The sequence below is a fragment of the Pseudomonas sp. GW821-FHT10B02 genome (genome assembly GCF_059415665.1).
In genome coordinates, this window is sequence record NZ_JBWKNR010000009.1 from 173,015 (window position 1) to 230,685 (window position 57,671).

General features: G+C 60.7%; 46 protein-coding genes and 1 pseudogene (2 of these 47 running past the window's edge). 37 read left to right on the plus strand and 10 right to left on the minus strand.

All coding sequences use genetic code 11. From position 1 onward, the window contains the following. Positions 1-172, minus strand: the 5' end (the start) of a protein-coding gene (locus AC07OF_RS15370; RefSeq protein ID WP_495073105.1) for an NADP-dependent glyceraldehyde-3-phosphate dehydrogenase. 1,448 nt of this gene lie to the left of the window's left edge; only the first 172 of its 1,620 coding nucleotides appear in the window; its start codon is at positions 170-172; its stop codon lies off the left edge, out of view. Positions 173-311: 139 nt separating this feature from the next. On the opposite strand from AC07OF_RS15370, the gene AC07OF_RS15375 reads away from it, so the two are divergent. Next, on the plus strand, positions 312-2,552 hold the full coding sequence (locus tag AC07OF_RS15375) for a putative bifunctional diguanylate cyclase/phosphodiesterase (RefSeq protein WP_495073106.1): 2,241 nt from the start codon (positions 312-314) through the stop codon (positions 2,550-2,552). A 1-nt stretch (position 2,553) separates the two neighbouring features. Here AC07OF_RS15375 and AC07OF_RS15380 read toward each other — a convergent pair whose 3' ends face one another. Then, a complete protein-coding gene (locus AC07OF_RS15380; protein WP_495073107.1) occupies positions 2,554-6,144 on the minus strand; it encodes a dermonecrotic toxin domain-containing protein in 3,591 nt (1,196 codons plus the stop codon). Positions 6,145-6,566: 422 nt separating this feature from the next. Here AC07OF_RS15380 and AC07OF_RS15385 point away from each other — a divergent pair, with 422 nt between their 5' ends. From AC07OF_RS15385 to AC07OF_RS15425, 9 genes are all read left to right on the plus strand, one after another. Continuing rightward, positions 6,567-6,797: a hypothetical protein gene (locus AC07OF_RS15385; RefSeq protein ID WP_476447228.1), complete on the plus strand. Its 231-nt coding sequence runs from the start codon at positions 6,567-6,569 to the stop codon at positions 6,795-6,797. 60 nt (positions 6,798-6,857) lie between these two features. Further along, on the plus strand, positions 6,858-7,181 hold the full coding sequence (locus tag AC07OF_RS15390) for a DUF3077 domain-containing protein (protein WP_495073108.1): 324 nt from the start codon (positions 6,858-6,860) through the stop codon (positions 7,179-7,181). Positions 7,182-7,363: 182 nt separating this feature from the next. Further along, positions 7,364-8,521: a GNAT family N-acetyltransferase gene (locus AC07OF_RS15395; RefSeq protein ID WP_476447226.1), complete on the plus strand. Its 1,158-nt coding sequence runs from the start codon at positions 7,364-7,366 to the stop codon at positions 8,519-8,521. A 75-nt stretch (positions 8,522-8,596) separates the two neighbouring features. Next, on the plus strand, positions 8,597-9,712 hold the full coding sequence (locus AC07OF_RS15400; protein WP_495073109.1) for a glycosyltransferase family 61 protein: 1,116 nt from the start codon (positions 8,597-8,599) through the stop codon (positions 9,710-9,712). Between the two features lie 433 nt (positions 9,713-10,145). After that, positions 10,146-10,322, plus strand: coding sequence for an EPS-associated small membrane protein EppA (gene eppA, locus AC07OF_RS15405; protein WP_167335122.1), 177 nt, complete (start codon positions 10,146-10,148; stop codon positions 10,320-10,322). Positions 10,323-10,578: 256 nt separating this feature from the next. After that, complete coding sequence (locus AC07OF_RS15410) at positions 10,579-11,124, plus strand: polysaccharide biosynthesis/export family protein (protein WP_157192421.1); 546 nt, start codon at positions 10,579-10,581, stop codon at positions 11,122-11,124. Positions 11,125-11,149: 25 nt separating this feature from the next. Next, positions 11,150-12,268, plus strand: a complete 1,119-nt coding sequence (locus AC07OF_RS15415) for a hypothetical protein (protein ID WP_495073110.1) — start codon at positions 11,150-11,152, stop codon at positions 12,266-12,268. A gap of 20 nt (positions 12,269-12,288) precedes the next feature. Beyond that, positions 12,289-13,851 (plus strand): GumC family protein, encoded by a 1,563-nt coding sequence (locus AC07OF_RS15420; protein WP_157192423.1) that lies wholly within the window; start codon positions 12,289-12,291, stop codon positions 13,849-13,851. An 11-nt stretch (positions 13,852-13,862) separates the two neighbouring features. Continuing rightward, entirely contained in the window at positions 13,863-14,669 is an 807-nt protein-coding gene (locus AC07OF_RS15425; protein ID WP_157192424.1) for a CpsD/CapB family tyrosine-protein kinase, read from the plus strand. 153 nt (positions 14,670-14,822) lie between these two features. Here AC07OF_RS15425 and galE read toward each other — a convergent pair whose 3' ends face one another. The 3 genes from galE to AC07OF_RS15440 form a co-directional block, all read right to left on the minus strand. Continuing rightward, positions 14,823-15,785, minus strand: a complete 963-nt coding sequence (gene galE, locus AC07OF_RS15430) for a UDP-glucose 4-epimerase GalE (protein ID WP_157192425.1) — start codon at positions 15,783-15,785, stop codon at positions 14,823-14,825. A gap of 68 nt (positions 15,786-15,853) precedes the next feature. Beyond that, on the minus strand, positions 15,854-18,451 hold the full coding sequence (locus AC07OF_RS15435; RefSeq protein ID WP_157192426.1) for a cellulase family glycosylhydrolase: 2,598 nt from the start codon (positions 18,449-18,451) through the stop codon (positions 15,854-15,856). A 5-nt stretch (positions 18,452-18,456) separates the two neighbouring features. Further along, complete coding sequence (locus tag AC07OF_RS15440) at positions 18,457-19,983, minus strand: O-antigen ligase family protein (protein ID WP_495073111.1); 1,527 nt, start codon at positions 19,981-19,983, stop codon at positions 18,457-18,459. 95 nt (positions 19,984-20,078) lie between these two features. Here AC07OF_RS15440 and AC07OF_RS15445 point away from each other — a divergent pair, with 95 nt between their 5' ends. The 12 genes and pseudogenes from AC07OF_RS15445 to AC07OF_RS15500 all read left to right on the plus strand — a co-directional run bounded on the left by AC07OF_RS15445 (position 20,079) and on the right by AC07OF_RS15500 (position 34,238). Next, the gene (locus tag AC07OF_RS15445) at positions 20,079-21,455 is read left to right on the plus strand and encodes an oligosaccharide flippase family protein (protein ID WP_157192428.1); all 1,377 of its coding nucleotides are present in this window, start codon (positions 20,079-20,081) and stop codon (positions 21,453-21,455) included. Positions 21,456-21,698: 243 nt separating this feature from the next. Beyond that, positions 21,699-23,165, plus strand: coding sequence for an FAD-dependent oxidoreductase (locus AC07OF_RS15450; RefSeq protein ID WP_157192429.1), 1,467 nt, complete (start codon positions 21,699-21,701; stop codon positions 23,163-23,165). A 145-nt stretch (positions 23,166-23,310) separates the two neighbouring features. After that, on the plus strand, positions 23,311-23,928 hold the full coding sequence (locus AC07OF_RS15455) for an acyltransferase (RefSeq protein ID WP_157192430.1): 618 nt from the start codon (positions 23,311-23,313) through the stop codon (positions 23,926-23,928). Then, a complete protein-coding gene (locus AC07OF_RS15460) occupies positions 23,921-24,877 on the plus strand; it encodes a glycosyltransferase family 2 protein (RefSeq protein ID WP_157192431.1) in 957 nt (318 codons plus the stop codon). The genes AC07OF_RS15455 and AC07OF_RS15460 overlap by 8 nt, the downstream gene beginning before the upstream one ends. Before the next feature lie 8 nt (positions 24,878-24,885). Then, positions 24,886-25,410 (plus strand): serine O-acetyltransferase, encoded by a 525-nt coding sequence (locus AC07OF_RS15465; protein WP_157192432.1) that lies wholly within the window; start codon positions 24,886-24,888, stop codon positions 25,408-25,410. Between the two features lie 31 nt (positions 25,411-25,441). Continuing rightward, positions 25,442-26,419, plus strand: coding sequence for a glycosyltransferase family 2 protein (locus AC07OF_RS15470; RefSeq protein WP_157192433.1), 978 nt, complete (start codon positions 25,442-25,444; stop codon positions 26,417-26,419). Positions 26,420-26,426: 7 nt separating this feature from the next. Next, positions 26,427-27,356, plus strand: a pseudogene (locus tag AC07OF_RS15475) (DUF535 family protein); the annotation flags it as partial. 702 nt (positions 27,357-28,058) lie between these two features. Beyond that, on the plus strand, positions 28,059-29,438 hold the full coding sequence (locus tag AC07OF_RS15480) for a glycosyltransferase family 4 protein (RefSeq protein WP_495073130.1): 1,380 nt from the start codon (positions 28,059-28,061) through the stop codon (positions 29,436-29,438). A 62-nt stretch (positions 29,439-29,500) separates the two neighbouring features. Next, positions 29,501-30,703, plus strand: a complete 1,203-nt coding sequence (locus tag AC07OF_RS15485) for a glycosyltransferase (RefSeq protein WP_157192435.1) — start codon at positions 29,501-29,503, stop codon at positions 30,701-30,703. Continuing rightward, positions 30,700-31,887 carry a glycosyltransferase family 2 protein gene (locus AC07OF_RS15490; protein ID WP_495073112.1) on the plus strand — a complete coding sequence of 396 codons (1,188 nt, stop codon included), beginning with the start codon at positions 30,700-30,702 and terminating at the stop codon, positions 31,885-31,887. The genes AC07OF_RS15485 and AC07OF_RS15490 overlap by 4 nt, the downstream gene beginning before the upstream one ends. Next, a complete protein-coding gene (locus AC07OF_RS15495) occupies positions 31,887-32,657 on the plus strand; it encodes a WecB/TagA/CpsF family glycosyltransferase (RefSeq protein ID WP_495073113.1) in 771 nt (256 codons plus the stop codon). The genes AC07OF_RS15490 and AC07OF_RS15495 overlap by 1 nt, the downstream gene beginning before the upstream one ends. A 162-nt stretch (positions 32,658-32,819) precedes the next feature. Then, a complete protein-coding gene (locus tag AC07OF_RS15500) occupies positions 32,820-34,238 on the plus strand; it encodes an undecaprenyl-phosphate glucose phosphotransferase (protein WP_495073114.1) in 1,419 nt (472 codons plus the stop codon). 4 nt (positions 34,239-34,242) lie between these two features. On the opposite strand, the gene AC07OF_RS15505 is transcribed toward AC07OF_RS15500, so the two are convergent. Next, positions 34,243-35,181: a LysR substrate-binding domain-containing protein gene (locus AC07OF_RS15505; RefSeq protein ID WP_157192439.1), complete on the minus strand. Its 939-nt coding sequence runs from the start codon at positions 35,179-35,181 to the stop codon at positions 34,243-34,245. Positions 35,182-35,327: 146 nt separating this feature from the next. On the opposite strand from AC07OF_RS15505, the gene AC07OF_RS15510 reads away from it, so the two are divergent. The 3 genes from AC07OF_RS15510 to AC07OF_RS15520 all read left to right on the plus strand — a co-directional run bounded on the left by AC07OF_RS15510 (position 35,328) and on the right by AC07OF_RS15520 (position 38,646). Then, a complete protein-coding gene (locus AC07OF_RS15510) occupies positions 35,328-36,704 on the plus strand; it encodes an L-serine ammonia-lyase (protein ID WP_495073115.1) in 1,377 nt (458 codons plus the stop codon). Between the two features lie 108 nt (positions 36,705-36,812). Further along, positions 36,813-38,111, plus strand: a complete 1,299-nt coding sequence (locus AC07OF_RS15515; protein ID WP_157192441.1) for a serine/threonine transporter — start codon at positions 36,813-36,815, stop codon at positions 38,109-38,111. Between the two features lie 127 nt (positions 38,112-38,238). Beyond that, positions 38,239-38,646 (plus strand): OsmC family protein, encoded by a 408-nt coding sequence (locus tag AC07OF_RS15520; protein ID WP_157192442.1) that lies wholly within the window; start codon positions 38,239-38,241, stop codon positions 38,644-38,646. On the opposite strand, the gene AC07OF_RS15525 is transcribed toward AC07OF_RS15520, so the two are convergent. From AC07OF_RS15525 to AC07OF_RS15540, 4 genes are all read right to left on the minus strand, one after another. Continuing rightward, a complete protein-coding gene (locus tag AC07OF_RS15525) occupies positions 38,643-39,320 on the minus strand; it encodes a DUF3313 domain-containing protein (protein WP_038610530.1) in 678 nt (225 codons plus the stop codon). The genes AC07OF_RS15520 and AC07OF_RS15525 overlap by 4 nt on opposite strands. 177 nt (positions 39,321-39,497) lie before the next feature. Then, a complete protein-coding gene (locus tag AC07OF_RS15530; RefSeq protein WP_495073116.1) occupies positions 39,498-40,244 on the minus strand; it encodes an enoyl-CoA hydratase in 747 nt (248 codons plus the stop codon). A 30-nt stretch (positions 40,245-40,274) separates the two neighbouring features. After that, on the minus strand, positions 40,275-40,871 hold the full coding sequence (locus tag AC07OF_RS15535; RefSeq protein WP_342625635.1) for a cupin domain-containing protein: 597 nt from the start codon (positions 40,869-40,871) through the stop codon (positions 40,275-40,277). A gap of 65 nt (positions 40,872-40,936) precedes the next feature. Continuing rightward, the gene (locus tag AC07OF_RS15540) at positions 40,937-42,886 is read right to left on the minus strand and encodes an oxidoreductase (RefSeq protein WP_495073117.1); all 1,950 of its coding nucleotides are present in this window, start codon (positions 42,884-42,886) and stop codon (positions 40,937-40,939) included. A 184-nt stretch (positions 42,887-43,070) separates the two neighbouring features. Between AC07OF_RS15540 and AC07OF_RS15545 the strand changes: the two genes are divergently transcribed. The 12 genes from AC07OF_RS15545 to AC07OF_RS15600 form a co-directional block, all read left to right on the plus strand. Continuing rightward, entirely contained in the window at positions 43,071-44,108 is a 1,038-nt protein-coding gene (locus AC07OF_RS15545; protein WP_342625463.1) for an ABC transporter substrate-binding protein, read from the plus strand. 72 nt (positions 44,109-44,180) lie between these two features. Then, positions 44,181-44,942 carry a class II aldolase/adducin family protein gene (locus tag AC07OF_RS15550; protein WP_495073118.1) on the plus strand — a complete coding sequence of 254 codons (762 nt, stop codon included), beginning with the start codon at positions 44,181-44,183 and terminating at the stop codon, positions 44,940-44,942. A 167-nt stretch (positions 44,943-45,109) separates the two neighbouring features. Next, complete coding sequence (locus tag AC07OF_RS15555; RefSeq protein WP_157192448.1) at positions 45,110-45,754, plus strand: TetR family transcriptional regulator C-terminal domain-containing protein; 645 nt, start codon at positions 45,110-45,112, stop codon at positions 45,752-45,754. Positions 45,755-45,823: 69 nt separating this feature from the next. Then, a complete protein-coding gene (locus AC07OF_RS15560) occupies positions 45,824-46,540 on the plus strand; it encodes a response regulator (protein WP_157192449.1) in 717 nt (238 codons plus the stop codon). Positions 46,541-46,545: 5 nt separating this feature from the next. After that, positions 46,546-47,319, plus strand: coding sequence for a substrate-binding periplasmic protein (locus AC07OF_RS15565; RefSeq protein WP_495073119.1), 774 nt, complete (start codon positions 46,546-46,548; stop codon positions 47,317-47,319). Further along, a complete protein-coding gene (locus tag AC07OF_RS15570) occupies positions 47,316-49,571 on the plus strand; it encodes an ATP-binding protein (RefSeq protein WP_495073120.1) in 2,256 nt (751 codons plus the stop codon). Before AC07OF_RS15565 ends, AC07OF_RS15570 begins: the two co-directional genes overlap by 4 nt. Positions 49,572-49,775: 204 nt before the next feature. Then, on the plus strand, positions 49,776-51,179 hold the full coding sequence (locus AC07OF_RS15575; RefSeq protein WP_157192452.1) for an amino acid permease: 1,404 nt from the start codon (positions 49,776-49,778) through the stop codon (positions 51,177-51,179). A gap of 597 nt (positions 51,180-51,776) precedes the next feature. Continuing rightward, positions 51,777-52,568, plus strand: coding sequence for an enoyl-CoA hydratase/isomerase family protein (locus tag AC07OF_RS15580; RefSeq protein WP_157192453.1), 792 nt, complete (start codon positions 51,777-51,779; stop codon positions 52,566-52,568). Between the two features lie 31 nt (positions 52,569-52,599). Next, positions 52,600-53,760 (plus strand): acyl-CoA dehydrogenase family protein, encoded by a 1,161-nt coding sequence (locus AC07OF_RS15585; protein WP_495073121.1) that lies wholly within the window; start codon positions 52,600-52,602, stop codon positions 53,758-53,760. Between the two features lie 18 nt (positions 53,761-53,778). After that, complete coding sequence (locus AC07OF_RS15590) at positions 53,779-55,878, plus strand: acetate--CoA ligase family protein (RefSeq protein WP_476447208.1); 2,100 nt, start codon at positions 53,779-53,781, stop codon at positions 55,876-55,878. Between the two features lie 10 nt (positions 55,879-55,888). Next, on the plus strand, positions 55,889-57,496 hold the full coding sequence (locus AC07OF_RS15595; RefSeq protein WP_495073122.1) for a 5-guanidino-2-oxopentanoate decarboxylase: 1,608 nt from the start codon (positions 55,889-55,891) through the stop codon (positions 57,494-57,496). A 27-nt stretch (positions 57,497-57,523) separates the two neighbouring features. After that, on the plus strand, positions 57,524-57,671 hold the 5' portion of the coding sequence (locus tag AC07OF_RS15600) for a pyridoxal phosphate-dependent aminotransferase (RefSeq protein WP_157192457.1). 1,043 nt of this gene lie beyond the right edge of the window; the window shows 148 of its 1,191 coding nt (coding positions 1-148); its start codon is at positions 57,524-57,526; its stop codon lies beyond the right edge, outside the window.

The following is a 57,671-nucleotide window of genomic DNA, read 5'->3' on the forward strand; positions in this document are numbered from 1 at the left end:
CTTGATCACCTTCCTTGAGCCATACCGGGCTGCGCACGGTGGCCAGCGGCCCGTCCCAGCGCTGCAACTGGCCGTTGACCAGGTACTCGCGTTGCACCAGCGGTTCACCCAGGCGATACGCCTCGGGGATCTCGTTGGCGGTGGGAAACAGCGAATCGAGCAGACGGTCCATGGGCGCAGCACCTCTTTTTCTATGATGGGTGAAACGTTTCAGTTCGAGCATAACGCCAGCGCGCTAAAAAAAGCCAGCCTCACTCAACATTGCGCCCGACACGCCGATAAAGCGGTATGCCGACGCGAACAACGGACCTATGAGCACAAGAATCCTCGCCCTTGATGACAAACTGGTCCTGCCCGCGACCCTGGGCACCACCCTCAATCGCTTGCTGCCGATCGGCTTTGCGCTGATCGGCATCGGTCTGTCGGTGGCGCTTGGCCGTCTGGACGTGCAGCGTCAGGAAAGCGAACTGGTGGCCAACGCCGGCGCACGTCTGTCCGGGGTGCGCGCCGCCCTGGAGGCGCAATTGCGCTCGGCCTTTGGCGAAACCGAAGGCATTGCCCAGCTGATCAGCGCCGATGGCCAGATCAGCCCCGAGCACTTTCATGACATGGCACGCCAGGCCATTGCCTCGGTACCGCATATCCGCCATATCTCGGTGGCGCCGGGCGATGTGATTGACGATGTCTATCCGATCAAGGGCAACCAGAGCATCATCGGCGTCGACTACCGTCACCTGCCGGACCAGTACCCGATGCTGCAACGCGCGCGCGACCACTACAGCCCGGTGCTGGCAGGGCCCGTGCAGCTGTACCAGGGCGGTCGCGGGCTGATCTACCGGCGCCCGGTTTTTCTCAAGGGGCATAAGGGCGTCAAGCTGTATTGGGGCAATGTCTCGATCGTGGCAGACATTGACCGCTTGCTCAGTGCCGCAGGGCTGGACCTTGACCCGGGCTTTGAGCTGGCCCTGCGCGGCGCCGATGGCCAGGGCTCGGCGGGTGCGATGATCTGGGGTAACCCCAAGCTGTTTGAAGAGCATGCGGTAACGGTCAATGTCGATGTGCCCGGCGGGCTGTGGCAACTGGCGGCGAGCCCCTTGGGTGGCTGGCCGTCCATGAGCCTGTTTGCCTCACCCCTGTTCCTGTTTGCATTGACCTGTACCGGGCTTTTCAGTGTCTTTGTCGCCCAGCTCAACCGCAGCAACCACCTGATCAACCTGCGCAACCGCGAACTCAAACAGTCCCAGGCGCAGCTGGAGCGCCTGGCCCATTATGACGTGATCACTGGTCTGCCTAACCGGGTGTTGTTCAACCAGCGCCTGCAAGAGGCGATCAACGCTGAGCAGCGCCTGGCCGTACTGGTTCTGGATATCGACGGATTCAAGCAGGTCAACGATAGCCTCGGGCATCCCATGGGCGACCTGTTGCTGCAACAGGCCACCGCACGCTTCGTGCAAGTGATCGATGATCAGGATGGCCTTTGCCGCCTGGGCGGGGATGAATTCGCGTTCCTGTTGGTTGGCGCTGAGCACGCCTGTATTGACCGGGTTCAAGGCCTGCTGCAAACCCTGCAGCTACCCTTCGACCTCAATGGCAACGCGGCCTTGGTCACCGGTAGCATCGGTCTTGCCTGGCACCCTGAACACGGCCAGAGCAGCGACCGTCTGCTGCGCCATGCCGACACTGCCATGTATGCCGCCAAGGAGAGCGGGCGCAATGCCTGGCGGCTGTATCACCCGGACATGACCGAGCGCCTGCAGGAGCGTCTGTGCCTGGAACGCAACCTGCGCCGGGCGTTGCAGAACAATGAATTCGAGCTTTGGTACCAACCGAAGATCGACCTGTTCAGTGGCCGTGTCGAAGGCGCCGAAGCGTTGCTGCGCTGGCGCGATCCTGATTATGGCCTGGTATCGCCTGCACAGTTCATTCCGCTGGCCGAGCGCACCGGTCTGATCATTCCCCTGGGGGAAAAGGTGCTTGAGCTTGCCTGCCAGCAGATCGCCGCCTGGCGCGCTGCCGACTGCCTGCCGGGCCCGCTGGCGATTAACGTTGCAGCCTTGCAGATCGAGCGCAGTGACTACGTCGCCAGCCTGTCGCGCAGCCTGAAACGTTATGACCTGCCGCCGACCCTGCTGGAAGTGGAAATCACCGAAAGCCTGTTGATGGAAAGCCAGCAGCAGGCCTGTGCGGCATTGGCCCAGCTGCAGGCCATGGGGGTGGCAACCGCGGTGGATGACTTCGGCACCGGTTACTCGTCGCTGGCCTACCTCAAGTCGCTGCCCATCGATCACCTGAAGATCGACCGCGCCTTCATCAAGGATTTGCCCGCTGATGATGACGCGGTGGCGATTACCCGGGCGATCATCGACCTGGGCCATGCCCTGGGCTTTCACATCACCGCCGAAGGCATCGAGACCCAGGCTCAGTATGACTTCCTGCGCAATGCCGGCTGTGACCAGGGCCAGGGTTTCCTGATGGCGCGGCCGATGCCAGCGCAGGCGTTACAGACCTGGCTGGCTGATCGTCAGATGCGCCAGCACCTGGTGATTGATTGAGTCAGCGGTGTTCAATCTCCAGGTCCAGCAGCCGTTCTGCAGGCAGCGCCAGCATGCGCCTGCGGTAGTACTGATCCTGGTCCATGCGCGTAAGACGTCGCCAGGTTTCGGCATGCGAGTCGGGCAGGGTGTCGCGGTACCAGTTGCTCTCGACCAGTGCTCGCAGGTCACGGCGATACTGCAGTGGTAGGCGCTCCCAGATGCCCAGCTGGTCCGCACTGGCGCCGCCGAGCAGCTCCTCGTAGTCAACCTCCGGAATCAATAAATCTATACCGGTGGCCTGGTAGTAGCTGTCGATTTGCGCCCAGACCTGTGCACCCAAGGCGTTGCCCTCCAGTCGCAATGCCCGCGCAACAGGGTGTGGAATGGCTTCTACCGCCGGCAGGTTTACCAGCGGGTTGTAGGCGAAATCCAGCAGCAGGGGGTCGACCAGCCCCTGCAAACCGTTGGGCAATTCGCTCAGTCCGCAGCGGGTCAGGAACACGGTACGCAGATGGGGTAGCGCGGTGAAATCCGGAGCGCGGCCCAGCGGGCAATGCGAGAGGTCGAGTACGCGCAGGTTGACGAGGCTGTCGAGCCTAGCCTGGGCAGTGGCGTCCCAGACCAGTGGATTGTGCTCCAGGTCCAGCCATGCCAGCGCCTGTGGCATGCCCACGCGGGGCATCTGGTTGACGCCACAGCGGGTCAACCGCAGGCGCTCCAGGGCGGGGAAGCGCTCATACAGTTCTGCCGGCAAGGTCGTCACACCCGGGTTGCCGGAAAGGTCCAGTTCGCCGATATGGGTGAAGTCATTGGGCAGCGCCAGCGTGATAAGGTCCTGGTCATTCAGATCCAGGGCCGAGAGGTCCAGGGTATGCAGGGCATTGCCGTTCATCAGCGTCTGCCCGGCGTTACGCCGCCAGGCATTCTCTATGCGTTGGAAGGCTCGCCGCCGGTTCGGTACCGGCACTGCCCAGTCGACCAGGTCACGGCGCAGTTCCTGCAGTCGATCTTCCAGTCGATCCAGTTCGAGCGTCGGCGACAGGCCCCGATTCCGCCAGTTCTGGATGACCGCCTGAATGTGCAGATCGGAGGTGCTGGGAAACAGCCGCCGATAGCGCACCGCCACCGACGTGTGCAGGAACTGCCGCGAGTAACCCCGGGGCGCTTCGCCGCCGCGCAACATCCCTTCGCCCCAACGGCTTGGCTGATACCCCCACAGGCTTCGAATCAGTGCGTCGCGGTCGCTGGCAACCATCGTCAATACGCGCTCGCGCAAGGCTTCTCCACCATTGCTCGCAAGTCCCATGGCCAGTCGCTTCTGGCTGGGCAGTGCCGCCTCGACCGCGCGACACAGGTCATGGTCGATCACCCCGGGAGCAGGGCGCTCACCAAGATAGGCCTCGTAACCATCAAGCGATTTAACCACCACCACCCGCTCGCTCGCCTGCACCTCGCCGATGGCGTGCAGCACTGCACCGTGCGGGCTGCCGGCGCGAATCTCCAGACGCAGCTCTGGCGACCAGCCGGGCAGGCGCTTCAGGCACACCAGCAACAGTCGTTCGCTGTCGTTACTGACCAGCCGCGGCAGCCATAACCCCAGGGCGGCGCGGGTCAGCGGCAGGTCGCTGGCCAGTTGCTCAAGCGTTGCTGATAACGGGCCCTCGGTGCGCAGACTTTCAAGGGTATAGGCCAGCGGCTCGGGGATGGGCTGATTGCCGAGGTGGATCTGCAGCACGTGTTCCTCGCTCGTGCCGCTGACCTGCAGCGCCTTGAGCAGATCGGCATCGGCCAATCCCTGATAGTTCGGGCTCAGCCGTCGTACCAGGCGCGCGCCGGACCAGGCATGGGGTTGCTCGTGTTCTGCGCGCCAGGCGCCTTCGCCGTTGTGTTCCAGCAGCGGCTGATAGGCCTGCGGGTCGCTGGGGTTAACGATGCGCCAGCGCTCCAGGGCAGGGTCCAGGCGCTGCTCAAAGACGCGGCCGTCGAAGCGGATAAAGCGGCGGCCTTGGTGCTCGAACTGCCCGGCGCTGTTGGCTTGCAGCTGTTCGGGCAGCACAACGTCACTGGCATAGGAAACAAGCTCGGGACGCCACAGGCGCTGCGTACCTGCGGCGCTGCGAACCGGTTCGAGACTTTCCATCAGCGGGCTGTTGAACAGTTTTGGCACCATCTTGCCGGCCACATGCAGCCCGCCGATCAGTGCCAGGTTCAACCCGACCGCTTCCAGGTGGCGCAGCGCCAACTGACGATCACCGACGCTCCAGGCCTGGTAACCCTCATACACCTCGTCGAGCAACTGACAGACCATCACCGCCGTCATTAGCGTGCCGACACCGGGAACGAACAGACCGGCCACCATCAAAGCATTCAGACCAAGGCTCTCGTACAGTGCCTGACGCCGTTTGCGCGCCTGCTCGTCGGCATCGGCGGTCGGCACCGCGAGCTGACGGGCCTCGGTTTTCAGCCGGGCGACATGGTCCTGGTGCAGGAAGCTGAACAGTTCACCTTCGATGGCGACCGACTCCAGGTACAGCGACGCGTCACCGTTGGCATCAAGGTTCTGTCGCACACGGCTGAGGAACGTTTGCTGCTGATCGCGCGGGACGTAGGCCAGGAAGCGTTGGCGGAAGTCCGCCTGCCGCAGGTCATCGCGCAAATGGTCATGCAATGCGGACAGGTTCGCGAACTGGCGCAACGAAATACCGTGGCCCGATAAGTGCAGCAGCAGGCCCGTTTCGCCCAGGTCGAGGATCAGCACCTCATGCAAGTCGATACCGAACAGGCTCAGCTGGCTGCAGGTCAGTGTCGTGCCTTCGTCGAGCAATGCCTGCACCTTGTCCAGTGCCTTGCCGTTCACATGGTGGCGGAGGAAGGCGAGCTCCGCAGCCAGGCGCAGACGATCCTGGTGAACCCTGATCGCCAGCGTAGCGACCTGCGCGGGGGCGAAGACGGATGCCAGGTGTGCCTGGTAGCGCTGACCGAGGTCCAGGGATCGGCAGGTACGGGAAAAATCCTCCGGGGACAGACTTAATGGCTTGATCGCGTAGGCCTCGGATTCCAGCTCGATGTCGACCAGTGTTTCGCTGTCACCCAGTGTGGTCTTGCCAATCACCACGGTCTTTTCAACCTGCACATCACCAGCCAGGACCAGCGCGCTTTCGCGGCTGAACTCGATCGCGTCTTCGAAGTTGTGCAGGGCGGCTTCGAGCAGGCTTCGGCGTTCGTGCTGGCTGACGTAGGTTTGCCAGGTAAACAGGTGATGGATGTGGATCAGTTCGCTGCTGCGTAACGGGACCGACAATTGGTGGTGGGTTGCCAGCGCTTGCGCCAGCAGAGGTTCGGCGAATTCTGCAATGTTCTTCAAGCCCTTCAGTGCGCGGGCCAGGTTTTTTTGTGAGTGCGCAAGGCGTGCCTGGCTGGCTTGAACGGCCTCGCGCAGATCGGGTGCGGCATTGGCGAACCAGTCGGCCTCTTCGCCGGGCAGACCTTGGGCGGGCAGCAGGGTTTCGTGCAAGGTTTGCCACTGCTCGGGAGAGGCGTGTTGACTCCAGGCCGGAAGCTGGCGCTCGATCAGTTGTTGGTGCGGGTTTTCCAGGTCTATGGATGGCATCTGCGGTGCTCCTGTTCAAGGGGCACTCAGGAAGCGGGAGGCGAGGGCGGGCGAGGTGGTAAATAGTTGTTAATGACCCTGTGGGAGCGGGCTTGCCCCGCGATAGAGGGCCAATGATTTATCCAGCACCTTTTCAGATTATCCCTCTTCCTTGTAGTCCATTTCCCAAAGATACTTGCAGCGCCTTTGAGCCGTTGCACTGCTCTGGAGTGCAGCCTAGTCTCTGCCGGTCGTTGGCACTCAACGACCGGCTTTGACAGGCTGAAAACTTCTCCCGACACGTGCACGCTTTATGGCGGTTGTACGTGGGGCACCTCGTGTGCGCCGAGTTCGGGAGTCCTCGGTCTGTCAACCCGCGTACAGCTGCCACCCTCCTGTTTGACAGCAGGTCTGTAGCAGTACCACTGACTTCCGAGGTGTATATGCTCAAGATCGTCCCCGATCCACCCCTCCATCCCCATGACCATTCCCTTGAAGACCTCCTCGTGCAGATCTCGGAGTATCTCGTCTGCGCGCTGACCGTGGCCCAGCAGACGGTACTGCTGCACCCACAACCGCCCGGGCAGGTGCTGACGCTGGCGACCATGCATGAAATCGATAGCGCCCGCAGCCTGGTCGAGCTGGCGCTGAGCAAGGTGCAGTTGCGCCATTGAGTTGAAACCTTCGCGGGGCAAGCCCGCTCCCACACGTGGGGCGGGTATGAGGACGTGGTGATGACAGACAGTAAAAAATCGAAAGACAACAGCGGGCTGCTCGAAACCTGTGGCATCGGCAGTTTCGGCGAAGGCATCGGCGGGCGAATCGAGGACCGCTTGTTCCGCACCACTGCAGGTCATGATCTGGACTATGCACTGGAACAATCCTCCGTGCTGATGAGTTGCGTCCACAAGCTCACCTTGCAAGCCGCGGTCGATCAGGACTACACGCTGGTGTGGGCGGCACATTACCTGAGCGGGATGGCCAAGGCGCTGGTCGAGGATGTGGCCCATGTTATGGCGGCAGGGGCGCTCGATTCCGAAGGAAAATTGGCGTCATAAAATACGTGCGCCGTCCCGAAGTATTCGGCTTGCAAAGTCGCTACCCAGCACCTTTAATTGTTACTGAATGTGAACAAGTCAAATCGTTCGCCATAGGGCTCATGTCGTTCAAGAATATCTATTCGGGTGCTACTTGATGCTTTACTGATCTGCCACCAGGCAACAATTCACAGGACGAAGAAATGAAAGCGAATTTGGTGGCGGTTGTCCGAAAGCATGTATCACCGGCGATGCGTTATGAGATTAGAACTGCGTTGAACAAGTTGCACGATATCCTCGGGCGCGCGTGCTTCTGGCGCTGGGAGATCGCAAGGTTTCGGCTGCAGCAGGAAAGCCCGTTCGAAATTCTGTATGTCGGCCGCAAGCAGTACCGGGATGTGGCCAAGGTGCTCATCGGCGGGAAGTCGCTGAGGGATTCGCCCGTGGCGCCCGATCAGGCGGTACCGGCCGCATCGAGTCATGTGGTGGTGGTCAGTGAGATGCCGACCTCCGGGGCCTTGAGTGTTCCTCATTATTTGAGTGCTGTGGTGCCGCTGCTGGGGCGCTCCCTGGAAGAGATCACCGCCCGCTACGACAGCGAGTTGCGTCGAAGCATCCGCAAGCACCGACCGCTGTACTGGATGAAACAGGCGCTGTCGGATGAAGAGATTGCGATGGCCGACAAACACCTGCTGCGCGCCTATGCCACGGCCAGGCAAGGTGAGCATGCGGCACAGTTTTCCACCGAGACCGTGTTTCGCCTGGCCAAGACCGTCGGCCGGCTCGACCTGATCATGCAGGGGGACGAAGTAGTTGGCTGTCACCTTGGCTGCGAAATCACACGGGGCACAAAACGTTACTGGAGCACGTTGCGTTTTGGCTATTGCGAAGCGGTTTTTTCAGATGCGAAAAAACTCAAAGAAGCCAACTCGATCAACACTTACATGGCCCTGGAGTGGGCCGTGGAAAATGGTTTTGACTATTACGACATAGGCCTTTGTCTGGCGCGCCCGGATGACGGGCTGTTGAAGTGGAAACGGCGGCGCGGCGGCGATATCGATTCGTTGGGTAATCACGCTTATATGTTTGTACGGTTGCCAAAGACAGGCACGGCCAAGTTCTTGTGGGACACGCCGCTATTTGCTGTTGAAGGTGACAAGTTAACGCTTCACCTGGGTTTACCGGACGGCGCAAGTGATGATGAAGTTGCCAATCGTTATCATGAAATGGTGTTTGGCGGATTGCACAAGATTTATCTATACGGTGGTAAAAGTTCGGGTGAGCTGTTTGTGGAAACGCTGCGAAGTCGTTACGCCAACTTGCAGTCCCCGCCATTGATGGAACGGATTCCTTCCAACTAAGCAATATTCAGGGTCGAGGTCAACGCGGGCGCTGTGCGCCTGTCGATTGACCGTGCCTTGAGGGGAGTGATCTTCATGGAAAGTAATCTTTCGAATTTCAGCGCGTCGAGCGCTGGAAAACAAAAAAGAATCTCACTTTCCGCCTATAAATTCATGGCGAGAAAACTGTTTGCACGCAAAACGGAAATCAACCTGAAAAATGTGGCGGCGAAAAGCTGGGATATTGCCCCAGGAGAAACAACGGTTTCGCCCCCGGCTATTTTTCTGCCCGGCCAGTTGGAGCGTGTCAGCGCCTGGGAGGCGCGTTTTTTTCCTTTCGAGCATCCTGCCCGCACCATGCACGGGCGCCTGAGCATGGACCACGGCCCGACACGTGGCCACCTGATAAAGGACGTCTGGCTGATCGATGGAGCCCTGTACAAGGGCAACGCCAGCCTGTGGTTGTCGCTGAACCCCACCAAGCTTCCACGCATCGTTGTGGACACCGAGATCGAGCGTGGGGCTGCTTACTGCACGCAAAATGGCAATACCTGGTTTGGTACGTGGTTGATGGAAGACTGCGTGACCTACGCACTGGCCTGCAACGAAGGGGTACCGGTGACCACCGCGCCATCCGCCAGGTTTCCGATCTTTTCCCAGGCCCCCGCCTATGAGAACTGGCTCGGCATGAAGCCGGTTCGCTTACGCAGTGCGTTTTTTCGTGAGCTGGTGCTGTTCGATGACTTGAGCAACAACCGCAGCCGACATTTACGCTACCGCGCGATGGGGGAAAAACTGCTCTCGCACGTGAACTACGCCTCTCACCCTGGCGTGTTCATTCTTCGCGGCGGGGATGGTGACTTGCGTTTGTTGCGCAATGAAATTGCCATCGCCGAGCATTTGCACAAAACCCGCGGGTTTCGCATTCTCGACCCGCTGAGAACGGATGTTCCGACCATTGTCGCGACCTGTGCCGGGGCGAGAGTGGTGATGGGGGTTGAGGGGAGCCAGTTGGTACATGGTGTCAATGTACTGCAGCCGGGTGGGGCGTTGTTGGTACTGCAACCGCCGAACCGTTTTGTCAGCTACTACAAGTTCCTCACTGACCGCGACAATCAGCACTTCGGCTTTGTGGTCGGAACGCCGGAAGGCGATGGCTTCAAAATCGATATTGAAGAGGTTGAGCGCACGCTGGATCTGTTTCCGGTATAGCCGCGCACACTCGAATCCCGAGGCAATACGTCAGGTTACGAAGCAGAAATATTCGTATTTGATTTCTCAGCGTTGAAACACACACTCTCTCATTCGGCGCCAGGATCGTGCTGGCGTCGGTTACCTGTCGCCTTTATCAAGCGAATTTTGGGGAGTACGACGGGTGATTTTTTCGCCCCTCAATACACCCGTTATCCCCAGCATTCTCTGAAGAATGGCGTTCTAGAGCGTTCAGTCGGACAGCCCTGAAACTGAATAAATCCGCTGACGGCATTTTGACGCGATACGACGCTTCCCATTGAGATTTATTATGGTGTCGGATCGTTGACGTAGTGTCATTGTGCTCATAAGCTCAATTCAACAACGCAAGAATCTTTCACCCGCCGCACGCTGTTGGTTTCTTTTTCTATACCAGGCCTTTCTGGAGGGGATCATGCGCTCGACACTGTTGATTAAATCGATTTTCCTGTTGGTGCTTATGAGTGGTGCGGCGGGGGCTGCCGATTCTTATATTAATAAAACAAGTGTTGTGCCAATTGGCACGGCGGGCTGGCTTTTTGCGTTTGCAGTGATTGGCTTTATTGCCGTCGCCAACAGACGAAAAGTGTAGGCGAAGTTAATGAGTATCACGATTAATACTATTGTATTAATACAGTGCCGCGGCATCTGCTAACGGCTTGTTTATTCTCAAGCCATTGCTATATTCCATTGGTCTGCCGCCTTCGGGCGCACTGATCGAAGGACGCGGTACCGGCTTCGCGGAAGATCGAAGCCAGCGCAGCGGGTTGTAGGGTTGCGAAGAGAGCGAGAGTTTGTGTGCTGTTCTCAATTAGTGCTCATTTGGCCGCTTGGCCGGAGGGATCCTCATGCTACGTTTGATGACTTCTGTGCTCTGCGTGCTGGTGGTCTGGTCTGGTACTGGCAACGCTATCGAAAAAAATTCCCCTTATCTGCTCAATCCCGGCGACGTGGTGTCCATTTCCGTCTGGGGCGATGAAAAACTGCAAGGGGAGGTCAGCGTGCTTCCCGATGGCAGTATCACCTTCCCGTTGGCAGGGCGCATTGATGTTGCCGGGCTCGATGCCAGCGCTGTCGAACAGAAAGTCGCTGCCAAACTTGAAAAATTCATTTCCGATCCAACCGTCAGTGTTGTCGTCAAAAACGCAGCCGGCAATCTGCTCTATGTAGAGGGTAAGGTGATCAAGCCAGGTCCGGTGCAGATGGCCGGCCCGACGGCGGTACTGCAGGCACTGAGCATGTCAGGTGGTCTGGACAAGTTCGCGGACCGAAGCGCCATCAAGGTGGTCCGTGGCCAACAAATATTGCCCGTGAACTATAAAGATTTGATTTCCGGGCGCGATATGTCCACTAATATCCAGCTCCAGGCCGGCGATACGCTGGTCGTACCTTAACTTGCCTGACCTAATAAGAATTACAGTGCCTCTATTGCGAACAACCGGCGTAGCCACAGCATTCTTGATCCTGCCGTATTCGGGCATGGTCCAAGCCTCCACCTGGCAGTCCTCGGCAGCATTGCCGACCACTGTCGAATACGACAGCAACCCGTTGCTCTTGACGTCTGGGGAGGAGGGTGTGACGCGTACGATCATCGCCCCCGACTACAGCCTCGTCGGCACCTTCGATCGCGACCAGTTGCGCCTGGGTCTCGGGGTACGGGTGCTGCGCTCGTCTGACACGGATGTCGTCGATAACCGTGAGGACCCCAACGTGATTCTGGGTTGGCAGCGCGAGACCGAAACGGGCGGTTATGGTCTGTCGGCGCAATACAATGAAAGTTCGACACTGTCTTCTGCTGTTCAGGACACCGGCGTGGTCACCACCACCGATGGCACGCAGAAACTGTACGTGCTGACAGGGAACTGGAACCGGGCGCTGACTGAGCGCAGCACGTTGTCCAACGAAACCAAGTACTCCAGCGCCAGTTACGACATCGATACGCTCACCGATTATGAAGAGCTTGCGACTGTTCTGACCTGGACCTACGCCTGGAGTGAACGTACTGATCTGTACACCGGCGTGGGTGCCAAGCGCTATGAGCCGGATGATGAAACTCTGGCGAGCGCCTCTAATAGCTACACCCCGGTAGTCGGGTTGAAGCACCAGTTCTCCGAGCGTCTGCAGGGCGATGTGCACCTGGGCGTTAATGAAGTCTCCGGCGACGGTGGCGGTCGCCGCGGGGAGGGCGGGCTTTCTCTTTATTACACGGGGGAGCGAACCGGTTTGAGTCTCGACGCCGAACGCAGCACTGTCGCCAGCGCCGAGGGTGGTTTCACCGAGGTCGATTCGGTGCGCGGTGGCTGGAGCTACGCGGTCAACGAGACCAGTCGTGTCGGCCTTGATGCGGCCTGGCAAGACAGTAAAGGGCAAACGCCAAACACGTTGCAAACTTACGGCGCCTGGGCAAGTCGAGAACTTTCGCCTTTTTGCGATCTGCGCCTATCGTTGATGTACAAGGAACGCCAGCAAGACGGTTTGCCAGATGCTGTAGGCACGATCATTGGTATGACCCTGACCTATAGATTTCCCGACCTCTGAACTTCGGCAGAGTGGCCCCTATGAAATCTGAATACGAGCTGTCCCTCAACGATTACATAGCCATTATCAAGGACCGGGCCCTGCTGTTGGGGGTGAGTATCGTGGTCATTCTTGCGGTGACTGCGGTGGTCGCGGTTACCGTCCCGCCGATCTATCAGTCGACCGGCACCATTCTGGTGGAATCGCAGCAGATTTCTCCGGAGCTGGTGTCGGCGAACAACAACAGTTATGCCGATGAACGTATTGAAGTCATTCGCCAGCGGGTAATGACCCGCGAGAACCTGCTGCGGATCATCGACAAGTACAACCTGTTTGCCGACAAGGGCGGGCGCTTCAGCGAGTTCGACAAGATCGACCTGATGCGCAATTCCATTGTTGTGGCCACTCTCAGTACCTTCATCAAAGGGCGTGGCGAGGCGACGGTTGCTTTCAACGTATCGTTCGAGCACAAGCGCCCGGAGGTTGCCAAAGAGGTGGCCAACGAGCTGGTCACGCTGTTTCTCAATGAGAACATCAAGCAGCGCACCGAGCGTGCCAGCGAAACCACCGTGTTCCTGACGCAGGAAGCGAACAAGCTGGGCGCCGAGCTGGCCAGTCTGGAAAACCAGTTGGCCGACTTCAAGCAAACCCATGCCAACGCCTTGCCCGAGCATCAGGCGTTGCGCATGGGGATGTTGTCACGTTCGGAACTGGAGTTCAGAGAAGTCGACCGCGACTACAAAACGGCGCAGGAAGAGCTGCGTTATCTTGAGCTTGAGTTGTCTGCTGCCAATGCCGGACTGACCTCCAAGGCGGAAGGCGCCAAATCCACTGCGGATCAGCTTCAGGACTTGCCCAGCCTCAAGGCCGAGTACACCAGACTGCTGACCCGATACACCGACGCGCACCCGGATGTGGTCGCCGTCAAACGCAAGATTCAGGCGCTCGAAGCCTCCGGCGTACGTGGCACTCGGGCGTCTACCGAAAGCCTGGACGTTGCCCGGGTCCGTACCCGGATTGGCGCTGCGCAGGAGCGCATTGCTTCACTGGCCGAGCAAAAGCGCGAACTGGTGAAGAAGATGGAAGGCTACGAGGCGGAAATTCTTGAAGCGCCGCAAGTCGAGCGCGGCCTGGTCACCTTGATGCGTGATCACGACAACGCCCGCAAAAAGTACGAGGAAATCCGCGCCAAGGAAATGGGGGCGAAGATTACCGAAAGCCTGGAACAGGAGAACAAAGCCGAACGCTTTGTGCTGCTGGAGCCGCCGATGATGCCGGAGAAACCGGAGAAACCTAACCGCAAGAAAATTGCTGCGCTGGGCCTGGTACTGGCGCCAGCCGGTGGTGCAGCGCTGGTGATGCTCCTGGAATTGTTGAATCAGCGCGTACGCGGTGTAGGGGCCCTGGAGAGTGTGGTGGGCCGGCGCGTGCTGGTGGCCATTCCCTACATTCCTACACAGGCAGACCTGGCTCAGCGCAAGAAGTGGCGAATGCTGCTGTTACTCGCAGGCCTGGTGCTGATGGCTATTCTGTTGGTGTTGGTGCACGTGTTCTACATGCCTTTGGATCTTCTGCTATTTAAAGCTATGGCTAGATTTGAATAGGGAAAGCAGTGATGGACAGGATCACCTCGGTTTTTGGAAAGAATATTCATCAGGTCAACCCGGATGCCTCGTCGGCAGCGGACGTCTCGCCGCCGGCCGGGCAACCGGAAGTACCCGGTCAGTTCGATTATGTGCAAACCAGGGTCGTGCCGTTGCGCGCAGAGCACCTGGAACGCCATCGGATTGTGGCTTACAACAAGAACTCGAACCTGAGTACGTCGTTCGACCTGCTGCGCACGCAGGTGCTGCAGACGATGGAAGAGAATGGCTGGCGTACGCTCGCTATTACCTCGCCAACACCGGAAGCAGGCAAGACGGTATTGGCCATCAACCTGGCAATGAGCATTGCCCATCACACCACCAAGACGGCGTTGCTGGTGGACTTTGACTTGCGTCGGCCCCGAGTCGGCGCCAGCCTGGGGCTGTCGATGGAAAAGTCGCTCAATGAGCTGCTGTCCAACAAGGCCGGGCTGGAAGAAGTCATGGTCAACCCGACATTGCCGCGCTTTGTGGTGCTGCCGACACGCGAGCCCATTCCGCTCTCCACCGAGCTGCTGTCATCCCCCAAGGTCAGCAACCTGATCAGCGAGCTGCGCGAGCGCTACGATTCGCGTATCTGCATTTTCGATTTACCACCCTTGTTGAGTTCCGACGACGCCATCAACGTACTGCCCAAGTTCGACTGTGTGCTGCTGGTGGTGGCTAACGGTGCGAACAACAAGAAAGAGATCGAAGACTGTATGTACCATCTGTCGACGGCCAATCTGATCGGTACGGTATTGAACAAGGCGGGCCCGCAACCGCGCTCTTACTATTAGGCAGGGGCGGGTAAAAGCTACAACCATTGGGTTCAACTGTCTTTGTGGGAGCCGGCTTTGCCGGCGATAGGATCGCCGCGGAGTCAGGTGTTGCGCGGCGTCTGCATCGCTGGCAAGGCCAGCTCCCACAGTTAGCCGAGTAACGGACAGTTGCTAGTGCCAGGGATGCAGCTGTTCCCAGTGCCAGGCATGGCTCACGATCTTTTCGAGCGATGCGAATTGCGGCTGCCAGCCCAGCACAGCCTTGGCCTTGCTGGCATCCGCCACCAGCCGAGGCGGGTCGCCGGCGCGGCGCGGCGCTTCGCGGGTGATGATCTGGCGACCGGTCACGGCGCAGGCGGCATCGATCACTTGCTGCACGGAAAATCCCAGGCCATTGCCCAGGTTGAACGCCGTACTTGCGCCGCCCGCCACTAGATAGTCCACGGCCAGCGAGTGTGCCGAAACCAGGTCGGCGACGTGGACATAGTCACGAATACAGGTGCCATCGGGTGTTTCGTAATCGCGACCAAAGACAGTGACATCGTTGCGCCGCCCTGAAGCGGCCTGCAGGATCAAAGGCAGCAGGTGAGTTTCTGGTTCATGGCATTCGCCCAGCTCTCCGTCAGGGTCAGCTCCGGCGGCATTGAAGTAGCGCAAGCAGACTGATTTCAGCCCGTATGCACGGTCGAAGTCCTCGAGTATCTGTTCCACCATCCACTTGCTGCGTCCATAGGGATTGATCGCGGCCTTGGGATGACTTTCGTCGATCGGAACATACTGCGGGCTGCCATAGACGGCGGCGCTCGAGGAAAAAATCAGCTGGTTGATGCCTGCTCGCACCATGGCCTGCAGCAGTGTCAGCGTCGCCGCCACGTTGTTCTGGTAGTACTTGCCAGGGTCAGTGACAGACTCGCCCACTTCTATAAAAGAGGCGAAGTGCAGCACCGCATCAAACTGATATTCGGCGAACAGGGTATCGAGGGCTCGACCGTCAGCGATGTCCAGTTCTACCCGTCTGACATTGCGCCGGGTGGGAGAGTTATCGGCGACGACCACGTCATGACCGGCACCTGAAAGGTGCTTGACCATGTGCGAACCGATATAGCCTGCGCCGCCGACAACCAAAAACTTCATCCAAACCTCCTGGCATCTGTTGGTGCGCGAACGGTGCAGTCACTTGTGACTGTAGAAGGCGAAATGGCCTATTTCAAGAACAGCCAGTTGGACATTTGCTTGCCGTCGAAGGTGATCAGGTAACGGCCATCCTGGTAGGTCGCGGCAAACTCTTTCAGTGGCCCGCGTGCCTGGTAGCCGAACAGTTTCAAGCCAGCAGGCGCTTTGATGCTCAAGCGGCCTTCGAGGGGTTCGACATTGAAAGGCGTCATGTCATCGGCTTTCGGCACCGCCCGGGTGCCCAGTGAAATCAGCAGCTCCCGCGATTGGCTGAGCGGCTTTGCGTCAAGGCTTTGCACCACGACACTGGCGTAGGCGGTTGTCACCTGGAGCTGAATGTCGGCGAGGCTGATCGACTTGCCACCCAGCCAGCCGGTGGCGGCTTGGGTCAGCGGTGTGTCGATGGTGTAGAGGCCTTGCTGCCAGTTGCGCTTGAGTTCACCGGTGTCGCTGGTGGACTCGCTGGCGTCGACGTCCAGGAGCGACTGGCCAGGGTCAAGCAGTACCTGCGCTTGTGGGGCCTTGGTGCCTGGCTGTAGCCACGGCAGCTCCGCTGTTTCGGGCATGGCGATTTGCAGCTTGCCTTTCTCGATGGCGGTGCGCAGCAGCACCGAGTTGTTGGCGGTGATCGGTTGGTTGAACAGGGTGTCGGGTGTCGGCGCGAAGACATAGCGGGTGGTGGCTTCGTGGACATCGGCGCGGCGGTACAGCAAGGCCGCAGCGGGGAGGGTGGCAATCATCGCCGGGTCGTTGTAGGCGTTCCAGTTGCCCGTCCTTATCCACCCGGCATCGAAGGCTTGCTGGCTGTAGGCATATTGCATCAGTGCGTCCCAGCCCTGGTGGCTGGCGGTACCGGCAACATACAGCGGCAGAGAATGGCGGTCGGGGGTGGGGAAGGGCTCGGTGTTCCATTCGGTGACCGTCAGTGGCTTGTCCACGACCTGGCCGGCGGCGAGCCAGTTGATCATGCTGTCGCTGGTCAGCGGGTTCTTCTCCAGCTGGCCTGCGCCGCCGTAGCTGTGGGCGTCGATCACGTCGCCTGCAGTGAGGGCTGGCAAGGCACTAAGCCCGTTACCACCCCAGGTGCTGGTGGTGGCGATGGGTACCTTCACCCCGATACTGCGCAGGTGCTCGATCATATCGACGTTGAAGCGCCGCTCCAGATCGTTGAGAAACAGTTTCGACGGGCCATACTCCCAGGCCCGCCAGGTTTGTCCGGCCGGCAGGTCGTGGCGCTTGGCGAAGGCCCTGGCCTCATCCATGTAGAGTTTACTGTGCTTGGGTACATCCTTGTCCGGCAGCAGAATATTGCCAAAGTGCTGGGTGATGTCGTTTTCGTTGGTGATCAATACCGCAGCTATCGCCGGGTCGTCTTTATAGGCGAGGCCGGTGAAAGCGTTTACATGGGTCAGGTAATCCTCGGCAAAGCGTTTCATGGCCTGCTGGAGCGTGATGTTCACATAGGCATAGCCTTTGAGGCCGGCTCTGCCCTGGTCCTGTGGCAACTCCTGGAACGCATAGATGTTGTCGTTGGCAGTGAGGGCGCGCTCCACGTGCATGTCGAGCCAGACATAAATGCCTTCGTCTTTGAGGCACTTGATCCACCAGTCGATTTTCTTCAGCGATGCAGCGCTCAGCTGTTGGGTGTCCTCGATGGCGTCAGCCTTGCCAAACATGTTCGGGCTGACCCACGGAGAGTCATGGTGGTGCAGGCGCACGAGATTGAAGCCCAGTGCCGACAGGCGTTTGGCCTGTTGTTTGATCTCTTCGTCGGATGTATTGAAGATCGCATAGGCCGACACGTTGGTGCCCCAGAAGCGCGCCGGGGTGTTATCGGCAAACAGCAGCTGTTCGCCGGCGGCTTTGACGAAGCCGCGCTTGCCGGCCGGTTTTTCTGGCGCATTGAGAAATGACAGATCGACCGGCGAGGTTCGCCAGTCGAGCTGGCCGTCTGGCCATGTGGCAGGGTCTGCCAGGCCGAAACGTTCACTCGGGGTCTGGCCCAGGGCAATGTCACCGGTGAGGTTCAACACCGCTTTGACCTGCTGGCGACCGGCGGGGATCGAGCCCTTGTAGAAGAACGCACGTACTTGGGCACTGTTGCCCTGCTCGAAATACACCTTCGCCAGCGCTGGTTCGAAGCGCATCTCGAGGCGCCGCCCCTGGCTTTTCCCCCACGACCAGCCGCGGTTGTCGGGTAGCAGCACAGGATCCCCCATTTCCCCGGCAATCAGCTCCGGGTCGAACTGGAAAACGATGCCGCCGCCCTCAACGTTCGACTTCTGGCTGTGTGCATTGAGGTCGAAGGTCCAGGTCAATGTCTGCGACGACTGCTTCTGGATATCGGCCTGCAGATCGAAGTCCAGGCTTTTGTTGCTGCCCGACAGCGTATAGCGGTAGGGCGCTTTGACCTTGAACGCAGTGGGAAAACCCGTCCAGCCCCAGTCGGCGGCCCAGAAGTCGAATCTGGAAACCATCGCCGGGCCGCCGCCGCGGGTCAGCACCGGAAGGCCATTTTGCTCTTCTACACTGACGGTCCAGTCGCTTGCCCCGCTGGCCAGCGGCAAGATGGCCAGGCAAACGAATGCCGAAGCCCGCAGGAAGGGGCGTAGAGCACGTGAGGTCATTGACATTACCTGGGTTGAAGTCCAGTACGGAGAAGGTTTTCGCTCTGGGTGTACCTGAGCCTGCGTACCATCTGCACATAGGCCGCGCCCACGCCGGCGACCGACCAGTACACCACCGGGATCACGGTGATACTGCTGACGGTAAAAATGATCACCAGGATCCCGGCCAGCGTTGCCAGCAGCGCTCGCCCGAGCTGTCGTTGTTCATCGTCCCTGTCGGGGAACGCGCGCATTGCCTTGCGGATCCCCAGCAATACGCTGAGAAAGAACGTCACGAAGAGCGTCAACCCGACCAGGCCGGTGCGCAGCGCCAGGCTCACGTAGGTATTGACGATGTCGATGATGCCCTGGCCTTGGATCATCGATAGCATTTCAGGGGTGTTGCGATAATCGAATGAGCCAAACAACGGGTTGCGCTGGATGACGATCCACGAGTTGTCGAGCAGACGCTGGCGGTAGGTGATGTTCTCTTTTTCCAGGTTGCCAACGAAGGGCAGCAGGTCGAGCACCTTGTCGCCACCGGGCGCCAGGGTCAGCAAGGGAATCGCCAGCACACCCGCGAGGGCGAGCAGGGTAAGGCGTCTGACCGCGCCCCTGCCGGTAGCGATGAACGCCGCAACGATGATCAGCGCACCAATCCACGGGCCACGCGACAGCGGCGCTATCAGCCCGGCAAATAACAGCAGGGCGCCGAGATAACGCTGCCAGCGACTGCGTACATAGCCCTGCACGAAGAGGAAAAAGCCGATCGCCACGCTGATGACGTAACCCAGGGCAATCGCCTGACCGGTGGTGGCGCTGGCGCGCAATGAGTTGCCACGGCTCAGGTAGTTGGACATACCCCATTGCACGCCCATGGCGTCGGTCAGGGCGTTGTACAGCAACCAGTGGCGGGTGAACTCGGCGACGCCGATGATCGCCAGGACGAAAGCGGCGAGCACGAAGGCCAGCAGGGCGTCCTTGAAATCACTCAAATCTTTCAGTGCCCGGCTGGCGACGTAATACGGCAGGAACACATCGACGTAGAGATAGAGCGTCTGGCGCAAAGTGTCGGTGAGGGTGGTTTCGCGCAAGTACAGCAGGTTCATCAGCACCAGGCCGGCAGCCAGCAGCTTGTCGGACCAGGTGCGGCCGAAGGCCAGGGTGTCGCTCTGTTTGCTCAAGTACAGGGCAGCGGGGAGCAACACAGACAGCGTCAGTAAGCGAATGTGGTTGAGTTCGAACAGATAGTTGATTGGCCCGAAGCCGGGGATCTGTACTGATGCCGGCGGGATAGCGAAAAGCAGCAGGAAGAACAGCGCCATGGGGTTGTGTTCGCGTCGTCCTGCGAACGTCAGCATGATCGTCATGGCGCCGGCGTACAGCCAGAAGCTGTGGGAGAAAAAGGCCAGCAGGGTTACAGCGAACCACAGGTTACGTCGCCGCTTGAAGTCGCGGGATGGGATCAGGTCTGTGGCTGGCCGGCGCGCAAGGATGAAAACGATGCCAGCCAGAAACAGAATGACGATAAGCGCACGAAAATGTTCAGGCATTGGCGATGGGCACCTGTCCCTTGGTGGATGACGGCTAGCATCATGGCTAATTGAAACTATAGTGACTTCTAGCCATTCAGTCAGAGATTGATGTCATGCCGTCGATTGATGTGTCAGCACCGGTGAGCCTCAAAAGACGTGCAATCTGGGCCGGGGCCTGGAACGTGTTGTCGCTGGTGCTATCGCAAGTCCTTCGCTTGGGCGGCAACCTGATCATTGCCCGCCTGCTGGTACCGGAAATGTTCGGGGTGATGGTCATTGCCACCACGGTGTCGGTACTCCTGCACCTGCTATCGGATGTCGGTTTACGCCAGAACATCATCCAGAGCCGGCGTGGCGACGATCCGCTGTTCCTCAATACCGCCTGGACAGTGCAGATCATCCGCGGCTTTGTGCTGTTTTCCCTGACCCTGCTGCTGGCCATCGCTTCCTGGCTTGCCCAGCTCGCCAACCTGTGGCCTGCGGGTTCCACCTATGCCGCACCGGAGCTGCCGTTGGTGCTGGCGATCACCGGCATATCGGCAATCATCTTCGGCTTCCAGTCGACAAAGATAGATGTCGCTGTGCGAACTTTCCAACAAAAGCGCGTGGTGCTGATCGATCTGACGTCGCAGGTCGTCGGATTGGTGGTGATGTTGCTGATCGGCTATTTCACCCGCTCGATCTGGTCGCTGGTGATCGCGAGCGTGTTGGCGTCCCTGGCCAGCACTGTCCTTGGCCATGTGGCGCTGCAGGGGCCGCGTAACCGCCTGCAATGGGATCGCTCGGCACTGACCGAGCTGGTCAATTTCGGTCGCTGGATCCTGGTGTCGTCGGTCGTCGGCGTGCTGGCCATGTATGGCGACCGTATCTGGTTCGGTGCCAGCATGACCGCGGCGCAGTTGGGCGTGTACTCGATTGCCGTGTTGATTCTCGGTTCGATCCAGACCGGCCTGATGAAGCTGTTCGGCGCCGTGGCCCTGCCGGCCTTCAGCGAAGCCGCCAGAGAGGGCGACAGCGAACGCCTGAAGGCGCTGTACATGCGCTTCAAGTTGCTGGTTGACCTGGTCTCGCTGTTTGCCTGCGGTGTGCTGCTGACCGCAAGCCCGATGCTCATTGGCTGGATGTACGATGAGCGGTATGCCGATGCAGGCACTATCCTTGCGATATTGTCGCTGTCGTTTCTGGTTTTGCGTTACACCCTGGCGCACCAGGTCTGGCTTGCCATGGGTCTGACGAAATACCAGGCGATCGACAACATTATTCGCCTCGTCTCGTTATGGGGGCTGCTACCGTTATTATTAGCCATTGGTGGCGTGAACTATGCGATCTGGGGGGTGGCCCTGCATACGTTCCCGACCCTTGTACTGATTGTGTACGTCAACCGCAAGCTAGGCATTTTCGACCTCAAGCGCGAGCTTGCGGTGCTCCCGATCGTGGCCGTCGGGGCGTTGTGTGGCGCGCTGGCAACGAGCTTTTTCAACTGGCTTTGACGCGTGTCCGGTTATTCCTCTAAAAACGACAAATGGCATAGGTCTTGGGATCATGGGGAAGCTGCAGTTTTGTACTCCACTATTAGGTCGCAGGGGCTTTCTGGGCAGTTGTGTGGTGCTGGGCGTTGGCGGGGCGCTGTTTGGCTTCTCTGCAGGCGTTGCACACAAACCTGCCGAGAAGACCGGGTTTGTCGTGATCAATGGTTGGGTGTTGCCTTCTGAGTACTTCCGGAACGCACAAGCATGATCAAGGACTATCAAACGCAAAAAGCGCTGCGTGACGCTTATGACTTTGCCATCATCGGTGCAGGCCCGGCTGGCATCACCCTGGCCCTGCAACTGGCCCGGGCCGGGTGGAGCGTGGTCCTGGTCGAGGGCGGAGGGCACGAGTACTCACCACGGTCACAAGCGTTCTACGCCTGCACATCGACAGGCCTTGAGATGTACGCCGAGGAAACGCGCTTGCGTTATCTGGGCGGCACGTCCAATCACTGGGCAGGGCGCTGCCGCCCGTTCGAGCCCTCAGACTTCGCCGTCTCGCCGCCTGGCAACCTGCCCGGTTGGCCCATCCCGTACGCGGAAATCGAGCGCTATCTGCCGGCGGCGATGGATATCGTCGACCTTCCGCAAGGGGCAAGCTTTCAGGCGCGCAACACCGGTTTGCAGGGCGGCGAGTTCGATGCTGACCGTTTCCTGCTCAGCCCGCCGACGCGTTTTGCGCAAAAGTATGCTGCGGCGCTCAACGAGACGCCGGGGCTTGATGTCTTTATCAATTGCAACTGTGTCGATCTTGAGTTCGATCAGGCTTCAGGCCGCCTGGTGGCTGCGCTGGTGTCGGATTACGACCTGCACCGTGAACGACTGCTGGCAGGCCATTTCATTCTGGCCACGGGCGCCATCGAGAATGCCCGGCAATTACTCAACAGTGAGTCGCTGCTGGCAGCCGGTATCGTCAATCGCAACGGTCTGGTGGGCGGGTGTTTCATGGAACACCTGAACATCGATATGGGCACCTTCATATTGAAAGAAGGGCAGGGAACCGAGCCGCGCGAGTATTACACCACCGATGCCTTTGTCGCGGAGTACCGTTCGGGTAAAGGCAATGTCGCCACTTCGGTGCTATCGGATGTGCGCACTTACGGCCGAACCGCCGAGGTCAAACACTTTCTTGAAAACCTCGCCTGTGAAATGGGCGTCGCCAGCAAAATTGAATTCATTGCCAAGTTCAGTTGCCCGGGGGACGGCGTTATCAGCACCATGCTCGAGCAGTTTCCCAACGTGCAAAGTCGTATCTCGCTGCTGGACGAAAAAGACCCGCTGGGTGTCGCCAAGGTCAATGTCAACTGGGCCTTGAGCCCCGACGACAGGCACACCATCAAGTGCATCGGCGGTGAAATCGCCAAGCAGTTTGCCGAAGCGGGGCTGGGTTTCGTCAAGCTCAACGATTACGTCTATGACACCGCCGTGCCACTGAAAATAGCACCGCATGCCCACCATATGGGGACCACGCGGATGGCGGCCTCGGCGGAGTCCGGTGTGGTCGATGCCAACTGCAAGGTGTTCGGCACTGAAAACCTTTACGTTGCCGGCAGCAGCATTTTTGCCAAGGGCGGCGCCTCCAACCCGACGATGCCACTGCTGCAGTTTGCCTTGCGGCTGGCGGATCACCTGAATGACAAGATGAAGGTGGCGAGCAAAGCGGTTGTTTGAATCAGGCAGCACAGCGTTGCAGGTCTGAAGGTTGAGAAACAGCGCGGTTGAAAGTGACGAGTGCAATCTGGTCAGCACCAACAAGAACGAGACCGGATTCAACTCAGGGACAGTCCGAAACAGCTTCACTTGCGAGGGTTGCAGAATGTTTGGATGGATTAGGAGCGCAATAACCTATTACGTCAACTCAACCGGGCGTGGCAGCCCACTCTACAAAAAGGTGTGCAACCCCAATGCCTGCGAGTGGGGCCTGTATTTAAAACGATGGGGAAAGTTTCATTCGGTAGGCAACCATGTACATATCAGCAGCGGGTGCAACATCACCGACCCTACGATGGTGCGCATCGGCAGCTATGTGGGGCTGTCCGATTGCACGCTGATCGGCCATGACGCGGTGGTGGCTTTAATTGAAGTGCGCTACGGCAAGCACCTCGACTCGGTCGGTTACATCGATATCCACGACAATTGCTTTATCGGCCATGGCGCCATTGTCATGCCGCGCGTGACCATCGGGCCTGACTCGATTGTCGCTGCGGGTGCTGTCGTTACCAAAGATGTTCCACCCGGCACGGTGGTCGGGGGCAATCCGGCAAAGGTCATTTGCACCACCGAAGAACTGGTTAACAGGATTGAAGCGCGCTGCGTTGCTTATCCGTGGATGGACCTGGTCAGGCAGCGCAATGGGGCTTTCGACCCGGCGCTGGAGCCAACCCTTGTGGCGGCAAGGCGGCAGTACTTTTTCGGGGAAGGAAACAATGGCTAGCAAGCCCGTCGACGTGCTGGTGGTCAACTTCAATACCGCAGCCTTGTTGCAGCCGATGTTTGACGCGCTGCGTCAGGCCGATAGCGAACAGCTTGCCAGCTATCTGGTGGTGGACAACGCCTCGGTCGACAATTCGCTGGAGTGCCTGGCCAAGGTATGCCCTGAGGCGAAGTTGCTGAGCAATGAGAAAAACGTCGGCTTTGGTCGTGCCAACAATCAATTGCTTGAACACCTGCAAGGCAAGTACGCGCTGCTGCTCAACACCGACTCCTTTGTGGCCGCCGACAGCCTGGGCAAAACCATCGAATACATGGACGCCCACCCTGATTGCGGTGTCCTGGGCGTTCGCCTGGTAGGGCGCGAGGGTGATCTGCAACCCAGCTGCCGCTACTTTCCAACGCCGTTGAATGTATTTGTTGCCCGCACCGGACTCAGGCGTTTTTTCCCGTGGCTGAAAATGGTCGACGAAATGAGCTGGGATCATGACGCGGTCCGGGAGTGCGACTGGCTGCCAGGCTGCTTCTATCTGGTGCGTCGGGAAGTGCTCGATCAGGTTGGCCTGTTCGACCCGCGTTACTTCCTCTATTACGAGGAGGTGGACCACTGTAAACGCGTTAAAGAGGCCGGCTGGAAGGTGGTGTTCTATCCGCATACCACGGTCGTGCACATTGGTGGCGAAAGCTCCAAGTCGGTTGCCGAACTGGAGGCGGCCAGCCGCCAGATATCGAACTACCAGATCGAAAGCGAGCTTTTGTATTTCCGCAAACATCATGGCGTGCCAGGGCTGGCCCTGCATATGTTGCTGGTGTGCCTGGGGGATCTGTTGCTGGCACTCAAGGCGCTATTGAAAGGACGAGGCCGGGCCGCCATCAGGGCATGTTGGCAGCATACCCGTGCCACCTGGTCGCTGTTGTTCGATACCCGCTTCGCTAGCCAACCGACAAGGTAGGTGAATTCATGTTCGAAAACATACGTGCGGACTTGCGTGCATACCGTGGCGACTGGGGGGCTCAGGGCTTCTGGGTGATGCTGGTGTATCGCTTTGGACGCTGGCGCTACGGCGTGCGTCCGGCGTTGCTGCGCAAGCTGTGTTCGTTTGTCTACAAAGTGCTGTTCAAGCTGGTACAGATCGTCACGGGGGTGGAATTGCCCTGTGAGGTGGTGGTCGGGCGCAACTTCGTCATCGACCATTTTGGCGGCATCGTTATCAGCGGCTATGCGCAATTCGGTGATGACTGCCGTATTCGCAACGGCGTAGTGGTCGGCCTGAAAAATGTCGATGAACCCACCGCACCGGTAATCGGCAACAACGTGGATATCGGCGCCGGCGCCAAGGTGCTGGGCAATATTCGCATTGGCAACAATGTGATTATCGGCTCCAACGCGGTGGTATTGATCGATGTGCCGGACAATTCACTGGCCGTTGGCGTGCCAGCGACTATAAAGGTGAGAAAGCCCACTGAAGTAATGGAATACACCTGAGTCAGCCAGTTGATCGTCGCGAGTGAGGCCCATGGTGAAAGGCATTGGCGTTGTGGTTATCGGTCGGAACGAAGGCCAGCGGCTTGAACGCTGCCTGGCTTCGCTGGAGGGTAGCGCGGACAAGGTCGTTTACGTCGACTCGGGTTCGGTGGATGGTTCGGTGCAGATGGCACGCCAGCGCGGCGTCGAGGTGTTGGCGCTGGATATGACGCGCCCGTTCACTGCAGCACGTGCGCGCAACGAAGGCTTTGCCCGTTTGCAACGCCTGTTGCCGACAATGCGTCATGTGCAGTTTGTCGATGGCGATTGCGAAGTGGCTGCCGGCTGGTTGCCCAAGGCGCAGGCGTTTCTTTATGCCCATCCTGCGGTCGCGGTGGTGTGCGGGCGGCGCCGCGAACGCTTTCCGCAACGTTCGGTATATAACCTGCTGTGTGATCTGGAGTGGGACACGCCGATTGGTGAGACCAAGGCCTGTGGCGGTGATGCGCTGATGCGCGCGGATGCCTTTGCCGCCGTGTCCGGGTATCGCGCCAGCCTTATTGCCGGAGAAGAGCCCGAACTGTGTGTGCGGCTGCGCGCTGCAGGCTGGAAGATCTGGCGTTTGCCTGAGGAAATGACCCTGCACGACGCCGCCATGACCCGCTTTGGCCAGTGGTGGCAGCGCAGTCTACGTGGCGGCTATGCCTTTGCCGAAGGTGCTTTTTTGCATGGGGCTGCGCCGGAGCGGCATTGGCAGCGAGAGTCACGCCGTATCTGGATCTGGGGTTTGGCGATCCCGCTGGCGATTGTTGCGGCCAGTGCATGGCTCGGAGGGTGGGGGCTGTTGCTGCTGTTGATCTACCCGCTGCAGGCCGTGCGCCTGGCACGCCGGGGTGTCAGGTCGGCGCGCGAAAACTGGCTGCAGGCAGTGTTCCTGGTGCTTGGCAAGTTTCCCGAGATGCTGGGGCAGGTGAAGTTCCTATTGAACAGATTCGGTGCCGGCAAAGCGGTATTGATCGAATACAAGTGAGAAACCGATGATTTATCGATCGATATTGAAAAGTGTGCTCACGTTGCAGCCCGGATATTCATTACGGGCGTTGAACAACAAGTTCAAGTTAGTGCTGGTGATGACCAGGCAGTGGTCAGACCTGCGCTCGTTCATGACACGCATGTCGAATGCGCTCGGCAGTGACGGCTTCGAGAAACTGGGGGAGGATTGCATTGGCGTGGTGCAGTGGCCCTACATCAGCAAGTGCTGGAATGCCCCGGCACGACTTGCTGCGGTGGCTTCGCACTATGAAGCGATCAGCGATCAGTTTCCCGCGCTGTTGCTGCTGGGGCGTGACGAACGTCTGACCCTGTGCGACCTGTCGAGCTACTCCAGCGCCTGTACCCTGGTTCTGGATCGGCCAATCTGGTTCAAGCGCGAAGGGGAGTTGGTGCTGAACGTGTTTCAAGGCGATTTGCGCGTGGCATCAATCGCCTTCACCTTGTCTCGCACCTCGGATGGACTGTGCCTGTTCATTGGCGCGGTGCAGGGCATTCACAAAGGCATCGACAGTGAAAGGTCCTTGAGTATCTACCGGGACCTGACCAAGGACTTTGAAGGGCTGCGGCCCAGAAGCTTTCTGATCGAAGCCATCAAGTGCGTTGCCAGAACGCTGGGCGCTACCAGGATTTACGCGGTCGGCGACGCGTACAGGCACCATCGTCATCCTTACTTTGGTGCGGAAAAAGCCCAGGATCTGGCGGCCAACTACGATGTCATCTGGCTGGAAAATGGCGCAACGCCCTCGGCTCGCGAAGACTTCTTCAACATCCCCCTGGCCCAGTCAATGCGTGCGGCGGATGACATCGCCGCGAAAAAACGCGCGATGTACCGCAGACGCCAGGCGTTACTGGATGATGTTTTTGCCCACATCGAAAGCGCCCTGGCAGGCACGGATGGGCAAAGGCAGCTGCAACTGCACCGGCAGCGTTTGGGCGCCGCACTGGCAGTACAGGAAGTCCACAGCGCACCGACCGGTTCGCCCTTGACGGCAAGGGCTGCCGCGTTGCTCCGACACCTTGTAACCGAACCACGGGTAGACCAGCGCTTTCGGGCGTACGTGCAGAAAGCCGGGTTGTATCCAACCCTGAGAAAAGTCTGGCAGGAGTTGTTGAAGCAGGGGCCGGGCCTGCTGTGGAAAGCACCTGATGCCAAGAAAAGCCTGCCCCTGGGTAACCCTGATGTACCGGCCAGCGATCTGTTCGCCAATGAAGTGGTGTTGGTCGGCGAGGCTGACCTGTCGCAACACCCAAAATCGCGGGTGGCGCAGATCCAGCAAGCGCTCGAGGGCCTCGGTTACCGATGCCGCGTTGTGGATTGGCGTGACCACGGCGCTTGTCTGAATGCACTGCAGATGTGTTGCGCGGTGATCTTCTTTCGGGTGCCTGCTTTCGCCGATGTACTGCAGCTGATCGAGGAGGCCAGGCGCCTCAAGGTCACGTCCTACTGGGACGCCGATGACTTGATTTTCGATCCGCAGGCGTATCGCCAGGGCAATGATCTGACTGCATTGAGCGCCGATGCCATCGCAAACCTGCTGGCGGCCGTGGCGCTGTATCAACAGGCGCTGCTGTCGTGTGACCGGGCCATCGCTGCGACAGCCACCTTGGCCCTGGCAATGACCGAGGCTGGCGCCAGGCATGTGACGCTGGTCGAGCAGACCCCGGATGCTGAATCCGACAGCAGGAACTGGCAGCCGCTGAGCCGGATCTTTCCGGCACAGGCGAAGACTCGCGCCAGGCGCGTGCTGTCGGCAAACATATTCTTCGCCCCGAGAAGTTATGGCGGCGCCACGATTATTGCCGAACAGATGACGCGGCTGATGGCGCAGGCAGCGCAACTGCAGCCATTCGTTTTCACCTCGTTGCCAGTCGCCAACGCGGCGCCGTACGGCCTGTTCAGGTATGAGGTCAACAAGGTTGCGGTAATCGGCATGGGGCTGCCCGATGAGCGCTCCGAACACTTTGAGAACCCCGCGACTATCGCGATCTTCGAGGCCATGCTCAGCAGTGTTGCGCCAGACCTTGTGCACTTGCATTCGGTGCAAGGACTCGGGGCGCAGCTGGCGGAAAGTTGCCGCAAGGCGGGCATTCCTTTTGTGGTGACGCTGCATGACACCTGGTGGATCTGTGGTCGTCAGTTCATGATCAATAACCATGGGCAATACTGCGGGCAAACCAGGATTTCCACTGAAGTCTGCGCGAAGTGCGTAGACGATCCGGTCCTGAACGATTACCGCCAGCCGTGGCTGGCCAACATGCTGAAAAAGGCCGACCTGTTACTGGCGCCGAGCAAGTTTGCCAGGGACCTGTATATCGCCAACGGCTTTGATGCCACGAAGATCCGGGTCAACAACAATGGCATCCTGGCGCCTGCGGCCAACTACCGTAAGCAACCGGGCAAGACCCTCAGGTTCGGCTATGTCGGCGGCAATGTCTCGATCAAGGGTGTGACCTTGCTGGCCCGTGCCTTTGCCTCGCTCAACCGCTCGGACTATGAGCTCAAGGTGGTGGACAGCCAGCTGCACCTTGGCTTGCGTTCATTCAAACCAGACAGCATCAAGATTCCCGGGACCGTCACCTTCATACCTGGCTATGCCCAGGCCAACATGGACGCGTTCTATTCCGGTATCGATGTCCTGCTGTTCCCGACGCAGTTGAAAGAAACCTTCGGTTTGTCGGTGCGCGAAGCGCTTGCCCGCGACGTCTGGGTGATCAGCACCCAGGGCGGCGGAACGGTTGAAGATATCGTCGATGGCGTCAATGGCACCATCATCCCGCTGAGCACTGATGAAAAGTACTTGCGCCAGGCGCTGTCCGATGTGCTCGAAAACCAGCAGCGCTTCCTTGAACACCGCAACCCCTTCAAAGCCAGTATCAAGTTGTGCAGCGACCAGGCCCTGGAGCTCCAGGGGATCTATGAAGACGTACTCAAGCAGGCCTCGCTGTCGCAGGCTTCGGCAGCTGGCCAGCCATCGGTGATCGCCAGCCTGAGATAGAAGGCTGGTGGCTGGCGGGGCAGGTCTGATCATTCATAACGCGGGTAAACAGTCGGGCTCCTATGCGCATTGCTTATTTCATCAATCAGTACCCCAAGGTCAGCCATAGCTTCATTCGCCGCGAAATTCTGGCGCTGGAACGCCAGGGCATCGAGATTCAACGCATTGCCTTGCGTGGCTGGGACGCTGAGTTGCAGGACGCCGAGGACCTGTCTGAGCGGGATAAAACCCGCTATGTGCTGCAAGACGGCGTCAAGGGCTTGCTCGTGCCGTTGCTGCAAGTGCTGCGTGCTCGCCCGCGGCATTTTGGTTCGGCCCTGTGGCTGGCCCTGCGCATGGGCCTGCGCGCTGATCGCCCGTGGCCCTATCATCTGGTCTATCTGGCCGAGGCGTGCCGTGTTGTGCAGTGGTTGCAGGCGTACGGCGCTGAGCATGTGCATGCGCATTTCGGCACCAATTCAACCGAGGTGGTGATGCTGGCCAACGTACTCGGTGGGCCCGCTTACAGTTTTACCGTGCATGGCCCGGAAGAGTTCGACAAACCGCAATTTTTGTATCTGGGCGAAAAAGTCCGGCGTGCTGCGTTCGTCGCGGCGGTCAGCTCCTACGGGCGCAGTCAGCTGTTCCGCTGGGTGGCGCATGAGCACTGGGCCAAGGTCAAGGTGGTGCATTGCGGCCTCGAGCGCATGTTTCACGAAGTGCCCGCAGTCATGGCCGCCAATGTGCCGCGCCTGGTTTGCGTCGGGCGTTTGTGTGAACAAAAGGGCCAGCTGTTGCTCCTTGAAGCTGCGCGGCTGTTGGCCGCCCAGTCGGTGGTGTTCGAAATCGTGCTGGCCGGTGACGGGGAAATGCGCGCCGATATCGAAGCGCTGATCGTCCGCCATGAATTGCAGGCACAGGTGCGCATCACCGGCTGGATCAGCAGTGCCCAGGTACGCGATGAGATCCTTGCCGCCCGTGCCCTGGTACTGCCGAGTTTCGCCGAGGGCCTGCCAGTGGTGATCATGGAGGCCATGGCCTTGCGCCGGCCGGTGCTGACGACCTATGTGGCGGGCATTCCCGAGCTGGTTCGCCAGGGTGAGAACGGTTGGTTGTTTCCTGCCGGGGCGGTGGAGGAGTTAGCTGCAGCCATGGCCGACTGCCTTGCGCAACCTGTCGACACCTTGCAACGCATGGGGGAGGCGGCCTATCAGCGTGTGCTGCAACGCCACGATATCGACAGTGAAGCGGCCAGGCTGGCCGGCTACTTTAAGGCATCCGCATGATTACTTTACTGGCTTGGTTGCTGGGAGCAGTGGCGCTACTCACGCTGTTGCCGGTGTTGGTGCTGTTCGCGCAGGTGCTGCTGGCCTGCCTGCCTGCGCGACCTGGGTTGCAGCTGAACCGTGCGCGGCCGCGCGTGGCGGTGTTGATACCCGCGCACAACGAATCCTCGGGCATCGTGTCGACGCTCAACAGCATTCGCCCGCAGCTGCTGGAAGGTGACCGGCTGTTGGTGGTTGCCGACAACTGTAACGACGACACGGCCGCGCTGGCCCGTTCGGTTGGCGCAGAAGTGGTGGAGCGTCGGGATGAGCAACGGCGTGGCAAGGGCTACGCGCTGGATTGTGGTGTGCGTCATCTGGCCGGGGCGGCGCCTGAGGTGGTGATTATCATCGACGCCGATTGTCAGGTGAGTGAGCGCGGCATTGATCATCTGGCGCGCAGTTGCGTCAGTGCCGGGCGGCCAGTGCAGGCCCTCGACCTGATGTGTGCACCTGCAGGCGCGGGGCTGAAAGTCCAGGTCGCCGAGTTTGCCTGGCGGGTCAAGAACCTGGTGCGGCCACGCGGTTGGGCGCGAGCGGGGTTGCCCTGCCAATTGATGGGAACGGGCATGGCGATCGACTGGCGAGACCTGGCACTGGTCGATCTGGCCAGCGGTCACCTGGTCGAAGATTTGAAAATGGGCCTGGATTTTTGCGGCAACGGCAAGCCGCCATTGTTTTGTCCGGATGCACAGGTCACCAGCTTCTTCCCACGCAGCGCTGAGGGGCTCACTAGCCAGCGCGCACGTTGGGAGCGTGGTCATCTGGGGGTGCTGCTGGGCGATGCGCCGAAGTTGCTGGCAGCATCGATCACCCGGCGCAATTGGAACCTGCTGGCGATGACGGTGGATCTGATGGTCCCGCCGCTGGCCTTGCTGACCTTGACCTTGATGGTTGTGTTCAGTGCCTCATGGTTGGCATTTCTGCTGTTCGGTGTGTGGGTGCCGGCGTTGATCGCCACGGGCGCGATGGTCCTGTTGGTTGCCGCTGTGCTGTTGGCGTGGAAGCGCTTCTGCCGTGAGCTGATCGGGTTTTCCGTGCTGCTGTATGCACCGTTTTATGCGGCGAAGAAGATACCGCTGTATCTGGGCTTTCTGATCAAGCGCCAGGTCGAATGGGTGCGCTCGAAACGGGATGACAGCTAATGGATGAAGGCGCCGCGCAGAAAAGCTGGAAATCGATTATCGGCAAATTGCGGGTGGTCGGTAGCGCAGGTGACAAACAGGGATTGCTGCAAGCCTTGTCCGCACCCGAAGCACCGACCGTGCTGGGGTTCGTCAATGCCCATGCCATGAACCTGGTGGCCGGCGATGGCGAATACTTCAAGGCCTTGTCGGCGGCGGATGTACTGTTACGCGATGGTGTCGGCATGGCGCTTCTGTACCGTCGCCTGGGCCTCGATCCCGGGTTGAACATGAATGGTACGGACTTCATTCCGCAATTGCTGGCGACATTCAAGGGCCGCCGTGCGGCGTTCTGGGGGACTGAAGAGCCGTTCCTGAGCCAGGCGGCTCTGCGTAGCGAAGCGCTGTCCGGTGTGCAGGTGGTATCGGTTCATCATGGCTTTGCCCAGGTGCAGACCTACATCGACCTGGCACGGCAAACCCGGCCTGAGCTGATTGTGCTGGGTATGGGGATGCCCAGGCAGGAAGCCGTTGCCGCACAACTCAAAGCCGTCGACGTGCCCTGCCTGATCATCTGCGGCGGGGCGATCCTGGATTTTCTCGGCGGCAAGGTAACGCGGGCGCCACAATGGTTACGCAGGCTAGGGTGCGAGTGGCTCTACAGGTTGCTCAGAGAACCAAAGCGGCTATTCCTGCGCTATGTGGTGGGCAATCCATTGTTTCTGTTGCGGATGCTTTTCTGCACCAGGGCAGCAGTGGGGGATGCACAGAACACGCCCCGGCCTTCCTAGGGAATACCCGGACCAGCGGATCGTCCGATTCAGCCAAAATAAACGGCAGGGATGACTCAGCCAGCGATGGCTGCTTGCTACTGCTACAGTGATATCACAAGCGCCTTCAGGGCTGGGAAATATTGGGAACGCGTGTGGTATCTCAATTGACGAGGTCTAGTAATGGTTTTCGAACCCAGAAGCAGCCGCTCCCTACTCCAGCGCAGAAGCAGTGTCAGTAACGCCATCCAGGCGGGTCTCGACGGTATTGCGGTGACCGGCGTTGCCTGGTACCTGATCAATGACCAGATCGGTTACATCACTTCTGATTACGTCATCATGATGTTGCTGTTGATCGGTGCATTGGCCGTCATTTACGACCACTACGCCATTTACCGCAGCAATGTCGGGCTGTCCATCAAGGCCTTCAGACTGTTTAAAGCATGGTCGGCCACCTTTTGTTTTCTTGTGGTCATGGCGTTCCTGACCAAGCAGAGCGAGAGCTATTCGCGCATGCTGGTGGGGGAGCTGTTTGTCATCGGCTATTTTGTTCAGCTATTCCTGCACTTTGCCGTGCGCGAGGTGCAAAAGCGCTTTTTTGCGCACGCCTATCGTCTGGAAAATGCCCTGATCATTGGTGCTGGCGACCTCGCTCATTTTCTGCATCAGAAGATAAGCAACAACCCCTGGTTCGGTGAGCGGATTGTTGGCTGTGTCTTGACCGGTGAGGGCGACAGCGGCGATTACGCAGAGGGCAAGAATCGCCTGTCTGTATTGGGGCATATCTGCGATCTGGATGAGATCGTCGTCCAGCATGCGATCAGGACTGTCTATCTGGTCACGCCGCTAAGCGGTTCGGCAGTCATTAATGACGTGTACTTGAAGTTGCTCGACAAGTGCATTGCGGTTAACTGGGTGCCCGATATTTTTTCACTGCGTTTGATCAATCACAGTGTGCGTGAAATTTCCGGCATTCCCGTGCTGACCTTGTCTGAAACGCCATTGACGGGGACGAGCCTGTTCCTGAAAAACCTGGAAGACAAAGTCCTCGCAGCCCTTATCCTGCTGTTTGCATCACCGGTGCTGCTGGCTGTTGCCCTGGCGATCAAACTCGACAGCCCGGGCCCGGTGTTCTTCAGGCAGGAGCGCATGGGCTGGACCGGGGAATCCTTCCGTATCTGGAAATTCAGAAGCATGGTTGTTCATGAGCCGGAAGATGGCATGGTCAGGCAAGCGCAGAAAAATGATGCGCGGCTGACCCGGGTGGGCGCCTTCATCCGTCGCACCAGCCTCGACGAACTGCCGCAGCTGTTCAATGTGCTGATGGGCGAAATGTCCCTGGTGGGGCCGCGTCCGCACGCCCGGCAACACGATACGCAGTACTCTCAGGACATCGTCGACTACTTTGCCCGGCACAACATCAAACCCGGCATGACCGGCCTGGCGCAGGTCCGTGGTTTCAGGGGTGAAACCAAAGACATCGAGCAAATGATCCAGCGGGTCGACTCTGACATCGAGTACATCAACAACTGGTCGCTGTGGCTCGATTTCGTGATCCTGGTGCGCACGCTCAATGCCTTCACTGGCAAGCAGGCTTACTAGCGATTCACTGTGCCTGGGCGTGTAAAGAGCGGAAGATCCCGGCTTCCTCAACCAGCCAGTCATGCACCGCCCGGGCGCTCGGATGCGCCAGGCCACCGGGCGGATAGAGCAGCACGTAGCGCTTGTGGTTGGCGATCGGCAGGCCGAACGGCACGATCAGGGTGCCGCGCTCCAGCTCGTCATTGAGCAGGGTACGCCGGGCGATGGCCACGCCAATACCGGCGATTGCCGCTTCAATGGTCAGGTGGTTGCGGTTGAAGGTGTGCCCGCGACGCACGTCCAGGCCACTGGCACCAATCCCTTCCAGATAAAACTCCCATTCGGCGTATTCCGAGCTGCCGCGCCAGGCGGTGATGTCGTGCAGCAACGGGTAGTGCGCCAGATCGCCAGGGCCATGCAGGGGCGGGCGGCCACGCAGCAGGGTCGGCGAACACACCGGGAAGATCTGTTCATCGAGCAGCGGCGTTGAGTGCATGCCCGGGTAGCTGCCGTCGTTGAGGTCGATGGCCAGGTCGAAGTCGCCTTCATGCAAGGCCTGACTGCTGTCTTCGGCCACCAGGCGCAGCTGGATGTCCGGGTAGCGTTGCTGCAGGCGGGGCAGGCGTGGGGTCAGCCATTTGGCCAGAAACGAGGGGATCGAACGCAGGCGCAGGGTGCCGCGGATTTCGCCGGCGTCCAGGCGCAGCAGTTCGGCGTCGATGCTGCCGTACGCTTCGCTGACCGTCTGTGCCAGGCGCTGGCCCTCGGCGCTCAGTTCCACGCCACGGGCGCGGCGCAGGAACAGACGAAAACCCAGGCGCTCTTCCAACTGACGAATCTGCTGGCTCACGGCTCCTGGGGTGATGTGCAGTTCTTCGGCGCAGCGGGTGAACGACAGGTGCCGCGCCGCACAGGAAAACACGTGCAGCCAGACATACATCTGGCCATTCATCTGTCGTCTCATCGTTTAGTTCTGCTAAAGGCTTGCTTAGAAAGTTTCGTTGGTCAATGCCACGGTGACCGGGCAGTATCGCGCAACTTCGCGAAACCCTTCAATTTTTTCATAACGCCGCAGGGCGACATTCGTCGCTTGAGCGTGCAGGCATTAGCATGGCTATCAGTGTTTTCGACCTTTTCAAGATTGGCATCGGGCCCTCCAGCTCCCATACAGTGGGCCCGATGCGGGCGGCTGCGACCTTTGCCCAGACCTTGCGTGAGCAGGGCCTGCTGGAGCAAGTCAGTCGGGTAGAGGTTCGTCTGTATGGCTCGCTGTCGGCCACCGGTGTCGGCCACGCCACTGACCGTGCCACCTTGCTCGGGCTGATGGGCGAGTGGCCCGACCAGATCGACCCGCAGCGTATCGAACCGCTTATCACGCAGTTGCAGGACAGCCAGGTGCTGCAGCTCGACGGTCGTTATGCCGTGCCCTTCGATTGCAGCCGCGACCTGCTGCTGCTCGACGAAAGCCTGCCGTACCACCCCAATGCCATGACCCTGGAAGCCAGCAGTGCAAGCGGTTCATTGCTGCAGCAGACCTACTATTCGGTCGGCGGTGGTTTTATTGTCGAGGCTGCGCAGATTGGCGCTGCCGGCGACAGCAGCGAGCAGGTCAAGCTGCCCTACGACTTCGACAGTGCCGCCGAGCTTCTGGCGCTGTGCAAACAGCACCAGTTGCGCGTCAGCCAACTGATGATGGCCAACGAACTGGCCTGGCGCCCGGAGGCCGAGGTGCGCAGTGGCTTGCTCAAGCTGTGGGCGGCCATGCGCGAGTGCGTCGACAACGGCCTGCGCAACGAAGGCATCCTGCCCGGCGGGCTCAAGGTCAAACGCCGCGCCGCCAAGCTGCACCGTAGCTTGCAGGAGCTGGGCAAGCCCAATGTGATCGGCTCGACATTGAGCGCGATGGAGTGGGTCAACCTGTTTGCCCTGGCGGTCAACGAAGAAAACGCCGCGGGCGGGCGCATGGTCACCGCGCCCACCAACGGTGCTGCCGGGATTATTCCGGCGGTGCTGCATTACTACATGAAGTTCAATCCTGATGCCTGCGACAACGATGTTGTCGATTTCCTCCTCAGTGCTGCCGCCGTGGGCATCCTGTGCAAGAAGAACGCCTCGATCTCCGGCGCTGAAGTGGGATGTCAGGGGGAGGTGGGCTCGGCGTGTTCCATGGCTGCAGCGGGGCTTGCCGAAGTGCTTGGGGCGACGCCGATGCAGTTGGAGAACGCTGCTGAAATCGCCCTTGAACATAACCTCGGCCTGACCTGCGACCCGGTTGGCGGTCTGGTTCAGGTGCCGTGCATCGAGCGCAACGCCATCGCGGCGGTCAAGGCCATCAACGCTGTGCAGATGGCTTTGCGCGGTGATGGTGAACACTTCATTTCCCTGGACCGGGTGATCCGCACCATGCGCGATACCGGTGCCGACATGCATGCCAACTACAAGGAGACTTCGCGCGGCGGCCTGGCCGTCGCTTTTGTCGAGTGTTGAGTTAAGCCCTATCGCGGGGCAAGCCCGCTCCCACAGCTCCGGTGGGAGCGGGCTTGCCCCGCGATCAAGTTATTCATAAGCAACAAAAACAACTACAAGGCAATATCGATGACTGATGTAAACACCACCACCCACCTGGGTGCGAGCACGGCTGCGCCGGCGCAAAGCAAAACCTGGAATCGCCACGACACCACCTGGGTCCTGGGCCTGTACGGCACCGCCATTGGCGCCGGTACCCTGTTCCTGCCGATCAACGCCGGGGTAGGGGGCTTCTGGCCGCTGCTGGTGCTGGCGCTGCTGGCGTTCCCGATGACCTACTACGCGCACCGTGGCCTGACCCGCTTTGTGCTGTCCGGCAAGCGCGGCGCCAGCGAAGACATCACCGAAGTAGTAGAAGAGCACTTCGGTGTCGGCGCCGGCAAGCTGATCACCTTGCTGTACTTCCTGGCCATCTTCCCCATCCTGCTGGTTTACAGCGTGGCGCTGACCAATACCCTGAGCAGTTTCATGGAGCACCAGTTGCACATGACTCCGCCACCGCGAGCCTTGCTGGCGTTGCTGTTGATCTGTGGCCTGATGATCGTGGTGCGCAGCGGCCAGGGCATCATCGTCAAGGTCATGAGCCTGTTGGTCTACCCCTTTGTGGCTGCGCTGTTGCTGCTGGCCCTGAGCCTGATCCCCAACTGGAACGGCGCGTTCTTCGCCCAGGCATCCGAAGGCATGCCGCTGGACCTGTTCTTCAAGACCCTGTGGCTGGCGATCCCGGTGATGGTCTTCTCGTTCAACCATTCACCGATCATCTCGGCCTTTGCCGTTGACCAGAAGCACCGTTACGGCGAACAGGCCGACCACAAGAGCAGCCGCATCCTGGCCAGCGCGCATGTGATGATGGTGCTGACGGTGATGTTCTTCTGCTTCAGCTGCGTGCTGGCCCTGAGCCCGGCCGATCTGGCGGCGGCCAAGCAACAGAACATCTCGATCCTCTCGTACCTGGCCAACCACTTCCAGACACCGGTCATTGCCTTTGTCGCGCCGCTGATTGCCCTGGTGGCGATCACCAAATCGTTCCTGGGACACTACATCGGTGCCAGCGAAGGCTTCCAGGGCATGATCGTGAAAAGCCTGCGCAGCCGCGGCAAGCAACTGCCAGCCAAGCGCCTGGAACAACTGACCGCGCTGTTCATGGTGCTGACCTGCTGGGCCGTGGCCACCCTCAATCCGAGCATCCTGGGGATGATCGAGAACCTTGGCGGGCCGATTATCGCCTGCCTGTTGTTCCTGATGCCGATGTACGCCATCCACAAGGTGCCGTCGCTGCGCAAATATTCGGGCAAGGTGTCGAATGTCTTCGTGGTACTGATCGGTCTGATAACCCTGTCGGCGATTCTTTACTCGCTCTTCGCCTGAGTCGCGTTCCAGGGACAGGACGCTGCGGTTCGTTGCCGTGACTTCCCTTGCAAGGGGCCTGACGTTAGTGTGAACACACTCGCGTCAGGCCCTTTTGGCTTGACCCTCGCAAAGGAAGCCAGTGCAGATGACCGATTCGACTGTTCACGCCGAACTGGGTGAGATCCCCTATACCGTCAACCTTTCCGCCGGTGCGAACCAGTGGCTGGCGGATGAAAACCAGGCCCTCGGTGGCCGCGACGCCGGCCCCAATCCTCACCAGTTGCTGCTCTCGGCGCTGGGAGCGTGCACCGCCATCACCTTGTCGATGTATGCCCGACGCAAGGAATGGCCGCTGCAGCATGTGCATGTGCAGTTGGATATCGTCAAGGAAGAGAAAACCACACCGATGAGCACCGAGATCAAGCGTGTCATTGAACTGCACGGTGATCTCGATGCGGCCCAGCGTGAGCGTCTGCTGGGCGTGGCCAACGCCTGTCCGGTGCACAAGCTGCTCAGCGGCAGCATTGTTATCGACAGTCAGTTGAGTGACTAACGCGCTTCGCTCCTGAACTTCACCAGGCTACGGCGCATGTCCGAGGCCCAGCCGTCGAGTACCGGCTGGACGTCTTTCACCGTCAGCTTGGTGGTCTTGTTCTCAAGCTCCGTGCCGGCGCCTTTGCGTACCACCTGGGCGACCACTGTGTTGTTGCCGCCATCGAGAATTGCCGCTTCGGTGGCGATGTCGACATCCTGGTCACGACCACCGGCAGCAGTCATGACGGCTGCCGTCACCAGCGCGATCGGGATCACCTCATAAGGCTTGAGCCCTTCGGTGTGGGTTGCCACCGCGGTAATCGCCGGGCGCACCACCAGCACGTTCGGGCCCGGACCTGTGGCCAGCGGTACGACCGCACCCAGTTCACGCTTGAGCGCCGTGTCGTAGTAGTGGGTGATCTGCTGCAGCGTTTGTGGGGTGATCACGTCGGTGGGCTGCGGTTTGGGGTAGAACTGGCTGGGCTCGATGTACACCTGTTTGTAGTTGGCGGCCTTGAAGTTGGGGGAGATCCAGCGCATTACCGGGGCGCCGGAGATACTTTCGGCCTCTTTCAGGCGGCTGTAGTCCTTGAGGAATCCGGAATATTCACTGGGGTCGACCCTGGAGTTGGCGCATCCGGCCAGTACGATAAGTGCGGAGCAGAGTAAGGTTGAACGCAGTGCAGATTTCATCGGCTTTCGTTCCTTGGCAATGGTTGCGATGACGCGGGTGAGATGACTTCAACAAAGCTAGCAGCTCCCGGCTTGCGCGCCAGAGCTTGCTGTGGATTTCCCCGGGTAGGAGCGGGCTTGCCCCGCGATTGCGGCTTGTCAGCAGCATCGTATCGCGGGGCAAGCCCGCTCCCACCGTCAATCCTTTACCAGAGCACGCAACGCCGCTTTCGCCTCGGGCGTATGCAGACGTTCGATAAACAGCAGACCCTCGCGACGCACGCAGGCTTCCAGTTCTGCCCGATGGGTATCTTTGAGTAACCGTTTGCTGACCCGCAGCGCTTCCTGCGGCAGGCTTTGCAGGCGCTGCGCCAATTGCCGGGCAGCGCTCAGGCATTGTTCGCCGTCCTCATGCAGCTCATTGGCCAGGCCCCATTGCACGGCCTGTTCACCGGTCAGCAGCTCGTTGCACAACAGCAGCCGAGCCGCCCGGGGGTGTCCCAGCAAGCGTGGCAACAACAGGCTGGAACCAAACTCCGGGCACAAGCCCAGCGGTACAAAGGGCATGCGCAGTTTGGCCGAGCGGCTGACCAGCACCTGATCGCAGTGCAACAGCAGGGTGGTGCCGATACCGATGGCAGCGCCGGACACGGCGGCAATCAGCGGCTTGTCCAGGGCCATGACAATGCGCATCAGGCGAAACACCGGGCTGTCCATGTCGCTGGGTGGGTTGTCGAGAAAATCCTTGAGGTCGTTACCGGCGCTGAAGCACTGGGCGCCGCCGGTGATGACGATGACCTCGACCTGCCGGTCTTCGCTGGCTGCTTGCAGCATCTCGCCCAATTGGCTGTACATGGCACTGTTCAAGGCGTTGAGCTTGTCTGGCCGGTTGAAGGTCAGGGTCAGCAAGCCGTTGTTCAGGTCACGGATAATCAGGTCGGTCATGGCATGCCTTTATTGTTTTTGTCTTGGGGTTCAGAAGGTCGGTGGCGTGATCACCCAGATGACCACGGCATCGACCTCGCCAGGGTTGCCGTAGCGGTGCGGTTCCTGGCTGGAAAAACTGAAGCTGTCGCCTTCGTTGAGCTGAAAGTAGCGATCGCCCACCCACAGCTCGAAACTGCCGGACAGCAGATAGCCGGCTTCTTCGCCTTCATGGCTGTAGCTCTGCTGGCTGTAGGTGCCAGGCGGGAAGCGCGAGTGGAGCATTTCCAGCTCACGGTTCGGCTGCGGAGTCAGTAGCTGGTCAACGATGCCATCTTCGTAGTGGACACTCAGGCGGCTGTTTTTACGTACCACGTATCCGTTGTCTTCAGGGTCGGTGCTGGTTTCGCTGGCGAAAAACCACTGGATGGTCACGCCCAGGCTGCGGGCGATGTTGAACAGCGCCGGAATCGACGGGTAGGACAGGTTGCGTTCCAGCTGGCTGATGTAGCCAGCGGTCAGCTCGCTCTGCTGGGCCAGCTCGGCCAGGGTCATGCCCCGGCGTTTGCGCAGGCCGCGAATACGCGTGCCGAGAAACTGCGGGGCGGCGGCGCCTTCCTGGCTGGGAACGGCGCCGGCGGGCGGCATCTTGCTGCTGTTGCTCATGGGGTGCTCCGAACCGCACGCTGCAAAGCCCCGGAGTATAAACAGGCTCAGAGCGTCCAGGCGACCTTCAATCCTTCGTAAATGGCTTCTTCGGCGGTGCGTGGGGCCAGGCAATCGCCGATCCGCTTCACTTGCACCAGGCCGCTGAGCTCGTCTACCAGGGTATCGACCGGTTGATGACCCTGGCACAACACCAGGGTGTCGATGTCCTCGAAGATCATCGGCTCGCCGCTGGCGGTGTGCTGCAGGTACACGGTGTTGTCATCGCAGCCGTAGAGGCGGGCGTAGGGGGTGATGGGGATGCCGAGTTTATGCAGCTCACCGGCCATCTGGTCGCGTACGTACAACGGCAGGTTTTCGCCGCAGTGGGTGCCATTGACCGCCAGCTGCACCTGGTGCCCGGCGCGGACCAGGCGTTCGGCGATGCCCGGGCCGATCCAGTCGCAGCGCCAGTCCACCACCAGCACCGAACGTCCGAGCGTGACTTCATCGCGCAGCACTTGCCAGGCATCGACGACCTGCAGTTCACCCCCACGCTCGAAGGCCGGCCAGTAAGGTTCGGCACCGGTGGCGACGATCACCAGGTCGGGCTGTTCACGTTCCACCAGGGCGCGATCGACCCGGGTGTTGCGTACCACCTCGACCCCGGCCAGCTGCATTTCGCGCTGCAGGTTGGTGCTGGCGCCGCCGAACTCGGCACGGCGCGGCAGCAGTTGCGCCAGCAGTACCTGACCGCCCAGTTGTGAACTGGCTTCGTACAGGGTCACCTCGTGCCCGCGTGCTGCCGCCACTGCGGCGGCTTTCATGCCGGCCGGGCCGCCACCGGCGACCATGATGCGCTTGCGTTGCGGCGCTTTCTGAAGCTGGCCGAACTGCTGTTCACGCCCGGTTTCCGGGTGCTGGATGCAGGAGATCGGCAGGCCGCGATGGAAATGGCCGATGCAGGCCTGGTTGCAGGCGATGCACGCCCGCACATCCTCGGCATGGCCGCTGTCGGTCTTGTTGGGCATCTCTGGGTCGCAGATCAGCGCGCGGGTCATGCCGCAGACATCGGCCTGGCCACGGGCGAGGATCAGTTCGGCTTCCTGCGGCTGGTTGATGCGCCCGGTGACGAACAGCGGAATCGACAGGCTGGCCTTGAAGGTACCGGCTTCGCGCGCCAGGTACGCCGCTTCGATGGCCATCGGCGGGACGATATGCACCGCGCCGCCGAGCGAGGCCGAGGTGCCGGCGACGATATGCACATAGTCGAGCGCCGACTGCAGCGCCTGTACCGCCGCCAGCGACTCGTCCTCGGTCAGGCCCTCGGCATCGCGTTCGTCGGCGCTGATGCGCAGGCCGATGATGAAATCCGGCGCGGTAGCGGCGCGTACCGCCGCAATCACTTCGCGCAGAAAGCGCAAGCGCTGTTCCAGCTCGCCGTTGTAGCCATCGGTGCGGCGGTTGACCCGTGGGTTGATGAACTGCGCCGGCAGATAGCCGTGGCTGGCGACCACTTCGACGCCGTCGATCCCGGCCAGATAGAGGCGCCGTGCGGCGTCGGCATAGCCTTGCACAATTTCGTCGATCATCGCCTGGTCGAGGGCCCTCGGCATCACCCGGAAGCGTTCATTGGGTACCGCCGAGGCTGAATAAGCCACGGCCAGCAGGCCGTCGCTGGACTCCATTATTTCCCGGCCAGGGTGAAAAATCTGCGACAGCACGACCGTGCCATGGGCATGACAGGTCTCGGCCAGCTGGCGGTAACCCTCGATGCAGGCATCGTCGGTGGCCATCAGCACATGCGAGGTGTAGCGCGCACTGTCGTGCACCCCGGCCACCTGCAGCACGATCAGGCCGACGCCGCCTTCGGCGCGGGCCTTGTGGTAGGCGATCAGGCGGTCGTTGACCAGGTTGTCGGTGGGGATCGAGGTGTCGTGGCCGCTGGACATGATGCGGTTCTTCAGGCGTTTGCCACGGATTTGCAGCGGTTCGAACAGGTGCGTGAAGGTCGACATGCTGTGCAGGCTCCAGCGGGTTGTTGTTTTTATTTTTCTATAGAAGTGTACCGCCAGTAAAAAATCAACTTGTTTTTTTACTTGGCATTGACTAGTTTTCGATTCACCCCGAGTCCTGGGGCACACCTCACAACAACAAGAAAACGGACTGCGCCTGGCGCGGTACCAGCATGAGGAACCACGAATGAAAGCGAACCTGCTCAAACTCTCGCCCTGGCTGCTTGCCCTTGGCCTTGGCAGTGCCCAGGCAGCACCGGACATGGTGGTCGTCGCCTACGGCGGCGCCGGTCAGAAAGCCCAGGATGCGGCGATCTTCCAGCCTTTCAGCGCCCAGGACGGCAGCAAATTGATCCAGAGTGAATACAACGGCGAAATGGCCCGGATCAAGGTGATGGTCGACACCGGTAACGTCGACTGGGACCTGGTCATGATCGAGGCGCCGGACCTGATGCGCGGCTGCGAGGAGGGCATGTACGAGCGCCTCGACTGGGCGCAGATCGGCCGCGCCGAGCAGTTGATTCCCGATGCCGCACAGGAATGTGGTTCGGCGGTGCTGGTGTGGAGCGTGGCGATTGCCTACGACAAGAACAAACTGGCCCAGGCGCCGGCATCATGGTCGGATTTCTGGGACGTGCAGAAGATCCCCGGCAAGCGCGGCCTGCGCAAACGCGCGGTGTACAACCTGGAGTTCGCCCTGATGGCTGACGGCGTCAAAGCCGAAGATGTCTACAAGGTGCTGGCGACCCCGCAGGGTGTCGACCGCGCCTTCGCCAAACTCAGCGAACTCAAGCCCTACATCCAGTGGTGGGAAGCCGGTGCGCAACCGGCGCAATGGCTGAGCGCCGGCGACGTGGTGATGACCTCGACCTACAGCGGCCGGATCGCCGTCGCCGCGCAGGAGGGTAGTTCATTGGCCGTGGTCTGGCCGGGTAGCCTGTACGGCATGGACTACTGGGCGATCATCAAAGGCTCCAAGCATGTCGACCAGGCCAAGCGCCTGATCGCCTTCGCCAACCAGCCCGACACCCAGGTGCGCTACGTCAACGCGATCCCTTACGGGCCAACCAACACCGAGGCGGCCGCAGAGCTTGATCCGAAGCTGGCCAACTGGGTGCCGACCTCCAAGCAGAACCTTGAAGGCGCCCTGGCGATGAACGTCGAGTTCTGGGTCGATCATGGCGATGAACTCGAAGAGCGCTTCAACGCCTGGGCCAGTAAGTAACCCTTGATGGCTGGACACCGCCGGGTGTCCAGCCCTATTGTCTGGCCAGCCATTTGCCTGAGAACAACAACAATGAATCCGACTGAAACCGAACTGCGCCTGCGCCAGGAACTGGCCGCCTGTTACCGGCTGATCGCGCATTTCCGCATGACCGACCTGATCTTCACCCATATTTCGGTGCGTATTCCTGGCCCCGAGCACCACTTTCTGATCAATCCCTACGGCTTGATGTTCGATGAAATCACCGCTTCCAACCTGGTGAAGATCGACCTGCAGGGCAATGCCGTCGAGCCTTCGCCGTACCCGGTAAACCCGGCGGGGTTTGTGATCCACAGCGCCATTCACGGCGCCCGTGAAGATGCCCAGTGCGTGCTGCATACCCATACCAAGGCCGGTTGTGCGGTGGCCGCGCTCAAGTGCGGGTTGCTGCCGGTCAACCAGATCTCCATGGAGTTCTACGGCAAGGTCGCTTACCACGACTACGAGGGCGTGGCGCTGGACATGGACGAGCAGCAGCGCCTGGTGGCTGACCTCGGCGACAAGCCGGTGTTGATGCTGCGTAACCATGGTTTGCTGACCGTGGGCGAGACCGTCAGCGAGGCGTTCCTGCGCATGTATTACCTGGAAAAAGCCTGTGAAATCCAGCTGGCAGCGCAAGCGGCCGGTGAGATTGTGCTGCCATCCGATGCGGTCTGCGCCCATACCGAGCGCCAGTTCAACGATCACGCGCGGCAGCTCAAAGAAGGCGAGCTGACTGATAGCGGCGCGATGCAGCTGGCGTGGAAGGCCTTGTTGAGGATGCTGGAACGGGTGGCACCGGACTATCGCGACTGATTGGGAGTTGTTGTACAGTTGTTCAACAGCGTGTGGGAGCCAGCGTTGCTGGCGATGCCCGGCAAAGCCGGGCCAGAGGGCTACGCACCGAATGCGGAGGGCCCCATCGCCGGCAAGGCCGGCTCCCACAAGATTGCTGCTCCCCCCAGACCCGAAGAGAACCGTCGATGAGCCAGGAAGCCCGTTACAGCCGTATGGTCCCGGAGTTGCGCAAGGCCAACCTGGTCGAAGCAACGCTGGTGTGTCTGAAGCGACACGGCTTCCAGGGCGCCTCGATTCGCAAGATCTCGGCCGAGGCGGGGGTTTCGGTGGGGTTGATCAGCCACCACTATTCGGGCAAGGACGAACTGGTGGCCGAAGCCTACATGGCGGTCACCGGGCGGGTCATGGGCCTGATCCGCGAAGCCATGGCCCAGGCCGCACCGAATGCCCGCGAGCGCCTGTCGGCGTTCTTTCGCGCCTCGTTCTGCGCTGAACTGCTCGACCCGCAACTGCTCGATGCCTGGCTGGCGTTCTGGGGTGCGGTGAAAACCGCCGAAGCGATCAACCAGGTGCACGATCACTCCTACGGGGAATACCGCAATGAACTGGGCCGCCTGCTCAGTGAACTGGCGCGGGAGGAGGCCTGGCAGGCCTTCGATGCCGACCTAGCGGCCATCAGCCTGAGCGCTTTGCTCGACGGTTTGTGGCTGGAATCGGGGCTCAATCCCGGCACCTTCACCCCCGAGCAGGGCGTGCAGATCTGTGAGGCCTGGGTCGATGGCCTGCAAGCCGGTGGACGGCGGCGCTTCACCCTGACCGAGGGCTGTTGATCGGTCGTTCAGTAATGGGTAGGCTGCTGTCGCGAGTTACATAACAACGACTATAAGAGACAACACGCAATGACGCCTCGGGTACTGATCGTCGACGACGATCCGCTTATTCGCGACTTGCTGCACGCCTACCTGTCCCAGGAAGGCTACGACGTTCACTGCGCCGACACCGCCGAACAGGCTGAAAATTTTCTGGCCAGCCACAGCGTCGACCTGGTGATGCTCGACATCCGCTTGCCGGGCAAAGACGGCCTGACCTTGACCCGCGAGCTGCGGGTACGCTCGGAAGTCGGCATCATCCTTATCACCGGTCGCAACGACGACATCGACCGTATCGTTGGCCTGGAGTGTGGCGCCGACGACTATGTGATCAAACCGCTCAATCCTCGCGAGCTGGTGTCGCGGGCGAAAAACCTGATTCGCCGCGTGCGCCATGCCCAGGCCTCGAAGCCGGTAGCCACCAGCCCCCACGCCCTCAAACAGTTCGCCGACTGGGCACTGGATACTGACCGCCGTCGCCTGATCGACCCGCAGGGCGGCGAAACCCTGCTGACCCATGGCGAATTCCAGCTGCTCAGCGTGTTCCTGCGCAACAGCGGCCACACCTTGAGCCGCGACCAGTTGATGGACCAGATCCGCAACCGTGAATGGGTGCCCAACGACCGCTCCATCGACGTGCTGGTCGGTCGCCTGCGGCGCAAGCTGCACGACGACCCGGCCGAGCCGCAGCTGATCATCACTATCCACGGCGCCGGTTACCTGTTTACCGCCAGCGTGGCGGCCTGATCGCCATGGGCCGCTGGCTGGGCCTGCTGATGCTGGTGCTGGCCCCGTGGCTGCAGGCCGCCGAGCGCATCCGCTATTGCGACTATCCGGTGTACCCGCCGGTGTCCTGGAGCGACGGCAAGCAGGTGCGCGGCCTGGCGCCAACCGTGGTGCGCGAGCTGTTCGGGCGATTGGGCTACGAGGTCGAGATGGTTGTGCTGGGCAACTGGAAGCGCTGTTTGCTCGACGCCGCCGAAGGCCGGGTAGACGTGGTGCTGGCCTACAACAGTGACCAGCGTGACCAGGGCATGCGTTTTTCCAGGGTGCCGGTGCTGCGCGAAGAAGTAGCGGTGTTCGTCAATCGCCAGCGACCGGTGAAGTTCGAGCGCCTGCAAGATCTGGCCGGCTATCGCGGTGGGCTGTTGTTTGGCGAAAGCTACGGCCCTGAGTTCGACCAGTTCGTCGCCAGGCACCAGAACATCGAATGGGTGTCATCCAGTCAGCAGAACTTCGGCAAGCTGATTCGCGGCCGTATCGACTTCGTCATTCAGGAGCGGCGCACCGGTCAGCTGTTTGTTGAACGTCTGCCCGGTGGTGAGGATATCCAGGCGTTGCCTGCGGCCCTCAGCGTGGATTACCTGCGTGTCGCCGTTTCGCGTCACTCCAGATTGAGTCAGCACATGGCGCAGATAGACGAGCAGCTGCAACGCATGACCGACAGCGGTGAGATCGAGCGCTGGCTGCAGCAGAGCGAAGTGACCTACCGCGACATGATCAACCTGCCGGCAGACGCGCGATGATCCGCCTGCACGCTGATGGCCTGCTGCGCCGCCTGTTGCTGTTCATTCTGTTGTTCAGTCTGTGCTTCACGGTGCTGGCCAGCACCGTGCAGCTGTATTTCGAGTACCGCCGGGAAATGCGCGATATCGATGCGCGCATGGCACTGATCCGGGTTGGCTACCTGGCCAGCCTGGAACGCAGCCTCTGGGATCTGAACCAGGAGCAGATCAGCGTGCAGCTGCGTGGCCTGGTGGATTTTTCCGATGTCGCCCGGGTGCGACTGAGCAGCGCCGACTTCAACCTGCTGCAGGGTGACGCCAACCCGCCGGGGCCGCTGCGCATCGAACGTTTCCCCCTGGATTTCCAGCCGCCGTCGGGGCCGTTGCGCCATCTCGGTGAGCTTGAGGTGAGCATCGATCTGGGCGCGGTGCATCGGCGTCTGTTCGCCACCGGGCTGACCAGCCTGTTATGGATGAGTGTGTTTCTCTGTGGCTTGGCGATGGCCTTGTCGGGCCTGTTCTATCGTCTGGTCACCCGTCATCTGCAGGTCATGGCCGAATTCGCCCGGCGCATTGGCGCCGGCGACTGGCAGGAGCCGCTGCGCCTGCATAAGCGTCGCTCAGCCCGGTTAGATGAGATCGACACCGTGGCGCATGCCCTGGATGACATGCGCCGGGCGATTCTCCGCGATATCGAGCGGCGCGAAGTGGACCGTCTGGCCTTGCAGGACAAACGCGACGAGCTGCAAAAGATGGTCGAACGGCGTACCGCCAGCCTGATGCGCGCCAAGGATGAGGCCGAGGCGGCGAACCTGGCCAAATCGCGTTTTCTGGCGACCATGAGCCATGAACTGCGCACGCCGCTCAACGGCATTCTCGGCATGGCTGAACTGCTGCGCGGCGCCGGACTCAATGTGCAGGACGGCAAGCGTCTGGATGCCTTGTACAAGGCCGGTGAAGGGTTGCTGACCATTCTCAACGAAGTGCTGTATTTCGCCCGTCTGGAAGAAGGCGAAACCCATCCCGAAGCCGTGGTTTTTTCCCTGCGTCAGCTGTGCGACGAAGTCATCACCCTGCTTGAACCCAGGGCGTTGGCCAACGGCAGTACCCTGACGTGCCATATCGATCCGCAGTTGGCCGAGCGTCAGCAGGGCGCCGAGCAGTTTCTGCGTCAAGTGCTGAGCAACCTGCTGGCGAACGCGATCAAGTTCACCGAAGGCGGGCAGGTCAGTGTCCAGGTCCAGGTGCTGGGCGAGCAGGACGGCCAGCAGTGGGTGCGGGTGAGTGTCACCGACAACGGCATCGGTATCGCCGAAGCAATGCAGGCGAAAATCTTCGACCGTTTCACCCAGGCCAGCGAAGCCGTGGCGCGGCGCTATGGCGGTACCGGCCTGGGGTTGGCAATCAGTAAACATCTGGTGGAAAAACTGGGTGGACGGATTGGCCTGCAAAGCACCGAGGGGCAGGGCAGTTGTTTCTGGTTCGAGCTGGGTCTGGCATCCGCGCAGCAACAGCCGCTCACGCAGGTACCCACACAGGTGGTCGCGGCCCTGGACATCCTCGTGGTCGAGGATGTGGCGTTGAACCGTGATGTGGTAGAGGGCCTGCTCAAACGCGATGGCCACCGGGTCTGGCTGGCCGAGGAAGCCGGGCAGGGCATGGCGCTGTGCAGTCAGCGGCGTTTCGATCTGATCCTGCTCGATGTGCATTTGCCAGGTATCAGCGGCGTTGAGCTGTGCCGACAGATTCGCAGCAGCCCCGGGCCGAACCGCGACACGCGGATTCTGGCGCTGACCGCCAGCGTCCAGCCAGCACTGGTGCAGGGTTTTCTCGAAGCAGGCATGCACGGAGTGCTGGCCAAGCCGTTGAAACTGGAAAGCCTGCGTCAGGCCCTGGCCGCCGAGCGGCCGCTGCCGGAGGACGCAGCGGATGACTCGGACCTGGACCACGCACTGCTGAACACCCATCGCCAATTGCTGGGCGAACAGAAAGTGCAAGGGTTGCTGGAGGTCTTGCAGACGCTGATTGCCCAGCACCGCAGCGCCTTGGCCGAGGCCATCGCTGCGCATGACTGCACTGAAATAGTCCACCTGGCCCATCGTTTGGCCGGCAGCAGCGACTCCCTTGGCTTCTGTGGCCTGGCCCGGGTGTTGCGAGCCCTGGAGGAGGCGGCGATGGCACGCAACCTGACCGCTATCGACGGCGTGCGGGAGGCTTTACAGGTGCAGATGCAACGGGCGCAGCAGACGCTGGAACGCCTGATCCAGCGCTGACGTACAAAAATCTTACGACTTTTTACATCTTCGATCTTTACGTACAACTGCACCTTACATCGCTTTCCAATAATCGACGCTAACCGCACTGCACGCGGTCTTCGAAGCTTATTGGAGATAATAATAATGAACTGCCGTAAAGCTCAGCCGTCCCCGCGTTATCGCCAGTCCCTTTCGCCCCTGCGCCACTGTTGAGGTGCCGACATGAGCGAATCTACCGAACGTAAAGGCATTCACCTCACTCGCGCGCTGAAGAGCCGGCACATTTTCATGCTGTCGCTGGGCGGCGTGATCGGCACCGGCTTGTTCATGGGCTCGGGGGTAACCATCAACCAGGGTGGGCCGGTGGGTGCGATCCTGGCTTATCTGGTGGCGGGCTTCCTGATGTACCTGGTGATGGTCTGCCTGGGCGAGCTGTCGGTGCAGATGCCGGTGTCCGGCTCGTTCCAGGCCCACGCCACCAAGTACATCGGCCCGGCCACCGGCTTCATGATCGGCTGGGTGTACTGGATGAGCTGGGCCACCACCGTCGGCCTGGAGTTCACCGCGGCGGGCATGCTGATGGTGCGCTGGTTCCCCGAGGTGCCGATCTGGTACTGGTCGGCGCTGTTCGTGGTGGTGCTGTTCGGCCTCAACGCCCTGGCCACCCGTGCCTTTGGCGAAGCCGAGTACTGGTTCTCGGGGATCAAGGTGGCGGCGATCCTCGGGTTCATCATTGTTGGCGTGCTGGTGATCTTCGGTGCCATCCCGCTGAGCAGCGGCGCACCGGCACCGATGATGAGCAACCTGATTGGCGATTCGCTGTTCCCCAACGGCTTGTCGGCGGTGTTCGCGGTGATGATGACCGTGGTCTATGCCTTCCAGGGTTGCGAGATCATGGGCGTGGCGGCGGGTGAAACCGACCAGCCGGAAAAGAGCATCCCGCGTGCGGTGCGCAACGTGGTGTTCCGCGTGCTGATCTTCTATGTGCTGGCGATCGTGGTGCTTTCGGCCATCGTTCCGTGGCAGCAGGCCGGCTTGATGGAAAGCCCGTTCGTGCAGGTGTTCGACATGGTCGGTATTCCCTATGCGGCTGACCTGATGAACTTCGTCATCCTCACGGCGATTCTGTCGGTGGGCAACTCCGGGCTGTATGCCTCGACGCGGATTCTCTGGGCCATGTCCAAAACCGGCATGGCGCCCAAGAGCCTGTCGCCGCTGAGCAAGCGCGGGGTGCCGTTGCGGGCGCTGAGCATCACCTTGTGCTTTGCCCTGGTGTCGCTGATGACCAGCTTCGTTGCTGCCGACACGCTGTTCATGGTGCTGATGGCGGTGAGCGGGATGTCCGGGACGGTGACCTGGATCGTCATTGCCCTGGCGCAGTATCGCTTCCGCAAGGCGTTCCTGCGTGATGGCGGCAAGTTGACTGACCTCAAGTACCGCGCACCGTTGTATCCGCTGGTGCCGCTGCTGTGCATCACCCTGTGCAGCTCGCTGTTTGTGTTCCTGGCGCTGGATGAGACGCAGCGGCCTTCGCTGTACTGGGGGTTTGGTTTTATTGCAGTGTGTTATGCGGCGTACTTCATCATCAATCGCAAGCGGCAAGTGGTGTTGGCGCCGTCCGTCTAACGCATCCCGCTCCCACCCGGTGGGAGCGGGCTTGCCCCGCGATGAGGCCCTCGGGTTTGAGTACATATCCATTGGCGGAGGTGGCGCTGAGTCACCTTTCCGCCCTTACGGCGGCTTACTTTTTCAGTCGAAAAAAAGTAAGCAAAATTCTCGCCCCACCAGGGGCCCTACGCTGCGCTTCGGGTTCCTTCGCTCCGGTGCCGCTACGGGGCATTGCGAGCTACGAGTTGCAAGCAACTCTACGCTTCGCAACTTCGGCTACGCCGAAGGCGCTGCGCGCTAGCCCCTCCACGACACCTCCACTCAGCCCTACTGGTTAACGGGGCCGGTGGATCAAGATCAAAAGCAGATCAAGATCAAAAGCACAATTCGCTTCGCTCTTGCTTTCGCGATGGGGATGGCAGTTGTGCGAAGTTGTAACAGCGCTCAGGTCGCTTTGTGTTTCTGTAAGTATTTATTCAATAAAAACAGTTAATTAAGAGTGTAATTTCATCTGTTACATCACTATTTTTTCCCGATTGTCTCCTTGTTGAACACTCGTTTAGTATGGCCTCAAGTCCTACCCCTCACGCCAACCACAATAATTCGAGGCCTCCCATGACTGGTTCCCCATCTCTGCTGAGCAAAGTCGAAGCCGGCGTTGCCTGGATCACTCTCAACCGCCCTGACCAGCGCAACGCGCTGGACATCCCCAGCCTGAAGAAGCTCCACGCCTTGCTCGATGACTGCAACGCCGACCCCGCCGTGCGCGTGGTGGTGCTGACCGGCAGCGGGCGTAGCTTCTGTGCCGGGGCGGATCTGGCCGAATGGGCTGAGGCCGAAGCCCGTGGCGCGCTGGAAAGCTATGGCTGGACCGAGACCGCTCACGCTCTGATGCAACGCCTGCATAGCCTCGACAAACCGACCATCGCCGCCATCAACGGTACCGCCGTCGGCGCCGGGATGGACCTGACGCTGTGCTGTGACCTGCGCGTGGCCGCCGCATCAGCCCGTTTCAAGGCGGGCTACACCAGCATGGCCTACAGCCCCGACGCCGGTGCCAGCTGGCATCTGCCACGACTGATCGGCAGCGAACAGGCCAAGCGCCTGCTGTTCCTCGATGAACTCTGGGGCGCCGAACGAGCGCTGGCCGCCGGGCTGGTGGGTGAGGTGTGCGCCGATGACCAGTTGCTGGCAGTCACCGCAGAACTGGCCGGACGCCTGGCCAACGGCCCGACCTTCGCCTTCGCCCAGACCAAAACCCTGATCCGTGACGGCGCCCAGCGCACCCTCGGCGAGCAGTTGCAGGCCGAGCTTGCCGCCGGGTTGCTGTGCGGGCGCAGCGAGGACGGCGCCGAAGCCTTGCGTGCAGCGGTCGAAAAGCGCGCGGCAAAATTCGTTGGTAAATAAACACTTACACGACCTTCTTCAGGAACATTCCATGAATTTCCAACTGACCCAAGAACAAGAAATGTTGGTGGAAGCGGTACGCAGTTTCGTCGCCAAAGAGTTGCTGCCCCATGAGGAGGCCGTGGACCGCGCCGACGAGGTGTCGCCGGAGCTGGCCGCGCAGATTCGTGGCAAGGCCATCGCCGCAGGCTTTTATGCGTTCAACATGCCCGAGGAAGTCGGCGGTGGCGGTCTCGATTACCTGTCTCAGGCGCTGATCGAGCGTGAGCTGTCCAAGGTGTCGTGGGCGGTGCATGTGTTTGTCGCGCGTCCGTCGAAGATCCTCATGGCCTGCAAGGATGAGCAGATCAACGATTACCTGCTGCCATGCATCCAGGGCGAAAAGGTCGACTGCTTTGCCTTGACCGAGCCGGGCGCAGGCTCCGACGCCAACGCGATCAAGACCCGTGCCGTGTGCGAGGGCGACGACTTCGTCCTCAATGGCAGCAAGCATTTCATCAGCCACGCCGGGCACGCCGATTTCGCCATTGTCTTCGCCGTGACCGATACCTATGAGCACAACGGCCGCAAGCGCAACGCGGTCACTGCGTTCCTGGTTGACCGTGGTACCCCGGGCATGACTATCCGCCGTGGCCCTAAATGCGTGAGCAACCGCGGTTATCACACCTACGAGATGTTCTTCGACGATTGCCGGGTGTCGGCCAGCAAAGTGCTCGGTGAAGTGGGCAAGGGCTGGGAAGTGGCCAACGCCTGGCTCACCGCCGGGCGAGTAATGGTCGCCGCCAACTGCGTCGGCCAGGCCCAGCGCGCGCTGGACGTTTCGCTGCAATGGGCCGCCGACCGCAAGCAGTTCGGCCAGCCGATCGGTACCTATCAGGGCGTGTCGTTCAAACTTGCCGACATGGCCACGCAGATCCGCGCCGCTGAGCTTTTGACCCTGCACACCGCCTGGAAGATGGACCAGGGCAGCATGACCGATGGCGAGGCCGGCATGGCCAAGCTGTTTGCCAGTGAAGTGCTGGGCAAGGTCGCCGACGAAGCCGTGCAGATTTTCGGCGGCATGGGCCTGATGGATGAAGGCCCGGTCGAGCGGATCTGGCGCAATGCGCGGATCGAGCGGATCTGGGAGGGCACCTCGGAGATCCAGCGGCACATTATTTCCCGCGAACTGTTGCGCCCTCTGTTGCGTTGATCGGGTCGGAGAATACTTATGTCGCAGTCGATTCGTGACAACCTCAAACGCCTGCTGGCGCCGCGTCACCTGGCCTTTGTCGGTGGCCGCAGCATGGCGCGGGCGTTCAAACGCTGTGCCGAAGGCGGCTATCAAGGCCAGATGTGGCTGGTCAATCCGCAGCACGACAGCATTGATGGTATTCCCTGTGTGCGCAGTGTTGCCGAGCTGCCCTGCGGCCCGGACGCGGTGTTCATCGCCACCAACCGTGAGCTGACGCTGACGTGTGTCGCCGAGCTGGCCGCCATCGATGCCGGCGGGGCGATTTGCTATGCCTCGGGCTTTGCCGAAGCCGGCGCCGAAGGCCTGGCGTTGCAACAGCAACTGCTCAAGGCCGCCGGCAACATGGCCTTGCTCGGCCCCAACTGCTACGGCCTGCTCGACTACCTGCACAACAGCGCCCTGTGGCCGGTGGCGCACGGCGGCAAGGCAGTGGAGAAGGGCGTGGCGATCCTGACCCAGAGCGGTAACTTCGCCTATAACCTGTCGATGAGCGACCGCTCCTTGCCAGTGGCCTACATGGCTTCGGTGGGCAACCAGGCGCAGTTGGGCATCGCCGAGCTGATGGATGTGCTCCTGGATGAACCGCGGGTGACCGCCATCGGCCTGCACCTGGAGGGGCTGAAGAACGTTCCGGGCTTTGCCCGCGCCGCACACAAGGCGCTGGAAAAGGGCATTCCGATCATTGCCCTGAAAACCGGGGTGTCGCAGATCGGTGCCGAGCTGGCCCTGAGTCATACCAGCTCGCTGTCCGGCTCCGATGCGCTCTATGACAGCCTGTTCCAGCGTCTGGGAGTGATCCGCGTCAGCGGCCCGGTGAGTTTCGCCGAAACCCTCAAGGCCGCCGCCTGCGGCAACTTGCCCAAAGGCCGCAGCCTGATTGCCCTGGCCTGTTCCGGTGGCGATGCCGGGCTGATCGCCGACTATGCCGAACGCAACGAACTGACCCTTCCGAAACTCGATGCCGGTCAGGTCGATGAGCTGGCCCAGGTACTGCCGGCGTACGCCAACCTGGTCAACCCGCTGGACTTCACCACGGCCATCTGGGGTGACGGCGGCGCCCTTGAACGCATGCTCGACAGCGCCCTGCGCAGCGAGGCCGACGCGGCCATGCTGGTGCTCGACTATCCGGCCGAGTTTACCGGCGAGCGCAAGGAATGCGACCTGCTGCTGGAACTGTACAGCGCTGCGCTCAAGCGCCACGGCAAGATCGGCTTTGTCACCTCGGCATTCCCCGAGTTGCTCCCGGCCAGTGCCCGCGAACGCCTGCATGGCCATGGCATCGCGGCGTTGCAGGGGGTTGAGGACGGGCTGGCGGCCTGGGGACGGATCGCGGCCTACCAGAGCAACCGTCAGGCCTTGCTGGATCTCGGTGAGTCGGCGCTGGTGCCGCTGTGCCCGCAAGCGCTTGAAGGCGACAGCGAACTGCTCAATGAGTGGGATTCCAAGCAGGCATTGAAGGCCTTCGGCTTGCCGGTTCCCGCTGGCGTACTGAGTACAGCCGGTCAGGCTGTCAACGCTGCGCAAGCCGTGGGTTTTCCATTGGTACTCAAGGCCGTCAGCACACAGTTGCCGCACAAGACCGAAGCCGGTGCCGTGGCGCTCAACCTGCGGGACGCGCGAGCACTGGACAGCGCCGTGCAACAGATGCGCGCACGGATTGGCGCTTATGCGCCGCATGTGCCGTTTGACCAGGTGCTGCTCGAACCCATGGCCAGTGCGCCACTTGCCGAGCTGATCGTCGGTATCAAGCGGGAAAACGACTTCGGCCTGGCCCTGGTGATCGGTGCAGGCGGGATCCTCGTCGAGCTGCTCAAGGACAGCAAGACTTTGCTGTTGCCGACCACTGACGGCGCCATTCGCGCGGCCGTGCTCGGCTTGCGCAGCGCCAGTCTGCTGCAGGGCTTCCGTGGCCGTGAGCACGCCGACCTCGATGCCCTGGTCGCGGCAATCCGCGCCGTGGCCGACTACGCCTGCGAAAACGCCGGGCAATTGCTCGAACTGGATGTGAACCCATTAATGGTCGGTGCCCAGGGCACCACCGCGGTCGATGCGTTGATTCGCCTCGGCCAGGCGTAAGGAGCACAACATGCACAACACTCCCTTGACCGGCGGCCAGGCCCTGGTCCGCCTGTTGGCCAACTACGGCGTCGACACGGTGTTCGGTATTCCCGGGGTGCATACCCTGGAGCTGTACCGTGGCCTGCCCGGCAGCGGCATCCGTCACGTCCTCACCCGTCATGAACAGGGCGCAGGCTTTATGGCTGACGGCTATGCCCGGGTCAGCGGCAAGCCCGGTGTGTGCTTTGTCATCACCGGTCCAGGTGTCACCAACGCCGCCACCGCCATTGGCCAGGCCTATGCCGACTCGATCCCGATGCTGGTGATTTCCAGCGTCAACCACACGGCCAGCCTTGGCAAAGGCTGGGGCTGCCTGCACGAAACCCAGGATCAGCGCGCCATGACCGCGCCGATCACGGCGTTTTCTGCCGTGGCCTTGAGCGCCGAGGACTTGCCGGAGCTGATTGCCCGCGCCTATGCGGTGTTCGACAGTGAGCGGCCACGCCCGGTGCATATCTCCGTGCCACTGGATGTGCTGGCGGCGCCGGTAAAGCGTGACTGGAGCAATGAAGTAGTCCGCCGCCCAAACCGTGGTTTGCCGGCGAGTTGCCTGCTGGAAGAGGCAGCGGCCAAGCTGGCAGCGGCTAAACGACCAATGATCATCGCCGGTGGCGGCGCGTTGCAGGCTGCCGATGCGCTGCAGCAATTGAGTACCCGCTTGGCGGCGCCGCTGTTCACCAGCGTTGCCGGTAAGGGTCTGCTGGCTCCGCAGGCGCCGCTGAATGCCGGAGCGAGCCTGTGCGTCGAGCCTGGCTGGAAGCTGTTCGCCGAGGCCGATGTGGTCCTGGCCGTGGGCACCGAGATGGCCGACACCGACTTCTGGCGTGAACGCCTGGAGCTCAATGGCGAGCTGCTGCGGGTGGATATCGACCCCCGCAAGTTCAACGATTTCTACCCGTGCGCACTGGCCTTGCAGGGTGATGCACGGCTCACTGTCGGCGCCTTGCTGGAGCACTTGCCAGACATCAAGCGCGACCCCGAGACGGCAATCGCTTCGGTCGCTGCCTTGCGTCAGGCGCTCAAGGCCGGGCATGGCCCGCTGCAGACGATCCACCAAGCGATTCTCGACCGGATTGCCGCCGAGCTGCCGGACAACGCCTTCATCAGCACCGACATGACCCAGCTGGCCTACACCGGCAACTACGCCTTCGCCAGCCGCGCGCCGCGCAGCTGGTTGCATCCTACCGGCTACGGCACCCTGGGCTACGGCTTGCCCGCGGGCATCGGCGGCATGTTCGCCACCGAAGACCGTCCGGGCCTGGTGCTGGTCGGTGACGGCGGCTTCCTTTACACCGCTCAGGAACTGGCCACGGCCGTCGAAGAGCTGGACCGTCCGCTGGTTGTGCTGTTGTGGAACAACGACGCGCTGGGGCAGATCCGCGACGACATGCTCAACCTGGATATCGAGCCCATCGGCGTGCTGCCGCGCAACCCCGATTTTGCCGGGCTCGGCCGGGCGTTCGGCTGCACCGTGGCGCAGCCAGGCAGCCTCGATGAACTGCAACAGGAACTGCGCGCCGGCTTCGCCCGCAACAGCGTGACCCTGATCGAGCTCAAGCACGCCTGCGCTCGCTGACGTCCAACCCTATTCAGGAAGATTGCCATGCGCTTTTCCGATCTGACCCAACGCATCGCCGGTGACGGCGCTGCCGCCTGGGATATTCACTACCGTGCCCTCGAACTGCAGGCGCAAGGCCAGGACATCCTCTTGCTGTCGGTCGGCGACCCGGATTTCGACACCCCGGCGCCCA

Coding starts and splice junctions, on each gene's coding strand:
- AC07OF_RS15485 (WP_157192435.1), top strand. CDS start 29,501: ATGCGCATTGCTTATTTCATCAATCAGTACCCCAAGGTCAGCCATAGC.
- AC07OF_RS15555 (WP_157192448.1), top strand. CDS start 45,110: ATGAGCCAGGAAGCCCGTTACAGCCGTATGGTCCCGGAGTTGCGCAAG.
- AC07OF_RS15585 (WP_495073121.1), top strand. CDS start 52,600: ATGAATTTCCAACTGACCCAAGAACAAGAAATGTTGGTGGAAGCGGTA.
- AC07OF_RS15560 (WP_157192449.1), top strand. CDS start 45,824: ATGACGCCTCGGGTACTGATCGTCGACGACGATCCGCTTATTCGCGAC.
- galE (WP_157192425.1), bottom strand. CDS start 15,785: ATGAAGTTTTTGGTTGTCGGCGGCGCAGGCTATATCGGTTCGCACATG.
- AC07OF_RS15550 (WP_495073118.1), top strand. CDS start 44,181: ATGAATCCGACTGAAACCGAACTGCGCCTGCGCCAGGAACTGGCCGCC.
- AC07OF_RS15425 (WP_157192424.1), top strand. CDS start 13,863: ATGGACAGGATCACCTCGGTTTTTGGAAAGAATATTCATCAGGTCAAC.
- AC07OF_RS15445 (WP_157192428.1), top strand. CDS start 20,079: ATGCCGTCGATTGATGTGTCAGCACCGGTGAGCCTCAAAAGACGTGCA.
- AC07OF_RS15570 (WP_495073120.1), top strand. CDS start 47,316: ATGATCCGCCTGCACGCTGATGGCCTGCTGCGCCGCCTGTTGCTGTTC.
- AC07OF_RS15565 (WP_495073119.1), top strand. CDS start 46,546: ATGGGCCGCTGGCTGGGCCTGCTGATGCTGGTGCTGGCCCCGTGGCTG.
- AC07OF_RS15515 (WP_157192441.1), top strand. CDS start 36,813: ATGACTGATGTAAACACCACCACCCACCTGGGTGCGAGCACGGCTGCG.
- AC07OF_RS15530 (WP_495073116.1), bottom strand. CDS start 40,244: ATGACCGACCTGATTATCCGTGACCTGAACAACGGCTTGCTGACCCTG.
- AC07OF_RS15385 (WP_476447228.1), top strand. CDS start 6,567: ATGCTCAAGATCGTCCCCGATCCACCCCTCCATCCCCATGACCATTCC.
- AC07OF_RS15505 (WP_157192439.1), bottom strand. CDS start 35,181: ATGAGACGACAGATGAATGGCCAGATGTATGTCTGGCTGCACGTGTTT.
- AC07OF_RS15545 (WP_342625463.1), top strand. CDS start 43,071: ATGAAAGCGAACCTGCTCAAACTCTCGCCCTGGCTGCTTGCCCTTGGC.
- AC07OF_RS15450 (WP_157192429.1), top strand. CDS start 21,699: ATGATCAAGGACTATCAAACGCAAAAAGCGCTGCGTGACGCTTATGAC.
- AC07OF_RS15520 (WP_157192442.1), top strand. CDS start 38,239: ATGACCGATTCGACTGTTCACGCCGAACTGGGTGAGATCCCCTATACC.
- AC07OF_RS15375 (WP_495073106.1), top strand. CDS start 312: ATGAGCACAAGAATCCTCGCCCTTGATGACAAACTGGTCCTGCCCGCG.
- eppA (WP_167335122.1), top strand. CDS start 10,146: ATGCGCTCGACACTGTTGATTAAATCGATTTTCCTGTTGGTGCTTATG.
- AC07OF_RS15510 (WP_495073115.1), top strand. CDS start 35,328: ATGGCTATCAGTGTTTTCGACCTTTTCAAGATTGGCATCGGGCCCTCC.
- AC07OF_RS15480 (WP_495073130.1), top strand. CDS start 28,059: ATGACCGAGGCTGGCGCCAGGCATGTGACGCTGGTCGAGCAGACCCCG.
- AC07OF_RS15420 (WP_157192423.1), top strand. CDS start 12,289: ATGAAATCTGAATACGAGCTGTCCCTCAACGATTACATAGCCATTATC.
- AC07OF_RS15470 (WP_157192433.1), top strand. CDS start 25,442: ATGGTGAAAGGCATTGGCGTTGTGGTTATCGGTCGGAACGAAGGCCAG.
- AC07OF_RS15580 (WP_157192453.1), top strand. CDS start 51,777: ATGACTGGTTCCCCATCTCTGCTGAGCAAAGTCGAAGCCGGCGTTGCC.
- AC07OF_RS15440 (WP_495073111.1), bottom strand. CDS start 19,983: ATGCCTGAACATTTTCGTGCGCTTATCGTCATTCTGTTTCTGGCTGGC.
- AC07OF_RS15500 (WP_495073114.1), top strand. CDS start 32,820: ATGGTTTTCGAACCCAGAAGCAGCCGCTCCCTACTCCAGCGCAGAAGC.
- AC07OF_RS15535 (WP_342625635.1), bottom strand. CDS start 40,871: ATGCCGCCCGCCGGCGCCGTTCCCAGCCAGGAAGGCGCCGCCGCCCCG.
- AC07OF_RS15525 (WP_038610530.1), bottom strand. CDS start 39,320: ATGAAATCTGCACTGCGTTCAACCTTACTCTGCTCCGCACTTATCGTA.
- AC07OF_RS15460 (WP_157192431.1), top strand. CDS start 23,921: ATGGCTAGCAAGCCCGTCGACGTGCTGGTGGTCAACTTCAATACCGCA.
- AC07OF_RS15495 (WP_495073113.1), top strand. CDS start 31,887: ATGGATGAAGGCGCCGCGCAGAAAAGCTGGAAATCGATTATCGGCAAA.
- AC07OF_RS15395 (WP_476447226.1), top strand. CDS start 7,364: ATGAAAGCGAATTTGGTGGCGGTTGTCCGAAAGCATGTATCACCGGCG.
- AC07OF_RS15410 (WP_157192421.1), top strand. CDS start 10,579: ATGCTACGTTTGATGACTTCTGTGCTCTGCGTGCTGGTGGTCTGGTCT.
- AC07OF_RS15380 (WP_495073107.1), bottom strand. CDS start 6,144: ATGCCATCCATAGACCTGGAAAACCCGCACCAACAACTGATCGAGCGC.
- AC07OF_RS15590 (WP_476447208.1), top strand. CDS start 53,779: ATGTCGCAGTCGATTCGTGACAACCTCAAACGCCTGCTGGCGCCGCGT.
- AC07OF_RS15465 (WP_157192432.1), top strand. CDS start 24,886: ATGTTCGAAAACATACGTGCGGACTTGCGTGCATACCGTGGCGACTGG.
- AC07OF_RS15575 (WP_157192452.1), top strand. CDS start 49,776: ATGAGCGAATCTACCGAACGTAAAGGCATTCACCTCACTCGCGCGCTG.
- AC07OF_RS15455 (WP_157192430.1), top strand. CDS start 23,311: ATGTTTGGATGGATTAGGAGCGCAATAACCTATTACGTCAACTCAACC.
- AC07OF_RS15540 (WP_495073117.1), bottom strand. CDS start 42,886: ATGTCGACCTTCACGCACCTGTTCGAACCGCTGCAAATCCGTGGCAAA.
- AC07OF_RS15595 (WP_495073122.1), top strand. CDS start 55,889: ATGCACAACACTCCCTTGACCGGCGGCCAGGCCCTGGTCCGCCTGTTG.
- AC07OF_RS15390 (WP_495073108.1), top strand. CDS start 6,858: ATGACAGACAGTAAAAAATCGAAAGACAACAGCGGGCTGCTCGAAACC.
- AC07OF_RS15435 (WP_157192426.1), bottom strand. CDS start 18,451: ATGACCTCACGTGCTCTACGCCCCTTCCTGCGGGCTTCGGCATTCGTT.
- AC07OF_RS15490 (WP_495073112.1), top strand. CDS start 30,700: ATGATTACTTTACTGGCTTGGTTGCTGGGAGCAGTGGCGCTACTCACG.
- AC07OF_RS15400 (WP_495073109.1), top strand. CDS start 8,597: ATGGAAAGTAATCTTTCGAATTTCAGCGCGTCGAGCGCTGGAAAACAA.